Annotated in this window: 51 protein-coding genes, 1 pseudogene and 1 other annotated feature; of the genes and pseudogenes, 25 read left to right on the plus strand and 27 right to left on the minus strand. The window is 37.1% G+C overall.

Annotated features, from left to right (window positions below; genetic code table 11):
- Positions 1-614: pseudogene (locus tag ACMZ42_RS09830) on the plus strand (collagen-like protein); the annotation flags it as partial.
- Between the two features lie 162 nt (positions 615-776).
- On the opposite strand, the gene hemY reads toward ACMZ42_RS09830, so the two are convergent.
- The 3 genes from hemY to hemE all read right to left on the minus strand — a co-directional run bounded on the left by hemY (position 777) and on the right by hemE (position 4,343).
- Positions 777-2,204 (minus strand): protoporphyrinogen oxidase, encoded by a 1,428-nt coding sequence (gene hemY / locus ACMZ42_RS09835; RefSeq protein ID WP_415731365.1) that lies wholly within the window; start codon positions 2,202-2,204, stop codon positions 777-779.
- A gap of 14 nt (positions 2,205-2,218) precedes the next feature.
- The gene (gene hemH / locus ACMZ42_RS09840; RefSeq protein ID WP_370080890.1) at positions 2,219-3,139 is read right to left on the minus strand and encodes a ferrochelatase; all 921 of its coding nucleotides are present in this window, start codon (positions 3,137-3,139) and stop codon (positions 2,219-2,221) included.
- Positions 3,140-3,293: 154 nt separating this feature from the next.
- Complete coding sequence (hemE, locus tag ACMZ42_RS09845; RefSeq protein ID WP_402870961.1) at positions 3,294-4,343, minus strand: uroporphyrinogen decarboxylase; 1,050 nt, start codon at positions 4,341-4,343, stop codon at positions 3,294-3,296.
- Between the two features lie 233 nt (positions 4,344-4,576).
- On the opposite strand from hemE, the gene ACMZ42_RS09850 reads away from it, so the two are divergent.
- On the plus strand, positions 4,577-5,095 hold the full coding sequence (locus ACMZ42_RS09850) for an antibiotic biosynthesis monooxygenase family protein (protein ID WP_370080894.1): 519 nt from the start codon (positions 4,577-4,579) through the stop codon (positions 5,093-5,095).
- A gap of 769 nt (positions 5,096-5,864) precedes the next feature.
- Positions 5,865-7,025 (plus strand): amidohydrolase, encoded by a 1,161-nt coding sequence (locus tag ACMZ42_RS09855; RefSeq protein WP_415731338.1) that lies wholly within the window; start codon positions 5,865-5,867, stop codon positions 7,023-7,025.
- 58 nt (positions 7,026-7,083) lie between these two features.
- Here ACMZ42_RS09855 and ACMZ42_RS09860 read toward each other — a convergent pair whose 3' ends face one another.
- Together ACMZ42_RS09860 and ACMZ42_RS09865 are read right to left on the minus strand one after the other, a co-directional pair.
- Positions 7,084-8,268: an ABC transporter permease gene (locus ACMZ42_RS09860; RefSeq protein WP_370080898.1), complete on the minus strand. Its 1,185-nt coding sequence runs from the start codon at positions 8,266-8,268 to the stop codon at positions 7,084-7,086.
- On the minus strand, positions 8,252-9,001 hold the full coding sequence (locus ACMZ42_RS09865; protein ID WP_370080899.1) for an ABC transporter ATP-binding protein: 750 nt from the start codon (positions 8,999-9,001) through the stop codon (positions 8,252-8,254). Before ACMZ42_RS09865 ends, ACMZ42_RS09860 begins: the two co-directional genes overlap by 17 nt.
- Positions 9,002-9,105: 104 nt before the next feature.
- Between ACMZ42_RS09865 and ACMZ42_RS09870 the strand changes: the two genes are divergently transcribed.
- The 5 genes from ACMZ42_RS09870 to ACMZ42_RS09890 all read left to right on the plus strand — a co-directional run bounded on the left by ACMZ42_RS09870 (position 9,106) and on the right by ACMZ42_RS09890 (position 12,164).
- The gene (locus ACMZ42_RS09870; protein ID WP_415731339.1) at positions 9,106-9,528 is read left to right on the plus strand and encodes an HIT family protein; all 423 of its coding nucleotides are present in this window, start codon (positions 9,106-9,108) and stop codon (positions 9,526-9,528) included.
- A 123-nt stretch (positions 9,529-9,651) separates the two neighbouring features.
- Positions 9,652-10,182, plus strand: a complete 531-nt coding sequence (locus ACMZ42_RS09875; protein WP_370080903.1) for a tryptophan transporter — start codon at positions 9,652-9,654, stop codon at positions 10,180-10,182.
- Between the two features lie 141 nt (positions 10,183-10,323).
- On the plus strand, positions 10,324-10,719 hold the full coding sequence (locus tag ACMZ42_RS09880) for a YtxH domain-containing protein (RefSeq protein ID WP_370080905.1): 396 nt from the start codon (positions 10,324-10,326) through the stop codon (positions 10,717-10,719).
- Positions 10,720-10,875: 156 nt separating this feature from the next.
- On the plus strand, positions 10,876-11,436 hold the full coding sequence (locus ACMZ42_RS09885; RefSeq protein ID WP_370081047.1) for an HTH-type transcriptional regulator Hpr: 561 nt from the start codon (positions 10,876-10,878) through the stop codon (positions 11,434-11,436).
- A 182-nt stretch (positions 11,437-11,618) separates the two neighbouring features.
- The gene (locus ACMZ42_RS09890) at positions 11,619-12,164 is read left to right on the plus strand and encodes a DUF3267 domain-containing protein (RefSeq protein ID WP_415731340.1); all 546 of its coding nucleotides are present in this window, start codon (positions 11,619-11,621) and stop codon (positions 12,162-12,164) included.
- 597 nt (positions 12,165-12,761) lie between these two features.
- On the opposite strand, the gene ACMZ42_RS09895 is transcribed toward ACMZ42_RS09890, so the two are convergent.
- Positions 12,762-12,866 (minus strand): YjcZ family sporulation protein, encoded by a 105-nt coding sequence (locus tag ACMZ42_RS09895; protein WP_082337661.1) that lies wholly within the window; start codon positions 12,864-12,866, stop codon positions 12,762-12,764.
- A 144-nt stretch (positions 12,867-13,010) separates the two neighbouring features.
- On the opposite strand from ACMZ42_RS09895, the gene ACMZ42_RS09900 reads away from it, so the two are divergent.
- Positions 13,011-13,973 (plus strand): peptidylprolyl isomerase, encoded by a 963-nt coding sequence (locus ACMZ42_RS09900; RefSeq protein ID WP_370080909.1) that lies wholly within the window; start codon positions 13,011-13,013, stop codon positions 13,971-13,973.
- 310 nt (positions 13,974-14,283) lie between these two features.
- On the opposite strand, the gene yhaM is transcribed toward ACMZ42_RS09900, so the two are convergent.
- Genes yhaM through ACMZ42_RS09915 form a run of 3 tightly spaced genes read right to left on the minus strand, consistent with a single transcriptional unit; the run spans position 14,284 to position 19,330 of the window.
- A complete protein-coding gene (gene yhaM, locus ACMZ42_RS09905) occupies positions 14,284-15,222 on the minus strand; it encodes a 3'-5' exoribonuclease YhaM (RefSeq protein ID WP_370080911.1) in 939 nt (312 codons plus the stop codon).
- Complete coding sequence (locus tag ACMZ42_RS09910; protein ID WP_415731341.1) at positions 15,219-18,110, minus strand: AAA family ATPase; 2,892 nt, start codon at positions 18,108-18,110, stop codon at positions 15,219-15,221. The genes yhaM and ACMZ42_RS09910 overlap by 4 nt, the downstream gene beginning before the upstream one ends.
- A gap of 5 nt (positions 18,111-18,115) precedes the next feature.
- The gene (locus ACMZ42_RS09915) at positions 18,116-19,330 is read right to left on the minus strand and encodes an exonuclease SbcCD subunit D (RefSeq protein WP_402870945.1); all 1,215 of its coding nucleotides are present in this window, start codon (positions 19,328-19,330) and stop codon (positions 18,116-18,118) included.
- Between the two features lie 349 nt (positions 19,331-19,679).
- Here ACMZ42_RS09915 and ACMZ42_RS09920 point away from each other — a divergent pair, with 349 nt between their 5' ends.
- Complete coding sequence (locus ACMZ42_RS09920) at positions 19,680-19,865, plus strand: YhzD family protein (RefSeq protein ID WP_370080917.1); 186 nt, start codon at positions 19,680-19,682, stop codon at positions 19,863-19,865.
- Positions 19,866-20,019: 154 nt separating this feature from the next.
- On the opposite strand, the gene ACMZ42_RS09925 is transcribed toward ACMZ42_RS09920, so the two are convergent.
- Positions 20,020-20,802, minus strand: coding sequence for an enoyl-CoA hydratase (locus tag ACMZ42_RS09925; protein WP_415731343.1), 783 nt, complete (start codon positions 20,800-20,802; stop codon positions 20,020-20,022).
- A gap of 137 nt (positions 20,803-20,939) precedes the next feature.
- Between ACMZ42_RS09925 and ACMZ42_RS09930 the strand changes: the two genes are divergently transcribed.
- Positions 20,940-21,911 (plus strand): rhodanese-related sulfurtransferase, encoded by a 972-nt coding sequence (locus ACMZ42_RS09930; protein WP_370080921.1) that lies wholly within the window; start codon positions 20,940-20,942, stop codon positions 21,909-21,911.
- 478 nt (positions 21,912-22,389) lie between these two features.
- On the opposite strand, the gene ACMZ42_RS09935 is transcribed toward ACMZ42_RS09930, so the two are convergent.
- Entirely contained in the window at positions 22,390-24,042 is a 1,653-nt protein-coding gene (locus ACMZ42_RS09935; RefSeq protein WP_415731345.1) for an FAD-binding dehydrogenase, read from the minus strand.
- A gap of 408 nt (positions 24,043-24,450) precedes the next feature.
- Positions 24,451-24,689 (plus strand) — a binding site (T-box leader).
- Between the two features lie 162 nt (positions 24,690-24,851).
- Between ACMZ42_RS09935 and serA the strand changes: the two genes are divergently transcribed.
- The 8 genes from serA (at position 24,852) to ACMZ42_RS09975 (ending at position 32,719) form a co-directional block, all read left to right on the plus strand.
- Positions 24,852-26,459 (plus strand): phosphoglycerate dehydrogenase, encoded by a 1,608-nt coding sequence (gene serA / locus ACMZ42_RS09940; protein WP_370080927.1) that lies wholly within the window; start codon positions 24,852-24,854, stop codon positions 26,457-26,459.
- Positions 26,460-26,612: 153 nt separating this feature from the next.
- Complete coding sequence (locus ACMZ42_RS09945; RefSeq protein ID WP_370080929.1) at positions 26,613-27,200, plus strand: RNA polymerase sigma factor; 588 nt, start codon at positions 26,613-26,615, stop codon at positions 27,198-27,200.
- Positions 27,160-27,918: a hypothetical protein gene (locus ACMZ42_RS09950; RefSeq protein WP_415731346.1), complete on the plus strand. Its 759-nt coding sequence runs from the start codon at positions 27,160-27,162 to the stop codon at positions 27,916-27,918. Before ACMZ42_RS09945 ends, ACMZ42_RS09950 begins: the two co-directional genes overlap by 41 nt.
- Positions 27,912-28,793 (plus strand): ABC transporter ATP-binding protein, encoded by an 882-nt coding sequence (locus ACMZ42_RS09955; protein WP_415731347.1) that lies wholly within the window; start codon positions 27,912-27,914, stop codon positions 28,791-28,793. Before ACMZ42_RS09950 ends, ACMZ42_RS09955 begins: the two co-directional genes overlap by 7 nt.
- Entirely contained in the window at positions 28,790-30,025 is a 1,236-nt protein-coding gene (locus ACMZ42_RS09960; RefSeq protein ID WP_415731348.1) for an ABC transporter permease subunit, read from the plus strand. The genes ACMZ42_RS09955 and ACMZ42_RS09960 overlap by 4 nt, the downstream gene beginning before the upstream one ends.
- Position 30,026: 1 nt before the next feature.
- On the plus strand, positions 30,027-31,157 hold the full coding sequence (locus ACMZ42_RS09965; protein WP_415731349.1) for an ABC transporter permease: 1,131 nt from the start codon (positions 30,027-30,029) through the stop codon (positions 31,155-31,157).
- Between the two features lie 145 nt (positions 31,158-31,302).
- Positions 31,303-31,800: an RNA polymerase sigma factor gene (locus tag ACMZ42_RS09970; protein ID WP_415731350.1), complete on the plus strand. Its 498-nt coding sequence runs from the start codon at positions 31,303-31,305 to the stop codon at positions 31,798-31,800.
- Entirely contained in the window at positions 31,787-32,719 is a 933-nt protein-coding gene (locus ACMZ42_RS09975; RefSeq protein ID WP_415731351.1) for a hypothetical protein, read from the plus strand. Before ACMZ42_RS09970 ends, ACMZ42_RS09975 begins: the two co-directional genes overlap by 14 nt.
- Before the next feature lie 287 nt (positions 32,720-33,006).
- Here the strand turns inward: ACMZ42_RS09975 and ACMZ42_RS09980 are convergent, their stop codons facing one another.
- Complete coding sequence (locus tag ACMZ42_RS09980; RefSeq protein WP_370080943.1) at positions 33,007-33,795, minus strand: HAD family hydrolase; 789 nt, start codon at positions 33,793-33,795, stop codon at positions 33,007-33,009.
- A gap of 212 nt (positions 33,796-34,007) precedes the next feature.
- Between ACMZ42_RS09980 and ACMZ42_RS09985 the strand changes: the two genes are divergently transcribed.
- Entirely contained in the window at positions 34,008-34,202 is a 195-nt protein-coding gene (locus tag ACMZ42_RS09985) for a hypothetical protein (RefSeq protein ID WP_415731352.1), read from the plus strand.
- A 37-nt stretch (positions 34,203-34,239) separates the two neighbouring features.
- Here the strand turns inward: ACMZ42_RS09985 and ACMZ42_RS09990 are convergent, their stop codons facing one another.
- The 4 genes from ACMZ42_RS09990 to ACMZ42_RS10005 form a co-directional block, all read right to left on the minus strand.
- Entirely contained in the window at positions 34,240-34,488 is a 249-nt protein-coding gene (locus ACMZ42_RS09990; protein WP_370080945.1) for a DUF3006 domain-containing protein, read from the minus strand.
- A complete protein-coding gene (locus ACMZ42_RS09995) occupies positions 34,475-35,674 on the minus strand; it encodes an MBL fold metallo-hydrolase (RefSeq protein ID WP_415731353.1) in 1,200 nt (399 codons plus the stop codon). Before ACMZ42_RS09995 ends, ACMZ42_RS09990 begins: the two co-directional genes overlap by 14 nt.
- Before the next feature lie 239 nt (positions 35,675-35,913).
- Positions 35,914-37,260: a GntP family permease gene (locus tag ACMZ42_RS10000; RefSeq protein ID WP_415731354.1), complete on the minus strand. Its 1,347-nt coding sequence runs from the start codon at positions 37,258-37,260 to the stop codon at positions 35,914-35,916.
- Positions 37,261-38,400 (minus strand): glycerate kinase, encoded by a 1,140-nt coding sequence (locus tag ACMZ42_RS10005; RefSeq protein ID WP_415731355.1) that lies wholly within the window; start codon positions 38,398-38,400, stop codon positions 37,261-37,263.
- A 143-nt stretch (positions 38,401-38,543) separates the two neighbouring features.
- Here ACMZ42_RS10005 and ACMZ42_RS10010 point away from each other — a divergent pair, with 143 nt between their 5' ends.
- Entirely contained in the window at positions 38,544-39,623 is a 1,080-nt protein-coding gene (locus ACMZ42_RS10010; protein ID WP_415731366.1) for a CdaR family transcriptional regulator, read from the plus strand.
- Positions 39,624-39,766: 143 nt separating this feature from the next.
- Here ACMZ42_RS10010 and ACMZ42_RS10015 read toward each other — a convergent pair whose 3' ends face one another.
- From ACMZ42_RS10015 to ACMZ42_RS10040, 6 genes are all read right to left on the minus strand, one after another.
- On the minus strand, positions 39,767-41,272 hold the full coding sequence (locus ACMZ42_RS10015; protein WP_402870915.1) for a coproporphyrinogen III oxidase: 1,506 nt from the start codon (positions 41,270-41,272) through the stop codon (positions 39,767-39,769).
- A gap of 150 nt (positions 41,273-41,422) precedes the next feature.
- Complete coding sequence (locus ACMZ42_RS10020) at positions 41,423-42,463, minus strand: LCP family protein (RefSeq protein ID WP_370080954.1); 1,041 nt, start codon at positions 42,461-42,463, stop codon at positions 41,423-41,425.
- A 161-nt stretch (positions 42,464-42,624) separates the two neighbouring features.
- On the minus strand, positions 42,625-43,545 hold the full coding sequence (locus ACMZ42_RS10025; protein ID WP_415731356.1) for a stalk domain-containing protein: 921 nt from the start codon (positions 43,543-43,545) through the stop codon (positions 42,625-42,627).
- Between the two features lie 302 nt (positions 43,546-43,847).
- Positions 43,848-44,510, minus strand: coding sequence for a ribonuclease H family protein (locus tag ACMZ42_RS10030; RefSeq protein ID WP_370080958.1), 663 nt, complete (start codon positions 44,508-44,510; stop codon positions 43,848-43,850).
- A 341-nt stretch (positions 44,511-44,851) separates the two neighbouring features.
- Positions 44,852-45,196, minus strand: coding sequence for a YlbF family regulator (locus ACMZ42_RS10035; RefSeq protein ID WP_370080960.1), 345 nt, complete (start codon positions 45,194-45,196; stop codon positions 44,852-44,854).
- A 17-nt stretch (positions 45,197-45,213) separates the two neighbouring features.
- The gene (locus ACMZ42_RS10040) at positions 45,214-46,356 is read right to left on the minus strand and encodes a DUF445 domain-containing protein (protein WP_415731357.1); all 1,143 of its coding nucleotides are present in this window, start codon (positions 46,354-46,356) and stop codon (positions 45,214-45,216) included.
- Positions 46,357-46,671: 315 nt separating this feature from the next.
- Here ACMZ42_RS10040 and ACMZ42_RS10045 point away from each other — a divergent pair, with 315 nt between their 5' ends.
- The 3 genes from ACMZ42_RS10045 (at position 46,672) to ACMZ42_RS10055 (ending at position 49,732) form a co-directional block, all read left to right on the plus strand.
- Entirely contained in the window at positions 46,672-46,875 is a 204-nt protein-coding gene (locus ACMZ42_RS10045) for a YheE family protein (RefSeq protein WP_370080964.1), read from the plus strand.
- 255 nt (positions 46,876-47,130) lie between these two features.
- Positions 47,131-47,547: a hypothetical protein gene (locus ACMZ42_RS10050; RefSeq protein ID WP_415731358.1), complete on the plus strand. Its 417-nt coding sequence runs from the start codon at positions 47,131-47,133 to the stop codon at positions 47,545-47,547.
- Between the two features lie 856 nt (positions 47,548-48,403).
- Positions 48,404-49,732, plus strand: coding sequence for a hemolysin family protein (locus ACMZ42_RS10055; RefSeq protein ID WP_370080968.1), 1,329 nt, complete (start codon positions 48,404-48,406; stop codon positions 49,730-49,732).
- Positions 49,733-50,054: 322 nt separating this feature from the next.
- Here ACMZ42_RS10055 and ACMZ42_RS10060 read toward each other — a convergent pair whose 3' ends face one another.
- The 3 genes from ACMZ42_RS10060 to ACMZ42_RS10070 all read right to left on the minus strand — a co-directional run bounded on the left by ACMZ42_RS10060 (position 50,055) and on the right by ACMZ42_RS10070 (position 52,276).
- Positions 50,055-50,333, minus strand: coding sequence for a hypothetical protein (locus ACMZ42_RS10060; RefSeq protein WP_415731359.1), 279 nt, complete (start codon positions 50,331-50,333; stop codon positions 50,055-50,057).
- A 211-nt stretch (positions 50,334-50,544) separates the two neighbouring features.
- Positions 50,545-51,285, minus strand: a complete 741-nt coding sequence (locus ACMZ42_RS10065; RefSeq protein ID WP_415731360.1) for an effector binding domain-containing protein — start codon at positions 51,283-51,285, stop codon at positions 50,545-50,547.
- A 70-nt stretch (positions 51,286-51,355) separates the two neighbouring features.
- Entirely contained in the window at positions 51,356-52,276 is a 921-nt protein-coding gene (locus tag ACMZ42_RS10070) for a helix-turn-helix transcriptional regulator (RefSeq protein ID WP_415731361.1), read from the minus strand.
- A 611-nt stretch (positions 52,277-52,887) separates the two neighbouring features.
- On the opposite strand from ACMZ42_RS10070, the gene ACMZ42_RS10075 reads away from it, so the two are divergent.
- The gene (locus tag ACMZ42_RS10075; protein WP_415731362.1) at positions 52,888-54,006 is read left to right on the plus strand and encodes a response regulator; all 1,119 of its coding nucleotides are present in this window, start codon (positions 52,888-52,890) and stop codon (positions 54,004-54,006) included.
- A 78-nt stretch (positions 54,007-54,084) separates the two neighbouring features.
- On the opposite strand, the gene ACMZ42_RS10080 is transcribed toward ACMZ42_RS10075, so the two are convergent.
- Positions 54,085-54,732: a response regulator gene (locus ACMZ42_RS10080; protein WP_370080973.1), complete on the minus strand. Its 648-nt coding sequence runs from the start codon at positions 54,730-54,732 to the stop codon at positions 54,085-54,087.
- A gap of 11 nt (positions 54,733-54,743) precedes the next feature.
- A complete protein-coding gene (locus ACMZ42_RS10085) occupies positions 54,744-55,859 on the minus strand; it encodes a GAF domain-containing sensor histidine kinase (RefSeq protein WP_370080974.1) in 1,116 nt (371 codons plus the stop codon).
- Between the last annotated feature and the right edge of the window lie 227 nt (positions 55,860-56,086).

Genomic DNA, 56,086 nt, shown 5'->3' on the forward strand with positions numbered 1-56,086 from the left:
CTACTGGGGCTACTGGGGCTACTGGGGCTACTGGGGCTACTGGGGCTACTGGGGCTACTGGGGCTACTGGGGCTACTGGGGCTACTGGGGCTACTGGTGTTACTGGTTTCACTGGTGTTACCGGCTCTACCGGACCAGCATTTACAGAAGGTTTCTCAGCATTTGCTAATGCTTTAACAGTAAGTGCTTCTACCACAATTACTAACTGGAGTGTTGCAGCTCCATATTTCACAACGCCAGCATTCAATCCAACGACCGGAATTTTCACTGTTCCAACGACTGGAAGATATGCTTTTGAAGCTACAATCAACTACTCAACTACTGCAGCGATTACCATAAGCTTAGGTGCCGGTATCAATCCATCATTTGCTATTCGCCAAAACACTACCACAGATTTAATAAGTGGTTTATTCCCTGTATTAAATATAGCTGTAACCCTGTTAACCTTACGTGCTGTCCTTGGTAATGGGACAGTAACATTAGCTGGGGAAGCCGATTTAAATGCAGGTGATGTTATTGATTTATTCTACAATGCTAACGGTTTAACGTTAGGACTTACTCTTGGAGGAGCTAACTCCGGCGGTATTGTATGGTCATGTCACCGAATTTCATAGCATTAAGATCTTTACTGGGAAAGTAGAAACTTACTTTCCCAGTTTTTAATTTGAGTTATCTAACTTGTGCAATTTGTACTTTGTCCTATCAAATTTCAAAATAAAAAAGTAGTACAAACATTGATCTTCAAGTTTGTACTACTTACTGATAACCATTTATCCTTAAAAATTGCCAAACATTTCCTTTAATGTTTCGTCAGCAATATTTTTACCTTGCTCAACGCACTCAGGTATTGATATTCCTTCGAAGGAACTCCCGGAGAGCTTAACAGTCGGAAAATGCTCACGTAATTCTTGTTTTACTCGCTCTACCTTCGTTTCATGTCCTACCGTATACTGTGGCATAGCATTTTTCCAGCGGGAAACTACAGTCATTAACGGTTCTCCATTTACACCAATTGTTTTCATTAAATCCTGCAATACAGTCTTTTCAATTTCTGTATCAGATAACGCTACAATTGCCTCGTCACCGACTCGGCCAATATAACTGCGTAACAGCACATAATTATCTGGTGTTGTGCCTGGCCATTTGCGGTTAATCCAAGTACAAGAAGTTATTGAAAAATCACTATTTCGGGAGACAAAAAATGATAACGCATCTAGATCACCTAACTGATCTTTTTTAAATGCCATTGTCACAGTAGCAATAGTTGCTGCCTTCATCGTACTCAATTCATTTAATAGCTGGTGTTTACTGAACATTTTTCTTGCTACATTAAATGGTGTAGCAATAATAACAGCATCTGCTTTTAATTGTGTAAAATTGTTTAACACAACTTGGACTGTACCATCCTTACCATGTTCAATTTCCTCAACTTTAACACCCTTCATAACTGTCCCTGGAAGTAGTGATTCTTCAAGTTTTTCGATAAGTGACTCAAGACCATTATTAAATGTTTGAAAAATCCCCTTATCTTTCGTATTGAGCTTGTTACTTAAAAAATTCGCACCAGACTTTTTCATACCAATCAGTAGACTACGATATTTTTGCTCTAATCCATAGAGCTGTGGGAATGTTGAGCGCATGCTTAACTGCTCAATATCACCAGCAAATGTTCCTGCAAGTAATGGCTCTACTAGATTTTCTACAATTTCAGCACCGAATCTTCTTCTAAAAAATTGCCCTAATGGTTGGTCATCGTTCTGTGCAGACCGAGGGATGAAAAAATCCCCCGCCGCACGAACTTTCCCGCTAAGTGAAAACAAACCTGATGTAATAAATGACGAGACATGTGGTGTTGCTCCAGACAAAAGACTGCTCGGGATTGGATACAATTGACTACCAACGGCAACATAAGTCGGTCCTGTATTGCTTGTAATCATTTCCTGTTCAATGCCTAAATCCTTTGCCAAAGCATATACATAGTTCTCACGATCAAAAAAAGATTCTGGACCGCGCTCGATAATAAAGCCATCTTTTCTCAGTGTTTGTATTTTTCCGCCAAGACGTAATGACGACTCGACAAGTACGATATCTAACGGCAATTCTTTTGCGCTTGCTTCTTTTTGCAAATAGAACGCAGCTGTGAGGCCAGTAATGCCACCGCCTACAACAACTACCTTTCGTCTTTTTTGAGTCACCAACATCATCACTTTCTTTTCGCTTAGCTTAATTTTTTATGAATGGCATCAACCATTGCATCAATAAATAACGGGTGTGTATTTGGCATTGCTGGACGATAATATTTCGCGCCAAGTTCATCACAAACAACTTTACATTCATAATCGTTGTCATATAAAACTTCTAAATGTTCTGTTACAAAGCCAACTGGTGTATATACGAATGAACGGAAGCCCTTTTGCTCGTAAAGTTCACGCGTTAAGTCCTGAACATCTGGACCGATCCATGGCTCAGGTGTTTGACCTGCTGACTGCCAGCCAACTTCTACATTGTTTACACCTGTCGCTTCTTTAATTAATCGAGCTGTCTCAATTAATTGATCTTCATATGGATCGCCTAGCTCTTTAATTTTCTCTGGAAGTGAATGTGCAGACACGATTAAACATGCTTTTTCACGTTCTCCTTCAGACATTGCATTAAATGTTTCATTCACTTTCATTTTCCAATACTCAATGAACTTCGGCTCATCATACCAAGATTCTACAGAAGTAATTGTTAATCGATCTCCAGCCGCTTCTGTTGCACGACCATTATATGATTTAATAGAGAACGTTGAGAAGTGAGGAGCTAATACGATAGAAACCGCTTCTTTAATACCTTCCGCTACCATTCCTTCTACAGCATCTTCAATGAATGGGTGGATATGCTTTAATCCGATAAATAATTTATATTCCACGTTATCTTGTACTTCATTTAAACGTGCACATAAAGCTTCAGCCTGCGCTTTAGTAGCAGCAGCAAGTGGCGATAAACCACCGATTGCTTCATAACGACTGCGTAAATCTTCTAAATGCTCTTCTGTTGGTTTGCGACCGTGGCGAATATGCGTATAGTAAGGTTCGATGTCTTCTTCTTTATAGGGTGTTCCGTATGCCATAACTAATAAGCCTTTAACTTCTTTCATTACCTTTTCACCTCTAAATAATAGTTAAATATATCTTTAATTATAGTATGTGACAAAAAGAAGCTGTCCAATTCATTAGGTTGGACAGCACCCTTTCTACGATGAAATCGAGATGTCATTCATAGAAAAGAAAATATTCTTGTTCATATCTATATTAAGAACGTGCTTGGATTTGTTGAGCACTATACTCATGAATAAGAGCTGTTAAACGTTTTAACACTTCTGGGTCAACCTCTGGGAAGACACCATGACCTAAGTTAAAAATATGTCCTGGCATTTCTAAACCTTGATCGATAATATCTTTCGTGCGTTTTTCAATAATTGACCAGTCAGCAAGTAATAGTGATGGATCTAAATTGCCTTGTACTGGTTTAGTTATACCGTTTGCACGCGCTTCTTTAATTGGTAAACGCCAATCTAAGCCAACTACATCAATCGGTAAATCATTCCATTCTTTCGCTAAATGACTTGCACCGACGCCAAACTGAATAAGTGGCACATTTTCTTTTTTCAGCTCAGCAAAAATACGTGTCATAATCGGTTTAATGAAAACACGATAGTCTTCAACATTTAAAGCACCTACCCAAGAGTCAAATATTTGGATAGCTTTTGCTCCCGCTTCGACTTGGGCAGAAACATCAGAAATAATCATGTCAGCTAATTTGTCCATTAATGCAAACCAAGCTTGAGGCTCTGATACCATAAATGACTTTGTTTTATTATAATTTCTTGAAGGACCACCTTCAATCATATAGCTTGCAAGGGTGAATGGCGCACCTGCAAAGCAGATTAAAGGTACATTTAGTTGTTCCTCTGTTAACATTTTTATCGTCTCTAAAACGTATGGTGTATGTTCTTTCGCATTAAATTCGCCTAATTTTTCTATATCAGCGACTGAGCGAATAGGATTTGAAATTACAGGACCTACGCCTGCTTTGATTTTCACATCTACCCCAATACCAGGGAGTGGAGTTACTATATCTTTGTATAAAATTGCCGCATCAACATTGTAATTTTCTACTGGTAATCGCGTTACATATGCACAAAGCTCAGGTTGAAGTGTAATTTCCTCTAAAGAATACTTTTCTTTAATCGCACGATATTCTGGCTGAGAGCGTCCTGCTTGTCGCATATACCATACTGGTGTATGCTCAGTTCTTTCTCCTCGTGCAGCACGTAGAAGAGTATCATTAAAAGTTGTCATGAATAGTTCCTTCCCCTCAATAAAATTCATATCGTAAAATTCTCTTGTTTATTCCGTTATTATTGATATCCGTTTTCAATAGTAAACGCTTCCTCTGTTATTGTATAGTTTTCATAGTGAAATGTCATAAAATTGTTCTTTCTAAGACATTTCTTTTTTGACAAAGCTTTAGACTTCCACTTAAATGGAGATAATCACGCTATATTACGAAAATTCATAAGGAGGTCAATTTTATGTATATTTATTTAACTTCTGGTACAGGTGATTTTTTAGAACAGCTTAAGAATAAATATCCAAACGAGGCAATGATTTTAATACATGGAGAAGGGAACTCCGTGCTTATACACGAAACTGAAAGAAAATCAGTCTTTGCCACACCTCGTAAGTTTGAAGTGCTAGATTCAGTAAATGATTTAGAAGAACGCGGCTTCTTTGTATTCAACAATATTCCCGTTACAGATGAGGGTCGACCAGTTTTTGAACATCGCTTTTTAAATCGAGCAGGCGCTATAGAAGATGAGCCAGGCTTTGTAGCATTTCGACTACTTCGTCCATTAAATAGTGAAACATACATTGTCATGACACAATGGAACGGCCCTCATTCGTTTGAAGCATGGAAAAGCTCAAAGGCCTTTGCATCCGCACACGCTGAACGAAAAGAACCAACAGGTGTGAATCAACAAAATATTTTCTCAGCAGCTTCATATGTCACAACCTATAGCGCTGCTCCAAAGGAAGAAAATGAAGATTAGTTAGGGCGTGCAGGGATTCACTGCTTTCCACGGGTATCTCCCGGGTGCGAGGGTATTCGCTTCCCTTCCGCGAGTATTTCACTCAGATTCGCGAGTATTCTGCTCGAGTGCGCGAGTATCCACCAGGTGCGGGGTACTCGATGTTCTTCCGCGGGTTTTCTACTCGGTTTCGCGGGTATTCACTGCTCTTCCGCGAGTATTTCACTCAGATTCGCGAGTATTCGCTTCCCTTCCGCGAGTATCCACCAGGTGCAGGGTACTCGATGTTCTTCCGCGGGTATTCTCCGGGGGCGCGGGTATTCACTGCTCTTCCGCGAGTATTTCACTCAGATTCGCGAGTATTCGCTTCCCTTCCGCGAGTATTCTCCCCGGATTCGCGAGTATTCGCTTCTCTTCCGCGAGTATCCACCAGGTGCGGGGTACTCGATGTTCTTCCGCGGGTTTTCTACTCGGTTTCGCGGGTATTCACTGCTCTTCCGCGAGTATCCACCAGGTGCGCGGGTATTCACTGCTCTTCCGCGAGTATTCTGCTCGGGGGCGCGGGTTTTCTCCTTGGATTCGCGAGTGTTCGCTGCCCTTCCGCGGGTATTCTCCCCGGATTCGCGGGTATCCACCGACCTTCCGGGGGCATTCTCCAGAACGCGGGGAATGCATTACTCTTGCCAAGAATATTCTTTTATGAGAAGTGCTGAACCGCTGTTTATCCAGTTTGTGAAACTATTATGTTACTAATAAAAATCTAGGATAATCTGTTTAAGGGGGTTTTACTGTGAACCAACGTTTACTTGAAAAGATTGATGCCCATTTTGATGAAATGGTGGCGATTCGTCGTCATCTACATATGCATCCGGAGCTGAGCTTCCAGGAGCAAGAAACCGCTAATTATATTATTCGATTTTATAAAAATCTAGGCGTACCGGTTGAAGCTAATGTCAGTGGCTACGGTTTAATCGCACGGATTAAAGGAAGCAAGACTGGCAAAACGATTGCCTTACGAGCAGACTTTGATGCACTGCCTATACAAGATGAAAAAGACGTACCATACAAATCAACTGTGTCTGGCGTTATGCATGCTTGCGGGCACGATGGTCACACAGCTACTTTGTTAATTGTCGGTAAGCTATTGTGGGAAATGCGCGATGAATTAGCAGGAGAATATGTACTGATTCATCAGCATGCTGAAGAGGCTGATCCAGGAGGAGCGATTGGGATGGTACAGGCTGGAGCTTTGGATGGCGTTGATGCTATTTTTGGTACACATCTATCTTCTAACCATCCAACAGGCATGATTGGCTACCGCGTCGGTCCAACGATGGCTGCTGTTGATAGTTTTGAAATGAAAATTCAAGGTCAAGGCGGTCACGGCGCTCATCCGGATCAAACAAAGGATGCAATCGTTATTGGCTCTCAGCTTGTTATGAATTTACAACAACTTGTCGCACGTCGAGTTGACCCAATCGAATCGGCTGTTTTATCAGTTGGTTCATTCGTAGCATCTAATGCTGACAATATTATTGCCGATACAGCCTATTTAAATGGTACAATTCGAACATTTGATAAGAATGTTCGTGAAACGATGGAGCGTGAGTTTAAACGGGTTATCCAAGGTACAGAAATTGCGCATGATTGTACAATTGAACTGAATTATCGTCGTGGCTACCCCGCAGTTGTAAATCATGAGAAAGAAACACTATTTGTGCGTGACATCGCACAGGATATTTGCGATGTTATGGAAGTTAAAGCAAGTATGGGGGCTGAAGATTTCGCTTACTACTTAGAAGAAAAACCAGGTACTTTCTTCTTTACTGGAGCCAGACCAGCTGAATATGCACCACATCATCATCCAAAATTCGATATAGATGAAAAAGGTATGCTCATTGCTGCAAAGGTATTATTAACAGCAGCACTAGACTACCAATTAGTAGAATAGAAAATAAAGCTCATTTCTCCAATTCTTTTATCGGAGAAATGAGCTTTTGATTTCATTATCAAGATTTTGAGACCTTAGCAGTCAATTCACTTACAATCAGTATGATAATAAAAGTTACATAAAACATTGGCTGTGTGATACCACATAGACCAACTATAATAGCTTGAGTGATCATCGCAAGACGTACAATTTGATTGACTGCTACCTTGCGTGCTTCATCAGGTAAAGGATAAAGCATGTCCATGCGGAACTCACCACTTGATAATAATGCCGACTTTAATTGTATAGTTGTAGCAAAGCTTAATGCACCTGCAACAATCCATGAAACGACTGGTATATCTACAAAGGCTGCAATAACAGCTGAAATCACTGTTAAACGGAACCATAAATAAAAATGATCATCTGTTCGGATGAATGTACGGTACACCAAGTATTTTTGAGTATTATCCTTGTTGTATGGAACAAATTTGTAAAGCCAGTCAAGCCAACCTCGACGACGGATGCTACCACGTAGATGTGGAACGTCTGTGAAATAATTAGCAAAACGATAGAAGCTCATCATGCGGTTTTGTTCAAGCTTTACGAAATGCTCGTATGGGACAGGTTCACCTGTGCATTTTTTTCTAAATATTACAATATACACACACCCAATTGCAGCAGCAACAATCGCTAAAATAAGCTGCATATGAAGCCCCATGTACACAGCAACACTAAAGATAACAGCTCGAATTAGCCTGTCCACCCATATCATTTGACCCCGTTCACTATAACGAAAGCTAAATTCGCCCTGAACGCTCAAATACTTCAATATAATAATAAGTAGGAACACTGACCAAATTTCAAATGTAGTTAATTCAGTAACAGCCTTTAGTAAAGGGATACTAACGATATAAACAATTGCCACAACCCACACCTGTGACCAAAACGTCCACGCTAACGCCTTTTTGAAATACTGCGACATTTTTGATTCTAAAGGTAATAAATACACTTGGTCTGGCTCTCTCAAAAGTGAAGTTGGACGACTAAATGCTAGTAAAATCCCTACAAATACTGCGATTAATACCTCTGCTGGAAAATCAGACTGTACAACTTTCAGCCATTCACTATATTGATAACCCCCTGCTCCGATAAGAAATACTAGTACAATCGCTAAATGCCCTGTAAAAATAAACCGCATATATTTTTGCACTTCACCTATATAGTGCATGAAGCGAGAGGACCATACATCACGCAAGTTCTTCATGGTCGCGCTCCTTTGTCATTGCAATATATAAATCATCCAATGTCGCATGTGGCATCGCAAATGCGTTGCGTAAATCCTCCATTGTTCCTTGTGCTCGCACACGTCCTTCATGCAATAAAATGATGCGGTCACAATGCTTTTCAGCGGTCGATAAAATATGCGTGGACATTAATATAGAAGCGCCCTCTTTTTTCTTTTCATCCATCTGATCAAGCAATGATTGAATCCCAAGTGGATCGAGCCCCACAAAAGGCTCATCAATAATGTAAAGACTTGGATTGACTAAAAAGGCACACATAATCATAACCTTTTGACGCATACCCTTTGAGAAATGCGAAGGGAACCAATTAAGTCGCTTTTCCATTCGAAATTCTTTTAATAATATTTCTGAACGAGCTGCGAGTGTTGCTTCATCTAGACCGTAAGCCATTGCGGTCAATTCTAAATGTTCACGTAATGTTAGCTCATCGTATAATACAGGTGTTTCAGGAATATAGGAAAATGCTGTACGATACTTGTCCGTATTTTCCTTTAACGTCACACCATTCAAACGAATGTCGCCTTCTTTCGGAAGCATTGTTCCGATGATATGCTTAATCGTTGTACTTTTCCCAGCGCCGTTCAAGCCTATTAAGCCAACAAGCTCTCCTTTTTCAATCGCAAATGATAAATCTTTAATAACAGGCTTTCTTGTATAACCACCTGTCACATGTTGTACTTCTAATACCGTCATGCCCTCACTCCTCTTCTAGTTTATATTTTATCAAAAATTAGCAAATGATACAGTTATGAGTATGATAGAATGTACTTACATATAAAATAAGGAGGAATTTTCAAATGAGCGATTGCCTATTTTGCAAAATCATTGATGGATCTATTCCAAGCACAAAAATTTATGAAGACGAGCATGTCTATGCATTTACTGACATTTCGCCCGTTGCAAAAGGTCATACACTATTAATTCCAAAACATCACTGTAAGGATCTATTCGAAATGCCTGAGGATGTAGCTCGTAATTTATATGCAGTAGCACCGAAAATTGCAAATGCTATTAAAGCTGCTTTTAATCCAATCGGACTTAATACAATTAATAATAATGGTGCTGCAGCTGGACAAACTGTTTTCCACTATCACTTACATTTTATTCCGCGTTACGATGAAAAAGAAGGCTTGGGCTTAATTTGGCAAACACAAAAATATACACCAGAGCAATTAACTGAAGTTGCTGAAAGCATTAAAGCTAACATTGAGACACTTTAATTGTCAGAATTGTGTGTTGCAATTTTTAAATTTATAGCGTACAATCACAAATAAGTTTCGCTAACGGTCATGAGGACACGTTAGGAGACAAAAAAGATTAGCATAGTCGAGGAGAGATTAGAAATGAATACAAAGAATTTAGTATTAATGGCCCTTTTAGTTGGTGTTGGTGCTACCCTTTACGTGGTCACACCAGGTATGGTAAATGGCATGAAACCTGATTTCATGCTAACAATGATGTTTATTGGCATTTTATTGTTCCCTACTTTTAAAGAAACGTTCTTACTTTCTTTAGCAACAGGAGTACTTTCAGGATTGTTTACAACATTTCCAGCTGGCCTTGTTCCAAATATTATCGATAAAGCAGTAACAGGCTTTGTCTTTTTAGCTGTCTTAATGGTGCTAAAAAAATTGGCAAGCAATTTCGCAGTATCTGCTGGTTTAGTTGGTTTAGGAACAATTTTATCTGGAACGGTCTTTTTAGCAGTCGCACTTTTTGTTTTCAATGCAAATGTTGGTGCAACATTCGCTGTTCTATTTGTAGGCGTTGTATTACCTGCTGTAGTATTTAATGTTATTGCTTTTGCAATTATTTATCCTATAGTTGCAAAATTAGTGAAGCGTTCTAAATTCCAAACAGCTATTTCAATTTAATAAAAATGCATGTTCATCTACAAAGGAAACTAAACAGTGATTCAAAATCACTCGTTTAGTTTCTTTTTTCTTTTTGTATTTGTACATTTCATGGTTTAATAGTAGGTAACACATGATCATTAAAGAAATGAGGTATTCAAAATGAAAGCAAAACCATTTTTATTTGGACTGGCAGCTGGGATTGTCGGCGGTACAATCGCTGTATTTTTTTCAACTCCTCAATCAGGACAACAATTACGTGCTAATTTGCGAGCAAATGCTGCAAGTACAAAGGACAAGCTTTTAGATGTAAAACAGCAAGCAGGCACAGTTAAACAATCCGTTAATTCACTCACAAATGAAATGAAAAATAATATACCACTAATAATAAATGATTTAAAACAAACTATTACTACATTTACTGAAGAAATCGAGCCGTCAAAAAATAACTTACAACAAGAAATAGAAGCATTACAGAATTCAATAAGCGAAATCGAGAAAAACGTTGCACAATTTACAGAAAAAAAGAAAAAACCGCAAGAAAAAGTTAGCGACTAAAGTCCTTGCACATTGATAAATGAACTGCATTTTTATCAATTTCAATCTATATAATGTTATTTTTCAACCACTTTTCAATTTTTTAATTTTTCTAACTTTAAACTTTTTTCCTTTATTGCTATAATATTTTTAAAATGTTAAAGAAAGCAGTAGGTGATGGCTTTGTCAGAGGAATTATACACTCAAAAAGAAGCGATGCTTTATAGTCAAAGAATTGCGCAATTATCAAAAGCCTTATGGAAAGCAGTGGAAAAAGATTGGCAGCAATGGATTAAACCCTACGATTTAAATATTAACGAACATCATATTTTATGGATTTCGTATCATTTAAAAGGGGCTTCAATTTCCGATGTGGCAAAATTCGGGGTTATGCACGTTTCTACAGCATTTAATTTTTCTAAAAAATTAGAAGAACGTGGATTCCTTAAGTTTTCAAAGCGGGATGACGATAAGCGTAATACGTATGTTGAGTTAACAGAAACAGGTACAGAACTTATTGTTGAAATGAATAGTAATTATCATAATACGTATCATTCTGTGCTAGAAGGCTCATTAGCTTTAAAAGACCTATACGGTCGCTTCCCAGAATTTTTAGACGTTATGGCTGTTATTCGCAATATATACGGTGAGGACTTCATCGACATTTTTGAGCGTTCCTTCCAACACTTCCGTGAGTCCTTTGATAAGGTAGAAGAACGTCCAACTGTAAAAGGATGAAAGTGAAAATAATAGGCTTTTAGGGTCGGTTGTTCGTAATCTGAGCTTAATGGCCTTAAAGCCTATAAAACATGCTAAAAGAGGTACTTCAGAAATTTTTCTGAGATACCTCCTTTTTCTTGCATTCTAGCAAAAATCAATTTACATTAGATAGGACCATTCATACTACGGAGTTGATAATCATGCATTGTTGGAAAATATTAAACCTTGAACATCATTACGGAAAAACGCGTATTATGATCATGGCTATATTTTCTTTTTTAACTGTATTCTCTCTTTCCTATGTAACATTTAATTTATTTAATGATGAGCACTATACAGATCGTTTGTTTTGGCTATTTGTAATTGCTGTATTTGCAATCTATCCAATCCACAAATGCTTACACTTTCTAGCATTGTATGATTTACGTCAACATTTAAAATTGCGTGTGCGTACCCAATTTTATGTTATTCCTGTGCTACACATGCGTATCCGTGAACCTTTATCGAAAAATCGTTATATTTTAGCTTTACTCACACCATTTATTGTTTTAAATACAAGCATTATATTAGGTACACTGCTATTCCCTGCGTATACACATTACGGCACTTTACTTTTAGCTTACCATTGTAGTCTATGTGTAATTGATATTCTATATGTGAAATATTTATTGAATTCACCTAAAGACTCCCAGATTGAGGAGACGCCTAAGGGCTATGAAATTTTAGTGCCACCTACTATTCACTAAATTGCTTGTACTTGTGTTTTATTGACGTTTTTTGTTATGCTATTAATACTGAAAGAGGGGAGGAATAGACTTGCTGTTAATGATTGTAGTTCTATTCTCGGTGTTCTATTTATTTCAAATAAACCGCATGACTTATGCGCTGTGCATGCGACGTGAAATTCCCGAAGAAAAACAACCAAAAGTATTCCGAACTATAAATATACTTATAACAATATTACTTGTCTCATTTTATATTGAAGTTTTATATGCAGTATAGTAGATCAATTATGCCTCGGCATAATTCCGTGACATCCGCCGGAGGCTTTAACTTATTTCAGCGGATGTTTGGACACCTTTTGAAAGTTACTTAAATCCGCATTCATCTCGCCACCAATAGAGGTGGAAGATTTTTGTAGCTGGCGCTTCGCTTTCGCTACAAAAGTCATCTGCTGAAAGAAGTTAATAAGAAAAAGGCATCCACTTCTTTTTGGACACCTAATGTGATCACTTGGTCTGACCATATATTTGTTACGTGACCTCAAAACTGCGGTGTGGATGCCTTACATTGTAAAAAAAGCTAAGGACGTTAAACCCTTAGCTTTTCGTCATTTTTATTAATTAATATAGGAACGCTGCACCAACGATAATTAATAAAATAAACAACACAACTAATAAAGCAAAGCCTGAGCCGTAGCCACCGCCACCATATCCTCCGCTGCTCATAACTTCACCCCCTTTCTTTTCTATATCCTATGCGCTTGAAAGTTTGAAATATAGGCTATACTCAAGGGGGAACCATTTTGTTTTTAAAACGTTTATGTTATAGTAAAAAATGGACGAAACCATTGTAAGGAGAGAATATCCACTATGAAAAAGACAGTTTTATCTTTAACATTAGCTGCTTCGGTATTAGCGCTTGGTGCTTGTAGCGGAGGAGACAACAAAACGATTGCAACTTCAAAAGTAGGAGACATTACAGTTGCTGACTTTAACAAAACATCAAAAAATTTAGCAGGTTCTCAAATACTTTCACAAATGTTGACTGAAAAAGTATTAGCTGATAAATATAAAGTATCAGATAAAGAAGTCAAAGAGGCATATGACGCAACTGCTTCACAATTTGGTGATGACTTTGCCCAAGCACTTTCTGAGAACGGCCTAACTGAAGAAGGCTATAAAGATGCTTTACGTGTTCAACTTCTTTCTGAAAAGGCTTTAAAAGATAAAGCTTTTAAAGAAGCAGATATCAAAAAACATTATGAGCAAATGAAAACTGAGTTAAATGGTCGTCATATTTTAGTAGCAGATGAGAAAACAGCTCAAGAAGTCATTGCCAAAATTAAAGGTGGCGCTAAATTTGCTGATGTAGCAAAAGAATACTCAACTGATACTGGCTCTGCTCCAAAAGGCGGAGAGCTTGGTTGGTTCTCTGTTGGCGCAATGGTAGATGAATTTAATGATGCTGCTTATGCCCTTCCTGAAAACACTTTAAGTGAACCAGTTAAAACAAGCTTTGGTTACCACGTTATTGAAATTACGGACAAGCGTGATGTAAAAGGTGTTGGCTCATTCAAAGATGAAGAAGAAAACATCCGTTCACAGATGCTACAAAAATTAGGGCAGACAGGTGAGGACCAACAAGTTCTTAAAGATATCATTGCAAAAATGGCAAAAGATGCTGATATTAAAACATCTGATAAAGAATTAGAACCTGTTATCAAGTCCCTTACAACAACAAGTGAAGAGCAAGCTAAAGCTCAAGAAGAAGCAGCTAAAAAAGCTCAAGAAAACGCTGAAAAAGAAAGTAATAAAGATACTGACAAAAAATAATCTAAATTTGTTGTTATTTTACTATATGAAAAAGGGTTACGCTTATACAGGCGTAACCCTTTTTATACAAAAAGTATCTTGAAAACACTTATAAAAGACAAATGAAGAGGATTTATTTTGAATAAAGTTTAATCAAAATGAATCCTCTTTCCTTTTAAATGCTATTTCATTTTTTCACAAAGGCGCTATCATATGACTTTGCTTTTAGCCTTCTTCCTTTACTAAGAGGCTCATCTGTGACGCTTTCGCTCGGTCCTGAATCCAATCAACTTATAGACAGAGCATCCCCTCTGAAGCCTCAGATCTACATTTATTTAATAGACGGCTTATAAAACGATCGATTATCAAGCGGAAATAGTCGCTCAGTAAACTCACCTGGCGCTGTTTTACCTAATGCTCGTGCTAGCATGTTCATCTTTGCATCAATATTATCAATATAATGCAAGATTTCCGCTTCTTGAATCATCGGTTTTTTCGGGCTGCCCCATTCTTCTTTACCGTGGTGAGAAAGCACCATATGTTGCAATAGCATGACTTCCTCTCCCTCGATCTCTAGTTCACTAGCAATCTTGGCAATTTCATTGACCATAATCGTAATATGACCAAGTAAATTCCCTTCTACAGTATACATTGTTGCAACTGGCCCTGATAGCTCAACAACCTTACCGATATCATGCAGAATAATCCCTGCATATAACAGATCTCGATTTAATGTAGGATATAAATCAGCAATTGCTTTTCCTAGTCTTAACATTGACACCATATGATCCAAAAGACCAGATGCATAATCATGGTGATTTTTCGTTGCAGCTGGATATACTAAAATAGCATCTTGATGTTTTTTAATAGCTGCACGTGTAATTCGAGAAATATTTGGATTTTTAATATCAAAGAAAAATTGCGTCAATTCTTCATATAATTCTTCTTTTGGAGTTGCTGAGGAAGGAACTAAATCATTAATAGCAATTCCCTCCTCCGGTTTTGCTACACGGATTGATTTTATACGCAATTGGTTTTTGCCACGGTAGTCATGAATTTCTCCACCTACACGGACAATTGCCTCAGCGTGATACATTTTTTCATGATCATCATTTGTATCCCATAGCTTTGCCTCAATATCTCCACTTTTATCTTGTAATAACAGTGACATAAATGGCTTTCCAACTGTGGTAACTCCTTTTGTCGCCTGTTTAATTAATAAAAATTGATCAACTGATTCTCCAACCTGGAGCGTCGTAATACCCTTCATTTTGACGCCACTCCCCTTTCATTTGCTAGTGCTCCTACATTAACTATTTGGTCTTTCTGCCAATGTTCGAGCATCCCGTCATGGCAAGTAAAATATAAAATTTGACGTTCATACCCTACTTCTTTCATTAATTGTACCATTTTGTCTGTACGGTTTCGATCAAAATGGACAAAAGGGTCGTCCATAATAAATGGAAATGGAGCAGAAGTTGTCAGTGTTTTTGCTAGTGCCATGCGCAACGAAATATAAGCTTGCTCCTTCGTTGCCTGTGATAATTCTGCCATTTGATAACGTAATCCAGAAACATCCTGTGTAACAAAATAGCCTTCATCATTAATTAAAAGCTTCTCGTAACGTCCACCTGTTAATAAATTAAATATCGCATTAACCTCTGTCAAAACATATGGTAGTTTTTCTTCTCTTAGGCGGAACAATGTTTCATGAATCGCAGTAGCCAATGCCTTTTTTGTAGCCCATTGCCCTATTAGCTGTTGCAGCACTGATTTCTCCTCTTCAAACTGTTGAAGCAATTGACCATATTTCTCGTCATTTAGAAGATTCTCCTTCTGGATTTGTAGTGTCGCGCGTTGTTCTAAGCAATGATCTATAGCTAGCTGCATTGCGCCACGCTCTTCTTCTAAAGTAAGTAGTTTTTCTTTAAGCTGTTCCTCGTCCATTAATGACTGTTCGTTGCCTACATTCAGCGAGGCTAGCTGACTCTGAATGGCTTGAAGTTCTGTTGTTATTTTTTGTTGTTGCTCAAATTGTTCATGAGTTTCGTAATAAGCCTTCTCTGATTGAACATTCGCAGCATTATATAACTGAGTAATTTCAGACTCATAGCTGTCTATATGTGATTGAACTCCTTGAATTTTGGTCTGAAGGTTAGTTAACTGCTCTTTTGCTTGTTGAGATATCTGTTGCTCCTGCTGTAAAGTAAGGAATGTATTACGTAAATGCATAAAGAGTTCTTGCTCACTATACTCTGCATGTAAGACTCGCTGTACTTGATCTAGAAGCTCAATTTTCTCCGCTTGTACCGTTTGTAGGAGTGTAAATGTACTCTTCTTTTTTGCTGCCAACTCTTGAGCACCACGAATGCGTATAAACAGCTCGGGTAATAATGTTTTCGGTATATTCCCCTCTAAGTGATAGCGCCCTAAAAAATGTTGAAGCGACTGAGTAGCCTCTTCACTCACCTGCTCAGCCCGCTGAATTTTATATTCAAGTTTCACAAATTGATGTTCTTTTTCTTGCTGTTGCTCATTTACATGTAACAAGCGATCTTCAAGTTTTTGTTTTTTCAGCAGGATGGCTTGAGCAACATTTTCCTCCTGCTCTAACTCACGTATTTGCTGACTTTGTTGTTTACTCGGCGCTTCATGTGTTTGTCTAGCAAATTTCAAATATAAAATAATGATCAGCGACATAACCGCTCCTACAACGATGACAGCCATATTTTTTTCCATAACACCATAAATAAACGAAAGTATACTTATGGCTAACACAATAAATATAAAAACATTTGGTTGTTGTTGTTTCGAGCGCTGCGACCTTCCATAGCGCAATTGTTCAAGCTTTCGCTTTCGTTGAGGCCACTGTGCTAAAATATGTTCTTCCTCTGTAGATAATGACTCCTGTTGAAGCTGTTGTTTTAGTTGAGCAATTGTATCTAATTCTGCATGTAGTTGCTCCAACGAACGCAAATGAAATTTCAGTTCTTCTTCTGCTTCTTCTAATAGGCTTAATTGTTGTTGAAACTGTTCTTCTTGCTGTAATGACACTGTTTCCACAAGTAGAATATCCTGCGCTGTTTTTTCCTGAACACCTAACAAACGAAACTGCGCTTCTATTTCTTGCTCGATTAAAAACAGCTCATCCATTAAGTTCTGTTCCTTAACGACTAACTGATTCCATGTTGCTTCCCTATTTAAAAGCCGAGACATTTCAGTAATAGTTTGCTCGTCCACCGTTAATTGTAGCTTTTTTTGTAGTTCCTGATACTGCTCCTTCAGCTGCTGCATTTGTAGTGTTTCATGCATAAGCCGATCCTTTAATTGCTCATAACGTCGGATCCCTTCTGGTGGAAACTGCACATGTTCATAGCTTTTTTGCGTCTGTTCGAAAGCTTTTTGCTGTTTTAACAGCGGCATAGCCTGCTGCAGAATTGTAAGCTGTTGCCAATTTCGTTGCTGTGTTTTTTGCTGATTATATAACCCTTCTAGCCTTTGATCGAGCTGTTGTAATTGTAATAATTTATCCTCAAAGGTCTGAATATTACCTTGCTCTTGTTTAATTGTGCGTTCTAGCTTTTTTACATGCTCCAATTTTTGATTAATGAGTGGCACTTTGCCTGTTTTTTTAAAAAGCTCACCAGATTCTTTGTCCATTTTCTTTTCTAGAGACGATAGCTGTTGAAACCCTGTTGTCCCAGAGGCAAGCAACAAATGTGTAAGCTCTTCCTCTGACATTTTTTCAATGCCCTGTAGTTCATGTAATGAAAAGGAGAAAATGGACTCAAAGGAAGCTTTTGAATAACCATATAATAGTTTTGCTAAAAGTTCCTCATGCCCAATTGTTCCGTCTTCTAGATAAACTGTGACATCTCCAGCGGCCTTTCCTTTAATGCGTTCTATCGTGCATTGCCCATACGTTGGATGCCCAATTGTAAGCTGACCACCGAATTTAGTCGATATTTTCGGCTCATATTTACGTTGTGTCTGCTGTCTCGTGGGAAATCCGAAAAGCATTTGTAAAATAAACTGTTGAATGGTTGTTTTACCCGCTTCATTCATACCATAAAAAATGGTAACACCTTCATGTAAAGTAATGGTGATGTTTTCATGCTTACCAAAACCATAAATTTGGATTTTTTGTATCGTTAGCATGTTATTCACACCCTTTGAATTTCTTCTGCTAATAATTCTTGCGCGTTGTGCATTAAATTTTTAATGTCCTGTTCTGTTAAAGGCTCGATCAGTCTTGCACCACCAGCATGTTGGTATAGTTCCTTTAAAATATCCTTCCATTCAGAAATATCCCATTGCTCCATTAGATTCATAACCGATTCAGTCGCAGCAGTATGCTCATACAATACTGATGATTGATGTAGCACAAGCTTTTGTACCCAGCACATCGGTTCAATCCCATCCTCAGCTTCTCGAATTGTTTCTAGCCATGCATCAACTGTAGCATGTTCAAATAAAGATTGTGATTGTTCATCTATATTTTTCAAATGCAGTTCAACAACAGATGCCCCATACTCTTGACGATTAAGCATCAGTGCTTCCTCACATTTTTTTAGGAGTTCATTTGCATGAAACACATTCGTACAATCCATCTCTACCGTGTTATAAACAACAGCAGATGTCGGTACAAATTCCAAATCAGTAGAGGTTTGTGACAAGGTTACGTCATAGAAGCCCTTTATCCCCTGCTCTTTCCGATGTCGGCTTTGAATATTGCCTGGATAAACAATCGGTGGATTTTGATGTAAAAGTTGTCGTTTATGAATATGCCCTAAAGCCCAGTAATGATAGTTTTTTTCAAGAAGTTGATCTTTTGTGAACGGTGCATAAACAGCATGTGTGGTATCACTAGCTTCACTACCATGAAGCATACCAATATGAATAGCATGCTCGTCCTGTGCAATAGGATAACTATCAATCATTGATTTCGTTATATGACGGTCACTATAGCTGAAGCCATAAATATTAACTTGCTGACCACGTATTTTTAATTGTACAACACTTGTTTCAGCTGGTAATTCATAAACGTTGCTCGGTAAAGCAAAGCGGGTCCAAGCACCATTTAAGTGATCGTGATTACCATAGCTTAAAATGACCGGGATATTATGCTGAAAGAGTTTCTCCATAGCTTCTTGAAATCGTCTTTGTGCCTGCAGGCTACGATTTTCACCATCATATATATCACCGACAATCAGTAAAAAATCAGGTTTCTCCTGAATAGCTTTTTGAATAATTTTATCAAAAGCTTCAAAAGTACTTGTTCGAATCTTTTTGAAATTTTGCTCTGGTAAACCAAATAAGCCCTTAAATGGACTATCTAAATGTAAATCCGCCATATGGAAAAAACGAATTGCTGACATCCAATCACCTCAAGTAATAAATAATCTATACCTTGTCGTCATTCTTTCATCACTCGCAGTGCAGTAATTAATTCAGTACATCGGAATTGCTACTTCAATAATTTACTAACTGCTATTTGTCTCATTTCTATAATGAGACATTCGTGAATCACGCCGAAACCGAATATTTGTTCTATTTTATCATACTTCCCGCTAGTTGAGAAATGTATTCAAAGAATGTTCATTATTAGTATTGCCTCAAATTTTCCACAACTTTCATAATTTATCGAAATTTTCGCTAGTTTTACCGTGAAGTTTATAAATCTTCTATGTATAATAGATATATATTTAAGTAAAGGGTGGGGTTTGTATGGAGAATTATCGTTTTACAGCTTTTGAAAAAACTGGGGAAACGTTGTTTGATGAAACATGGACTTTCGAAAACGATGAGACTGCAAAAATCAGCGGTCTACAGCAGATCGAAGAAAAAGGTGTTGCCAACAAAACTCATCGCCTTGTTAACTCTTCGGGTAAATTAATCTTATTTCATGTCTAAAAATGGCTAGTAAAAGGCACGTAGTACACCTTACTACGTGCCTTTTAGGCCTACATGATGTTGGTCACTCAGTCGTTGCCACAGGACGTGGCGTTCTTAGGCTGAGCTCCTCTATATCAACGGGTGTTTGGACACCCAATGAAAGAGGTTACATTTATTTTCCTACAAAGGCAGGTGCTCTTTTCTCTACAAACGCATGGATTCCCTCTAAATGATCGGCCGTTTTATGCATCGCTGCTTGCCCCGCTGCTTCCATCGATAAAATACTCTCTAATTGCGGTAAATTTTGAGCATGGAGAATTTTTTTAGTCGTAATCATCGAGGCAATTGGAGAAGCAAGCATTTTTCCAACTAGTTGGTCAGTAATCGCAAAAACAGTTCCATCTGGTGCAACGTAGTCAATTAACCCTTCATCATGCGCTTCCGATGCAGTTAATACCTTACCTTCCCAAATCATTTGTTTAGCTTTGACAGTACCCACACGTTCCTTCATAAAGAAATGACCGCCACCATCAGGGATGAGTCCTATACCTATGAAATTCATAGCGAGCTTACTATTTTCACATGCCACAACGATGTCAGCCCCTAACGCTAGACTAAAGCCTAATCCAGCTGACGCTCCATGAACTGCCGCAATGACGATCATTGGTAGCTGATAATATGCCTTGACAATACGTGTTAAATAAACCATTGCATCATTTATTTCAAGTGGCTTATTTGAATCTAGCATCGCTTTAATATCGCCACCTGCAGAAAATACTTTTCCTTCCCCGCGAATAACGAGAACTTGTATTTCTTGCTCTTGATGTAGTGCTTCAAAGCATTCTGCTAGTTCACGCATCATCACAACATCCATGGCGTTCATGGCATGTGGTCGATTTAATGTTAATGTTGCGCGGCGATCTAATTTTTCTAATGTAATTGTTGAAAATTCCATCCCAACACCCCCAAATATGAATAGTCATTCACTATAACTATTCGTGTTTTTTTAGAAAACTCCTTCTCTCCTACGCAAAATAGCACTTGCTATGCTATATTTAAGGACGAATATTGATTTAAAGGTGGTTAATAATTGTGACACAGAAAGACTATCGTGTATTACTTTATTATAAATATATAGCTATTGAAGACCCTGTAGCATTCGCAGAGGAACATTTAGCAGTTTGTAAAGAAATCGGGCTTCTTGGTCGTATTTTAGTTGGATATGAGGGCATTAATGGAACGGTTTCAGGTACAGTCGAGCAAACTGATGCTTACATGAATCATATGAAGGCAGACCCTCGTTTTAGCGATATTATGTGGAAAATTGATGAAGTCGAAGGGCATGCCTTTAAAAAAATGCATGTGCGCCCTCGTAAAGAGGTTGTACACCTTGGTTTGAACGATGATATCAATCCTTTAGAAATAACAGGTGATTATTTATCTCCAAAGGAATTTATGGAACGTATGCAGGAGGATAATACGGTAGTTATTGATGCTCGTAATGATTATGAATATGACCTCGGACATTTCCGTGGTGCGGTGCGTCCAGATATTGAAAACTTCCGTGATCTACCAGCTTGGATGGAGGCTCATAAAGAAGATTTTGCTGATAAGAAAATTTTAACTTACTGTACAGGTGGTATTCGCTGTGAAAAATTCTCTGGCTGGTTAAAACGTGAAGGCTATGGAGAAAGTGTTGGTCAGTTACATGGTGGAATTGCCACGTATGCCAAAGACCCTGAAGTAAAAGGTCAACTATGGGATGGACAAATGTTTGTCTTTGATCGACGTCGTAGTGTACCGATTAATCAGGTGGAACATGTGATTGTCGGCAAGGATTTTTTCACTGGTGAACCGACAGAACGTTATACAAACTGCGCAAACCCTGAATGCCATAAATTAATGCTTTGCGAGGAAAAGCATGAGGCTTTCTATATGCGTAGCTGTTCAGACGAATGCCGCCGCGCAGAACGCAACTTCTTTGTTGAAGAGAATGGTTGGACAAAAGAGCAGATTGAGGAACAAATCGCGAAAATCGCTGAAGTTCAAAATCCTTCTTTATAAGTAAAAGGAGCATCATCCATTTGTGGTGATGCTCTTTCATATCCCAAAATATTTTAATATTTTACACTGGATCATCATCGAAAATTGGAGATAGCATTTTTAAACATAGTTGATTGGAGTGGAGGCTGGGCGACTCCTTGGGGATCAGCGATTTAGAGGAACGAAGGCTAAAACCATCACGTCCTGTGATAACGCCTTCGTGACCAACATCCTGTTGGCCCGAGACCCTGGAGCGAGCAACGCGAGTGAAGCGGCTCATCGGACGCCCCCAGGAAGCTCTGCTCTGCGCGAAAGCGAAGCGTCAGCGGCAAATGTTTTATCTGTGCGAAAGCGAAGCGACAGCAACAAAGCACCCAGCCGGAACGGAAATCAACCCCACGTTCGATGAAAGAAGTACTCTTTTTCGCCTGAGTAATCGTACATTTAAGCGAGCATTTCCCTCTCTCTAGAGCTTGCTAAATCTCACTTAAATTTGTCTTCATTCCTCTCTAGCCAAGTAACGCCCTACCTGTCTGCCACTAAATAAACAACCACCAACAAATGTCCCTTCTAAAGCACGGTAACCGTGTACACCGCCACCGCCAAAACCACTAACTTCCCCAGCTGCAAATAAACCCGGTATAGGCTGACTATCTACCCCTAACACTGCACCATTCAAATTTGTCTGTAAGCCTCCTAATGTTTTACGTGTTAAAATATTTAAACGTACCGCAATAAGTGGCCAATTGTGGGGATCTAATATTTTATGGGGCTTCGCAACGCGCACAAATTTATCACCAACATAGTTTCTTGCGCCATGAATGGCATTAACCTGTAAGTCCTTTGTAAATTTATTGTCCATTTCACGATCCCTTGCTAAAATTTGCTCTTTTATTTTGATAAAATCAAGAAGATCATTGCCAGCCAACCTGTTCATCCCTTCAACTAACTCTTTTAAATCATTAGCAATCACAAAATCCTCACCATGATTTTTAAATGCCTGAATTGGACCCGGTGCTCCTGGCAAAACACGTTTCAGAACATCACTAATACTTTTATTTGTTAAATCAGGGTTTTGTTCAGAGCCTGATAATGCAAATTCTTTTTCAATAATTTTTTCAGTTAAAATAAACCACGAATAATCATAACCTGTTTTTTGAATTGCCTCTAATGTGCTTAACGTATCGAAACCCGGAAAATTTGGTGCTCCAAATCGATTGCCTTCTGCATCAAACCATAATGATGAAGGGCCAGGCAAAATTCGAATGCCATGATTTGGCCAAATAGGGTCCCAATTTTTCAAGCCTTCTGTATAATGCCACATGCGATCTCGATTAACGATACGTCCCCCCGCATGCTCAGTAATTTCTAACATTCTGCCATCTACATAAGCAGGGACACCACTGACCATATTTTTTGGTGGTGTACCAAGTCGAGCAGGCCAATTTTTTCTGATTAAATCAAAATTTGCCCCTATCCCACCGCTCGCCACAATAACCGCTCCCGCTTCATAAGAAAATTCGCCAATCCCTAGCCTAGAGCTTTTTTCACCGCGAATTGCATAGCTTTCAGCCAACACAGTTCCACTAATCCCTGTAATCCTGCCATCTTGTTGAATAAACTCATCTACACGATGTCTTGGTTTAAAATCTATATATCCATCCTTTATGGCCTTTTTCACTTTTTCAGCAAAAGGCTTTACAATGCCTGGTCCAGTTCCCCAAACAATATGAAATCTAGGAACTGAATTTCCGTGGCCGCCTGCTAATGATCCACCACGTTCTGCCCAACCGACGACAGGGAAAAACTTAATACCTATAGACTTTAACCAACTATATTTTTCACCAGCTGCAAAATCTACATAAGCCTTGGCCCATTTATACGCCCACGAATCTTCATCCTCCAAGCGATCAAAGCCAGCCGTTCCTTGCCAATCTTGCCATGCAAGTTCTTTACTATCCTTAATACCAAGCCTTCTTTGCTCTGGTGAATTTACTAAAAATATACCGCCAAAGGACCAGAATGCCTGTCCTCCCATTGAATTTTCAGGTTCTTGATCTACTAAAACAATTTTTTTCTTTGCATCCGCTAACTCACAGGCAGCTACTAATCCTGCCAGTCCTGCACCGACAATTGCTACATCATACATCATTCTATACCCCCTAAAAATCAATCTTTCATTACTTACATTCTTCTCTAAAGGATCGTTTACCTTCTACACATTATAAATTTGACGAAATTGTGACAAGAAAAAAATGTTCGCTTTCTTCCACTAAACCAAGAAAGTTTCCATTCACGTAGTCCATTTAACCCCAATATATTTCCGTATAATTTTCGACCTCAAATATTTGTTAAACGCCCATGTAATCTGACTTAGCATCTATCGGTAGCGCTTTCATTGTCCTTTCCAAAAAGACGAACGATATTCGAATGAAAATAGCATAAAGTTCGTTTTTAGTTACTTTCCAGACTTTTAAAGTCAAGTTTTTTAATCTTTTTCAGAAATATTGTTGACAAAGGTGAACAATAAGGATTATGATGTTAACAAATTTAATCACACGAAAATATAACGACGGAGACATGCTAGTCGCAAGAAAATCCAAAGAGAGCTGATGGTTGGTGTAAATCAGCGATTTCTACGATAATAGTTCCACTCCTGAATAGATAAGCCGAACATCTCCAAAGTAAGCTTATCCGTCACATGCACGTTACGCATATAGCTAAGACTGCTAGAAATCTTTCAAGCAGTGATTAAGGGTGGTACCGCGAACCAAATTTATTCAGCCTTTCGCCCCTTACAACACAATCTTTGTGTTTGTAAGGCGCGGAAGGCTTTTTTATTGTTTTTTATTCTAGAAAGGAGATTGTTTGCATGCTGTAAGATATTTAGTTTTACAAATTTCAGACTGTTTCGTATATAAAGAACACTAAAAAATTTTTATTAAAAGGAGCTAATTACAAATGACTACTGCAACTAAAACAATTAACGTATTTATCGCTGACCCACTAAGTGAAGATGGTATTTTCCCACTACGACAAGAACAAGATTTAGACTTAAATATCATTGTTGATACTGGTCTTGCACCAGAAGAATTAATCGCAAAAATTGCGGATGTAGATGTTTTACTAGTACGTTCTCAAACAACGGTAACACGTGAAGTAATTGAAGCAGCTAAAAACTTAAAACTTATCGGTCGTGCTGGAGTAGGTGTAGACAACATTGATCTAACTGCTGCAACTGAACATGGCATTATCGTCGTGAATGCACCAGACGGTAACACGAACTCTGCTGCTGAGCACACTATTGCCATGATGACTTCACTTGCTCGTCACATCCCACAAGCATTCAATACACTTAAAAACGGTAAATGGGATCGTAAATCTTATGTTGGGGTTGAGCTTAAAAATAAAACGCTAGGTGTTGTAGGCTTCGGTCGTATCGGTGTTGAAGTTGCTTATCGTGCAAAAGGTCAACGCATGAACGTTATGGCATACGATCCATTCCTAACAGATGAACGCGCTAAAGAGTTAGGGGTAACAAAATCAACAGTTGAAGAAATTTGTGCAGCTGCAGATTTCATTACAGTACACACACCACTTCTTCCTGAAACACGCAACCTTATTAACAAAGAAAAATTCGCTATGATGAAAGACGGCGTGCGAATCATCAACTGTGCACGTGGCGGTATTATCAATGAGGATGATTTATACGATGCAATCGTAGAAGGTAAAGTAGCAGGTGCTGCTCTTGACGTATTCGTATCTGAGCCAGCAACAGATCACAAGCTACTTACTTTACCACAAGTAATCGCAACACCTCACTTAGGTGCATCTACAATTGAAGCACAAGAGTCTGTAGCTGTGGACGTTTCAAACGACATCATTAAATTCTATAAAACAGGTACTGTAACTAACCCAGTAAACATGCCATCTATTCCAAAAGAGTTACTTGCACAAGTCGAGCCTTTCTTTGAATTAGCTGAAAAACTAGGTTCATTCTTATCTCAACTTACAACTGAGCCTGTAAAAGAAATCAACTTATCTTATGCTGGTGAAGTAGCAAATTATGATGTACGTCCATTAACGTCAAACGCTTTAAAAGGCTTATTAGCTAAAAACCACGGTAATCATGTGAATGACGTAAATGCTCGCTACTTATCTGAACGTATCGGTATGAAAATTAATGAGCATAAAACTACAACTGCTAAAGGCTTCACTAGCTTAATTACAATTGAAATTAAAACAGTGAACGAAACACACACAGTTGCTGGTACATTATTAAATGGTTTAGGTGCACGTATTGTTAAAGTTGAAGACTATGTTGTTGACGTTATTCCACAAGGTCACCTTCTTTACATTAAAAATACTGACAAACCAGGTGCGATCGGCCGTGTAGCAACAAAGCTAGCAGAAAAAGATGTGAACATCGCAACAATGCAAGTTGGTCGTGCACAAGTTGGCGGTACAGCTGTCATGATGCTAACAATTGACAATACTGTAACAGAAGAAGATCTAACATTCGTTGCAAAGCTTGAAAATATTGATGAAGTAAAAGCGATTAACCTATAATATTGATAATTTAATATATTGTATTAAATGACCTGAGTTCAACAGCTCAGGTCATTTTTTATTCACCTCGCAAAAAAATTTTATAAAAATCAAAACTATTTAAAAGAACTTTACGAATATATAAATGAGGCGATGAAAGTGATGTGATAATGGATGGATTTTGAAAGCCGATGGATAAGGCGTGTGCAGCAATCAGCTCATGAAGAGAGTGCTAATTTACTTGTTAAAAAATATTATAAAGAAATTTTCTCATTTGTTTATAAGCAAGTTTTGGACGAACAATTAGCTTTAGATTTGACACAGGAAATTTTCATACGCATGCTGCAGGCTATTACTAACTTTAATAAGAAGAAAGCCGCTTTTCGCACATGGCTTTATCGTATAGCTTCCAATCATTGCATCGATTATTTTCGCTCGAAATCGTATCAAGCTGGCCAGCTAACAAACTATGTAGAGGATCTTGAACTTATCGATGCAGTAGATATAGTAAATTACCTTATTAAAAAGGAAGATTTAGAGGAAGTAAATCTTTTACTTTATAAGTATGAAGTACAGACCCAGCAAATTCTTCGTTACAAACTGTTTTTAGAGCTGACTTTTCAAGAGATTGCAGGGCTTTTGAATTTGTCAGAATCGACGGTCAAGACAAGATATTATGCAGTGTTAAAAAAACTTAGAGAGGAAATGGAGGCTAACTTAAATGGAAAACAAAAAATGGACAATTCCGTATCCAACAGATGAAGAGATTGAACAGCAAGTTGCTTCTATTATCAAGCAAGGGCTACCAGTAAAACAAACCTTCATACATTTATTGCTTGACTTAAAGCGTCAAATTGGCTGGAAATATGTTTTCCTTAGCTATGGTGAGGCATTGTTTAGCGGACTTATAACGTTAATGATCTTCGGCTATATATGGCTAATAGCTGATGACATAGCAACGGAGTCTTTTATGTTGAATGGTATGTTCTTTATGCTCTCACCACTTTTTTTCCTAAGCTTAACAGCATATGCATATTATCAAAAACGGTCGAATAATACGTTTGAATTAGAAATGACGATGAAGTATACAGTCTTTCAGTTACTCGTATGCCGCATGCTTTTCTTTAGTGGAATAGCTATTTTAGTTAATATGTCATTTATCTTAATCTTATCATTTAAGGTGGAGATTGATATATTCCGACTGTTACTTCTATCTTTAACAGGGTTATTTCTATTCTCAACAGGCTTACTATTATCACTTTACAATGGACAGGTCTTCAATCGAAGCTTGGTATTTATCATAGCTTGGATATTAGGAAATACACTTTTACTTTTAACAGTAGGTCAACAGTATGCACGAATTTTAGACAACTTACCGATTGCAGTGTACAGTGTCTTACTTATTGGAGTACTAGCACTATACCTTTATTCATTTAAACGTTTAATGACAAAAAATCAGGAGGGAGTTTTTGAATGTTAGTCGTACAAGATGTAGGAAAAAAGTACGGGGGTTTTACAGCATTGCATAATATAAATTTACAGTTTGACAATGGTATATACGGTTTACTCGCTCCAAATGGTGCTGGTAAGACAACTCTTATCAAAATGCTTGTAACATTGATTAGTCCAACAACTGGCGACATTTTTTATCAAGGACAACCTATTCAAATGCTTGGTCAATCATATCGTGAGCATGTTGGCTATTTACCTCAGCATTTTGGTTATTACAAACATTCTACACCAAAGCAATATTTAAGTTATTTGGCAGCATTAAAAGGGATGGACAAGCAAACCGTAGCCAGTCGAATTGATGAAGTACTCGATATGGTAGCACTTAGTGATGTGAAGAATAAAAAAATGCGAAAATTTTCAGGTGGGATGATTCAACGGGTTGGCATTGCACAGGCACTTTTAAGTGATCCCAAAATAATAGTGCTTGATGAACCAACAGCAGGGCTTGACCCAAAGGAACGTGCTCGCTTTAGACATTTGTTGTCAGAGCTTGCGCGTAACCGAATTATTATCATTTCGACCCATATTGTATCAGACATCGAATCTATTGCGAATGAAATTATCATGATAAAAAACAACGTCATTTCTTATAAAGATTCTGTTGCTAATATTTGCGCAACACTCTCAGGAAAAGTGTTTGAAACAACAATGACGTATGAGGACTTTACCGAATTCCGTAAAAGTTATGTGACACTGGCAGAAAAACAAGAGCAAGGAAAGATGATTGTACGCTTTGTCGCTGATGAAAAAGCAGAATCATTCTGGAAGTCAGTTGAACCACAGCTCGAGGATGTATTTCTAGTGGAATATGCACATGAAAATACAAGTGGTGGTAACACATGAATATTACTTGGCTTGAAATGAAAAAAGCATTATTTTCACCAACCATTTTAATACTACTCGTGTTGTTTTCTATTTTTAATATTTTCACGATTATTAGTAATTCCTATGTAAGAGACGAATTAAAAATAGCAAATGACATTATTAAAAAGTACGGTGAAACCTTTAATGATGAAATCTTGAGTAAAATGCAGAAAGACTTGAATGCAGATGTTAAAAAACGTAATCCACAGTTTCAAGATGCCAATGTTTTTATCAATTCCATGAATGATGAAAAATATCAAAATTCTACTTTAGCTGAGCAACATGAAATTGATCGAATACATTTGATGCAATTATATATTAATCTTGGAAAGAGTTTAGATGAACGTTACGCTAAGCTTAATATCGAGACACTAAAGGAAGGAACAATTGCTGATTTCGGCTTAACAAACTGGGCGGCTGGCTTTGTATCGAGGGAATTCGATAAATTAAATAATCGCTTCACAGAAATGAAGGAAACTAAAGAATATAATAAGTGGTTTTTTGCAAGTGACTATCGAATGCATAGTGAATTATTTAAAAATCTTATAAAGAAAATCGCTATGGAAGGTGTAATACTAGTCGTACTTCTCACAGCTCTTATTACAAATTTTGAATTTGAACATCGAACACAGCTTGTAACATACACAACGAAAAAAGGACGTCTATTGATGCGGCATAAACTAATAGCAAGCCTTTTAACGACTCTCCTTACCTTATTGCCGCTGTTCGGAATATCATTAATAACCTTTTTCATGGTATATGATTATTCTGGCGTTTGGACAGCACCTATTACCAGTGGCTTGAACTGGGAATATACGTGGCCACATATAACATGGTGGCCAATTGAGCTCTGGAAGTATTTATTATTAACAATTACTATACTTGTTATCACTTTACTTATTATCTCGCTCCTTACATTTTGCATAAGTACATTTTTAAGAAATAGTTATCTCTCTTGGATACTCTGTATATTAATTCTTGTGAGTATGTTTGTTGTACCTATGTTCTTCAGTGGTATGCCTACGTTATTACTACTTATGCATTTTAATTTAACACTACTTTTACTCAATCCCCATATGTATTTTTCAGGTGTGTCCAATTTGATGATGTTTGAATATCACGAGGTTTGGACTTTAGTTTTATGGTGTCTCATTAGTTTACTTTGTGTAACATACGTACTCAGACGATTTAATAGAAAGGATATTGTGTAATATGCAGCTATTTTGGATGGAAATGAGGAAAATATTTTCGTGGAAGATTGTAGCGTTAATTGTATTTGTGAATGTACTTCTCTATTGGCTAGTGTTTGAGTTTAATATAACCTACTTTCCCAATGGTCGTCCTGCGGGAGATACATTTGCGATTGAGCAGCAACTGATTCCAAAGTATGGGGCAGAAATAGACGAAAAAGAATATAAAGAAATAGTAGCCATGTACGAGCAGGAGAAAAAGAAGGCAGATACATTTTTAGAACATGATCCGAAAGCTGTGGCGTTAGGTATTACAACATATGAAGCATTTAGTGATCCGGAGAATGAACAGCAGTCAGAGTATTTTTATGCTATTACTTTTCACAGCGAAGAGGATTTTCCATGGGTACTGCAAGCATGGGAACATTTAATTGAAAGTTACCAACACCATGAAATATCACTTCAAGCAGAAATGGAACGCACATCCGGGGCACATCAGCAGCGCTTTAAGCAGTTATTGAATGACAGAAAGCATACGATATACTCTAACATTGTATTAGACAATTTCCAGAGAATTGCACAAAGTTTATCTATTATTATCTTATTCAGCATCTCTATTCTGCTATCTCCTATTTATCTTAGGGACAAGGTAACATCTATTATTCCATTGCAATATACATCGAAAAAAGGACGAAGATTATTTTGGATAAAATGGCTTGCAGGGTTCGTCAGTGCAGTGTTTATAACAATTGTATTAATGATTATTTATTTAACTATGTATGCAACAAATAATACTTCTTCCCATTTCGATTTACCATTGTCTTCAATTTGCTGGGACTATTACTGGTACGATATGACGTTTTTCCAATATATAATTTTATCAATCGTGGCAATCTTTATAACAGCTGTATTCTTAGGTATATTATCAATGGCAATTTCAACATTTGCTCGAAATACAATTGCATTGATTGGCATTCAGATTATTGTTATGTTCGGCATGATTGCTGGTGTCACGAATTATATGATTTCAGACATCATTTCGATTTGGCATCCAAAGTGGTTAACACCGATAGGATACATTTTCCTCATCGGTCTTACAATAATACTTACATTTTATGCTTGGCGACGTGAATCACGTAAAGATATTGTATAAACCTTGCTACTTTGCTACTGCTGAATTTTAATGCAAAATAAAAATAGCGTACTTTGCCATTTACGGCAAGTACGTTTTTTTATTTTTTGGTAAAATGATACTTTTCAGAAAGTCACTCGTCTTTAAGATAAAGGAGGTGCACATTTTGACGATTGAAGAGCTGTTTTACTTACATAATCAAACTATTTTTAAATACCTGTATTACTTACTCAATGATGAGAAATTAGCGGAAGATTTCACACAAGAGACATTTGCCCGCTATTTAAAATATCAGCAGACAATCAAAGAAGATGCAGAGCTCGCTTGGCTTAGGAGTACTGCACGTAATCTAGCTTACGATCATTACCGCCGGAAAAGACTTATTCAATTTGTACCGTTTTTAAACGTCCATGAAGAACTTGAGCCAACCTCACCACACCAATGGCTCATCCAGCAAGAAGATGCAAAGTCACTTTATCTTGCAATTAGTAGACTTAAGCTCACCTATCGAGATGTCATTATTTTACGTAAAATCGAGGGTTTATCCATTCAGGAAACTTGTGATGTTCTAGGCTGGAATGAAGGAAAAGTAAAAAACACATTAAAACGTGCACTTGTCGCATTGAAAAAGCAGCTTGGAGGTGAATTTGATGAAGAACAATGAGGAATCCTGGCAACATTTACGCGATCTCAAATTAACTAAGCAGCAGCAGGAAAAAATACTGCACAATATTACTACACCTACTACAATAGAAAAACGACCAATTAAAAAGTCTTGGAAAATGCCTGCAGTGTCCTTGCTATTTATCACAGTTCTTTCTATTTTAATGTTGTCCTTTATCCAAGGACCGGCTAACTCTCCACTGACAACAGATACAAACAAAACAATTGCAAAAGTCTATGTACACAGTAATGAAAACAAAGGAACTTTTATTGCAAAAGCTTCATGCCTTTATGTACCTCAGGAATGCTATACAAATAAGCAACTTTTAAGTCAACTACAAGGACAAATGGAACATGCACCTTCAGTTGCAGTAACAGCTCAACAGTGGGAAGCTAATGGTTACTTTACACCTCAAGATGTGTTGATTGTCTATTCTGATGGAACTCAAGAGAAATGGAAGGTGCTTAATAATGATACTTTCTTTAATGTCGTAACAAAACAAGCAATTCAATTCGACAATGTATTTGATTCATTTGAATACTACTATGATGATCAACGTTCAATCAAGATTATTTTTGGAAATATCTTTGTCTTGCTTATGCATTTCACGCTATGGCTTGCCAAAAAAAGAATGCCTCATATTAAACGGCGTTTTGTTGCGGCTACAGTCGAACATGCCATCGCCAATGCTATTATGCTAGTTTTGTTTGCAGGTATTTTATTTGCCATCTATTTACTAATGCATTCCATACACACTACGATTATATATGGCTTATTTACGCTCTACTCTATTATGCAAATTTATTATCGTAAAAAAGCAGGTGAACCCCGAGGATACCTAGTAGCAAGTGCCGTTGTTCAACTATGTATTGCATTAGCTTTTTCATTGCTATATCTTGCATATTATATACACTACTAGCTGTTCAATAAGTTATTGGACAGCTTTTTTCACAAAAAAAGTATCCCAGAACATTTCTGAGATACCACCTCCGAATCAGGCCAACGCTAGCCCTCACTTCAACGCTATACAAATATTTTTCGCTTCCGTGAAGAATTCTAAGCTATGGTGACCGCCCTCACGCCCTATGCCAGAGAGTGGCGACTTCTGCGGGATGAGCTTGCGCTAAAAGCCCCATTGGACCGTAGTAACTTTTGTCCGACAAGTAAAAAATGTACTGATCCTTTGATGAATCAGTACATTTTTGCTTATAGCTTATTTACAAGTTCTAATAATGCAGTTAAAGAATCAACCTCATATGTTGGAGTGACAACGCCATTCGGTACATTATTTTCACGATTTATCCAAACGTTGCGCATACCAACACGGGATGAGCCTAAAATATCAGTATTTAAGTTATCTCCAACCATGATTGCATCATCTGCAGTAATACCTGCTTTCTCCATTACATGTTCGAAAATAGAGGCATCTGGTTTCCCTTTACCAAAGTCTCCAGAGATGATAATATGGTCAAAATATGGCGCGATTTCTGGTGTTATTTCTAGCTTTAAATTTTGTAAACTTGGTGCTCCATTTGTCAGTAATACGAGTTGATACTTTCCTTTCAGCTTATCTAGCACATCAAAAGTATCTTCATATAAGAATGGTGATACTTTTCGCTCTGCGACAAAGCGCTCCCCTAGCTCCGCCCCTAGTTGTGCATCATCAATGCCAAGAGCTGCTAAACCTTTTGTCCATGCTTCTGTACGATAGCCTGGTACGATATTTTTCATTTTTTGGAAAGAATCTGTTGGATCATCAAATGTTCCCCAAAGTCCTTCGAATGGGTTAATGCCGATTAACACCGTATAATCATATGTTTCATAGCCTTCGTAAAGTACACGTGCTTCTTTACGCACAGATTCCTCTAGCTCAGCTGGATTTACATTATGTATAGTTGCTGCATATTCACACGTTTTCTCAAATGCTGTTTTGACGGATTTTTTATCCCATAATAGCGTATCGTCTAAATCAAAAATAATTGTGTTAATTGACATTGTGTCAGCTCCTAGCTTCCTATTAGTATAATTATTTTAGCATATATTCAAAATATTTAGCATAGCGTTTTAGGCTTTTCTCATCCCATAACGTACGGTTGATTTCCATTGCGGCTGGGCACTTTGTTGCTGTCGCTTCGCTTTCGCACAGATAAAACATTTGCCGCTGACGCTTCGCTTTCGCGCAGAGCAGAGCTTCTTGGGGGCGTCCGATGAGCCGCTTGGGCCAACACGATGTTGGTCACGAAGGCGTTATCACAGGACGTGATGCATTTAGCCTTCGTTCCCCTATGTGCTCGCTCCAGGGTCTCATCTGTGACGCTGATCCCCAAGGAGTCGCCCAGCCTCCACTCCAATCAACATATTACATGGTATCCATTTTAACAAATGCCATCCGCCACTTTTAGTGATTAGCCTAATCCTAGCCTATTCTTCATTCTATAACTATTGATTTTTCTTACGTAATCTATCCATTAAGCTTTGTATTTCTGCCCTTTTCTGCTCAGTTTCTTCTTTTAAAATTTCAATTTGATAGATGCCATCAATTTCTTCAATTAGCACGCGATCACCAACCTGTACTGGTTTATTCATGGCAGACTGTAAAATGATTAACTGTTCCTCTTCCTCTGGGTACTTCAAAAAAACTGCATATCCATCTTCAATACGGTCTAAGGTGTATTTAGTCGAGTTCACTAACGATATCCCCTTTCGCATTACGTAATTGCGCAGCATCCCCATCATTCAGCCAAATCTGTTTCTTTGTCCATTTTAAATAGTTTTGACCTTCTCGTGCATTTGAGCCACTTGTGACATACATCGTTTTCCCTGGCTGTAATGTCACATTTGGGAAGTTAAAAACTTGATACCCTTCAATCGATATAAGCTGCCAATCTTTTAAGGACACTGCTTCTTTACCATTATTTTTAATGCCTACAACTTCTTCTATTAAGTCCTTACTAACAATCTCAACACTTGTACTAGTTGTTGCTGGTGCTGAGGCACTTGTTTGTGGTGTTGAGACACTTGGTGGAGACCATTCCTTCGAATTCACGTCATAGTCTACCCCATCTGTTGATACGATAACAGTTCCCGCTTCTGCAGTAGAGTAAATTTCACTGCCAATTGCTTGTAATCGCTCAACTACTTCAGCATGAGGATGACCGTACTTATTGCCCTCTCCATAGCTTAAAATTGTCACTTCAGGATGTACTTTCTGAATGAACTCCGCAGAGCTACTCGTGTTAGAGCCATGATGACCTGCCTTTAAGATCGTTGCTTTCACATCGTCCTGCATCATCTCTTTTTCTAACGCTACTCCCGCGTCGGCTGTTAATAAAAATGATACATTACCATAAGCAAGTTTTAAGACAATGGAAGCATCATTATTATCTGTTGCATTTTCATTGGCGTTTAACACCTTCACATTAATATCATCATCAAACGCTATACTATCACCTGTTTTTGGAACATTATAAGGAATATTCTTCGTATCAATAAGTGTCAGCATTTCTTCAAAGGTTTGAGATGTATGTACCTTCCCTGAATCATAAAATTGTCCGATATCTATCGAATTTAACACAGGAATTAAACCACCAATATGGTCTGCATCAGGATGGGTAGCGACCACTATATCGAGCTTGTTCACGCCAAGCTCCTTCAAATAAGAAACAACCTTTTGACCAGCACCTTTAACGCCCCCATCAACAAGCATTGTCTTGCCGTTTGGTGATTCAATAAAAATCGAATCTCCTTGTCCTACATCAATAAAATGTACACGCATTTCATGTCCTGCAGTGACGGATACTTTCTCCGTATTTAATGTCTCCGTACAGCCTGCTAATAAAAAAATACAAAGGAGCACTACTATTAATTTTTTCATTTACTAACTTCCTTTCTATTTTTCTATTATACAAAAAAGAGAGCTACCCATGGGCTGCTCTCTATGTCTAATCAATTATGCCTCGGCACAATTGCGTTCAGATTCGGTTTTGTACTTGCACATTGAGATACCCGCTGAAAATTAATTTAAAATCTGATTCATCTCACCACCTAAAGAGATGGGAGATTTCTATATCTGTCGCTTTTGCTTTCGTTCCATAAAATAATTGCTGAAAGAAGTTAAACTAAAATCCACCATAAGATCATTGTTACGACAATAGTGACTAGCCCTTGTAGTAAGGTTGCAACTGTTTGCGCTTTGTATGCTTGTGTCACTTCCATTCCGCTATACTGTGTAATCACCCAGAAGAAACTATCATTGACATGGCTAACTGTCATTGCCCCAGCACCTATCGCCATGACTACTAATGCTAACGGTATCGCGCCTCCAATTCCAAGTGTGGCTAGCATTGGTGCTACAAGTGTAGATGTAATAACAAGTGCTGTCGTTGAAGACCCCTGAGCTGTTTTCAATGCTGCTGCTACGATAAATGGCACAATGAGGAATAGGCTTCCTGAAGCAAACATGCCTAAATCCATTTCTTGCAGCATTTCCCCAACACCAGCATTTTTTATTACTGTACCAAATGAACCACCTGCTCCAGTAATTAATAAAATAGGAGCTGCTTCTTTTAAACTTTCACCAATCCAACCAGTTAACGTATTTTCACTAATTTCTGGTAATAACAAAAATGCTGCTAAGACACCTAAAAATAAAGCAACTGTTGGAGATCCTAGAAATCTGAAAATCACATTTAATGTCGATTCTGGATCACCAACTAATGCAGCAATCGAACCAATACCAATTAATACGATAGGTAGTACAATAGGTAAAAATGCTTTAAACGTTGATGGCATTTTACCAAAAGATTTTATGACTTCCTCATAATCTAATGCTTCTACTTCATCTTCTGGTACGCGAATTTTTGTCGCTACTTTCACCGACCATAAATACCCTACAAATGTTGCTGGAATCGCTACTATCAACCCGATAACAATAACTGTTCCTAAATAATCTGATGCACCGATATTTCCAGCTGCAGCAATTGGCCCTGGTGTTGGCGGTACTAATACATGTGTAGCGAAAAGCCCTGTCGCTAAAGCTACAGCCATCGAAGCAATTGTTACATTAGCACGCTTAGCTAAAGATTTCTGTAAGCTCGATAAAATAATAAAGCCTGAATCACAAAAGACTGGGATAGAGACGATATAACCGATTAATGACATTGCTAATTGAGGACGCTTTGGACCAACAACTCGTAATACCACTTCTGCCATTCGATAAGCGGCCCCTGATTTTTCTAATATTAAACCAATTATTGTACCTGCTATAATAACTAAACCGATGCTTGTCATTAACCCACCAAAGCCGGTGTTAATGCTTTCAACCACTGTTAATAAAGGCATACCCGAAACAATTCCAACAAAGAATGCGCTTATTAATAATGCCAAAAATGGATGAAGCTTTAACTTTGCTGTTCCAAATACAACAAACAATACCCCTATTAAAATAATGATGAACAACATTTACTCATCCCCCATTTGTACGTAATACTCAAATATCCTTTTTGTTTTTAGACGAATAAATTCATAAGGCTTTTGCATTGCCTGCTGAACACTAATCTTCTCATCTACTAATGACTCAACAACATTAAAGTAGTTTAGTAGCGCAGGTTTATCAATTTCATCAATAGCCCCTGACAACAAAATAGCCTGTGCATTTGCTAATTTTGCTACCTTCGCTACCCCTAAAGGCGCCTTTCCATGCAATGTTTGACAATCCGATTTGCCTTCACCTGTAATAACAAAACCAGCACCTTCTAAATGTTCTTTTAGCTGCACTGCATCAATTACAATATCAATACCCGCATGAAAACTACCGTTTAAAAAGGCTACTAATGCACCTCCCATTCCCCCTGCCGCACCCGCCCCTTTGAAGTCATGTAGTCGAATGCTAAACTGTTTTTCAATAATATCTGCAAACCGCTTTAGGCAGCTATCAAAATAAGCTATGTGATGCTCCTTCACACCTTTTTGAGGTCCAAAAATAGCTGTTGCCCCACGATCTCCAATTAGTGGATTGTCTACATCACATGCAATAATAAATTGCGTTTCATTCAATCGAGCATCTAGCTGACTAGCATCAATTAAAGCTAAATCTAATAGTGATGACACTCCCTCGGAAATTAAAGTGCCGTCTTCTTTTTTAAATTGGAGTCCAAGTGCCTTTAACATACCTACACCAGCATCATTTGTAGCACTGCCGCCAATTCCGATAATAAACTTCCTAAATCCTGCATCAAGAGCAGCCTTTATAAGCTGTCCCGTTCCATATGTTGATGCAAGTTCAGGATTTTTTTCGTTGTCCTGTAACAGCATAATACCGGATGCTTGAGCCATTTCAATTACACATGTTTCATTATCACCAAGTACACCATATCTTGCTTCAATCTCTCTCCCCAATGGGTCAAGTACATATTGTGAAATATATCGACCATCCGTTGAGGCGATAAGTGATACTAGTGTACCTTCTCCACCGTCTGCAACGGGGAGAATAATTGTTTCAATCGATTGATCAACGTCCATGATTCCTGCCTGCATTGCATTAGCCACCTCGATGGCCGATAAAGTGCCCTTATAGGAATCTGGACTAATAACGACTTTCATTTTATACCTCCATAGTTCTTTCTGTAACACAATTAAGTTAAGCGCTTACATTTATTATAATGACAATAAATTCAGAAAACATTATAATGAATGTATAAATTAACTGTAATATAACAGATGTTTTTTATGCGAGGTGTATAAACATATTAACGAAAAAATTAGCAGAAGATATCGTACATCAAACAATGTTACGATTACGTCGCAACATTAATGTCATTAGTCCAACCGGTGTCATTTTAGCTTCTGGCGATAAAATGAGAGTTGAGAATATTCATGAAGGCGCACTCTATGTTGCCAAAAACAAGGAGGCGCTTATTATTAATGAGGACAATATAGACCAGTATCCAAACACTAGGCCTGGCATTAATATGCCTATCATGTATCAGGATGATGTCATTGGTGTTATTGGGATTACAGGGGATTCTGAGGACATACTAGAAATCGCCAACCTTGTCCAATTAACGACCGAAATCATGGCACATCAAGCCATTATCGAATCAAAAAGTGAATGGCATAGAAAAAATAATGACTACATATTTGAAGCACTAGTTCATGGTAGCAAGCTAGATGCGGCATTACAGGAACGGATCCATAAGCTGCCATTTCCACTAGTAGCACCTTTTCAAATCCTACTAGTAAGCTTAGATGAACCCTTATATACAGAGAATAGCATCCCTTTCTTTCTAGAAGATCTATTTTATAAGCAGCCTATACTTTCAGGTTATAGTCAACTACATGAATACTATATTCTGTTAACAAGTTGTGAGGACAATACACAGCAGCAAATAATGAAGGCATTGCGGAAAAAGCAACAAAAACTTCATTCCTTACAAATTGGAGTTGGTCCAACCGTCCAACATTTATCTCAGTTACCTCATAGCTATCATGGTGCTAAAACGGCACTAAAGTTTGCCTTGATTAATAAAGAAATCACTTATTTTGAAGATATAGAGTTATTCTCTCTTTTTAAAAATCAAGATTCGGAGGCGATTCGAGCATTCCATCATCGTGTTCTCAAAAGCATGAATGCAAAGCAACTTGAAACATTACAAGCTTTTTTTAATTGTAATTTACAGCTTAAGCTCTGCTCCCAACAGTTAAATATTCATCGCCATACGCTCACCTATAGACTAAATAAAATTAGAGAGCTAACAGGCTACGATCCTCAATATTTTGAAGATGCTGTTATATTAAAAATGGCGTGTGATTTAAGAAAATTATAACTAGATTTTATCGGAATGTTTTTTAATTTTATCAGAACATTTTGTGGTTTTATCGGAATCTTTTACTGGTTTATCGGAACATTATCGCGATTTATCGGAATAAAAGAGGCAATCTGAACACCACGTCAGATTGCCATCATTTTTTATGCCTTATATAATTCGTCTAAAAACTCTATTTTTTTACCAATTGCCTCTTCAAATGTCATGATGTAGGCAGCAGGATCTTTTGGATTGTGGAACTGCGTAATCTTCCCTGTTTCAGGATGTACAAATTTAGAGGATGCTCCACAGCCAATCCCTAATATTGTCTGTACTTCTTCCATTATGACAATATTATAGATACTTTCTTCACCAGCTTTACTGTAGCCGACATTTTCTAAATTACCTAAAATGTTTTTTTGACGATATAAATAGTATGGTACATAATCATTTTCCTTCGTCCATACTTGTGCCATATGCATCATTTGTGCAACAGTATCACGGTCTGCTACCTTGTACTTATCCTTATTACGTGTCATTTCCGATGCACGTTTAAATGATAATGTGTGAACTGTTAGCGATTCTGGCTGCATTTTTGCAGATTCATCTAATGAATGCTGGAACTCTTCAATTCCTTCATTCGGTAAACCAATAATTAAATCCATATTAATGTTATTCATGCCTGATTCACGTGCTAACCAAAACTTATCAATTGTTTCCTGTACCGTATGATGACGACCAATTGCTTTAAGTGTTTCATCTGTATACGATTGTGGATTAACACTTATACGGTCAATGCCCCATTTTTTTAACACGTCTAGTTTTTCAGGTGTAATCGTATCAGGTCTGCCCGCTTCGACAGTTACTTCACGGATTGTTTCAGAATGCGGGAAGGACTCATGCATCGTTTGATACAATGCATCCATTTCATGGGCCTCAATAGATGTCGGTGTACCACCACCCCAATAAATGGACGTGATTTTCATATTATTTTCCTTCAGCCATTTCCCCATTTCACGTAATTCAATATGCAGCCCATCTAAAAATGTAGCAACACGCCCTTGTTTTCGATTGCTGCCAATCGCATAGGCTGGGAACGTGCAATAGGCACATTTAGTCGGGCAGAAAGGAATGCCTATATAAATGCTTATTTCTTTACCGATTTCATCTATATCAGGAATCGTCACTAACTGACGAGCCACTATTTCTTTTAGTAGCGCTACCTTTTCTTCTGACAGACGGAAATCACGAATAAGAATATCTGCAATTTCTTCCTCACTCTTCCCAGCTTTTCGGAATTTATGGTAAAGCTTAGTTGGACGCACACCCGTTAAAATTCCCCATTGCTGATGCATTCCAGTATGTTGCTCTAATACATCTAAAAATACGTGAGACAAAGCACGCTTCATACGAATATTTAGCTCACGTCCTTCAGCCTCAGTTTCATATTGAATACGGTAATCATTCGTATAACGCTTACTTTCTACTTCTAGAACGGCTTTTGTAGATATTGAGAAATCAACCCCAACGTTATATTCGAATGACACTGTCATATCTGTTCCTTCAGACTCTACTCTTAACTTAGAATCCTCAAAAAATAAATTCGCAATATGATTTAATACGCGAATCCAATCTTCAGGATATTTTTGATCTATGTGAATAATTTTCATTTTCTTCGCTCTTTTCTCTCAAAATTACAGTACCAATAGTTTAACAAATTTTTATAACGTTAAGCAAAGCCAGAAATAATAACAGAACATTCTGTCTAACGATACAAAAAATCCATTTTGAAAAAATTAATCAAAATGGATTCTTATCTTTTAATTATCTATAGCCGCATTTGTTTTGAATTTTTCTTCTTTTAGTTTAAGAATTTTTCTTAATTCCATACTTACTTTCTCCAAGCCTTCCATATCGGGTATAAAATAAGAAACTTTACCGATATACTGATCTTCTCCTTTTATTTCTAACGTTTTCGTAGTTATGTTTTTGGAATTCAAATATTGCTTTTGGAGTGCGTAAATTTCATTAGTGTTTAAATCTGTTTCTACGTTTTTTCCTAAAATATCTGCTATTTGACCAATTTTGAATATTGTATTCGTCGATTTTGCTTGATTAATCGTTTCAGTCAAAAATTGTCTTTGTCTCTCTTCGCGTGAGTATGAAGCATTAACAGGTCTATATCTCATTCTTACAAATGCAAGTGCCTCTTCCCCATTTAAATGTGCCTCTCCTTTATGAAATTCTATCCTTTGTTTTCTATCGTAAATATTATCTTCCCAGAAATCCTCTTTTACATCTATTGTAACTCCACCTAAAGCATCGACAATATCTCTAAAGCCATCAAAGTTTACTGCAATAAAGTTATCTATCGGTATATTAAGGAATTTTTCAACTGTCTCTAATTGCAGTTTAATTGCCCCATAGCCTGTAATTGATCCGTAATTATAAGCGGCATTGATTTTATGTATACCTGTATATTCCCCAGCATTCTCTATTTTAACTCTTGCATCCCGAGGTACTGTAATTAAGTTTATTTCAGATTTATCCGGATCCAAAGTAATGACCATTTGAGTATCCGCTCGACCATCCTTCTCCTTACTAGAATAATTTTCAACACCTAATAATAGAATTGAGATTGGATCTTTCGTAAAGGAAACATCCTCTTCCCTAAGTTCTGATTTATTTCCTGCTCTATTTAAATCAACCTTTGAACTATCATAGGCATTTTTAAATTTAACAAACGCATAAGCTCCGTAACTAGTGACGGTTAATAGTGAAATTACAATTACTAGGAAGGTTATTTTTATAACTTTATTTTTAGGTTTCGCTTTTTTAGAGCTTCTTGTTTTTCTTTCCAAATTAAATCCTCTCTTCTATTTGAATTCCTGAAGTAAAGTCATTCTCTCCGTTAATTAAGACGCTGTTTGTCCTTTCAAGTTTCCTATAATGAATATTTTTGGAAATCAAATTCTAAAAATCCCCATAAAGGTAAATCTACCTTTATGGGGATTTTTTAAAATTATTTTAAGTATTCCTCTACAAATTCAACTGGTACATATGTTTTATTACCGCCTAACAAAGCAGGGGCTGCATTAAGTGAGCGTAATGCTTTGTTATAACCAAACATTTTTTCTCCACGAGTAATTGTGTAAGATAAATTGCCTTTAGATACAATTGCACCTTTACCTGTTGACTCCACTGTATAACCAAGCTTTTCGGCAATCAAACGCAACGGAACCATCTTTGTTCCATCAACTTCATAATAATCTGTCGCGATTATTTCTGCTATTTCTGCATCTATAGTATTTTCTGTTGTATTTCCTGATTCGTCATCAAGAACAATTACTTTAGAAGGGGTTGTTTGAGCGGGGATACTTTTTGTTGAAGCTGTATAAAAAACTACTAAGTTCTTCTCTACTAAATCTTTAGCTGCAACTTTCTCTCCCTTCGTATTTAAAAGCTCCGTGTTTTCACCAATGCTTAATTTTAACATGTCATAAGTATTTGTTAGGTTTTCAAAGAAGTAATCAACTTCAACAAATCCAGCTTCTTTAGTTTCAACAATGACAACTTCGGGATTGAATTGTGGTGGATAAATTAATTTTTGTGGCTTGTTCGCAAATGTATAAGCTACTATTTTATCCCCTTCTTTAAGATCCACTTTTTTACCTGTATTATCGAAAACAAGTGTATCTTTTGTTATCTCTAAAATATTTGTGTGATTGCCATCTTTTACTGTGAAATATGTAATTTTTTCACTAGAATTGACTTTTTCAACTGTTCCATAAGTAGTATTAAAAATGTGAACAGGATCAATTTGAATTTGTGGTAGTTGTTGTTCCGTCTTTGTCGGATTATCTTTTGCCGAAGCGACTGGCATTACTACACTTCCAAATAATAATGCTGTCATTGCTACAGGTGCGAATTTTTTCATGTTCATAAAATCTCTCCTTATTATTAGGTTCATAGTAGTAGTAGTTTTAGAATGGTAAAAGTTTCATTAAAATCAGGAAAATTTGTGACAAAAACCATTTACCGGTAAATATCTATTATAATTAGCAATAACGAATGCAACGTAGGGGCAGCAACAGTTGTTTTTTGTGCGAAGCGGTAAGATCCTTGATCATGAATTTTCACATAAGAAAAGTGCGAGAAATCAATGTTTCGAAAATTGATTTCTCGCACTTTTTAAAGTTTTGACTAGTTTTGTCCTAGCCACTTTTCTTTTGGAGTATCTAATACCTACTCCTTTACCATTTCCCTTAATCCTGTAATATCGATACCGTTTAATGCTTGAGTTGCAAGACGATCGGCTTCAGAATTTTCTTTACGTGATATAAGCTTGTACTCTGGCTGGATACTGAGCTTCTCTAGCTTTGCATCAATTTTATCTGCCCAGCTAGATAAATTCTTTTCAAGTGCTGGCCATTCTCCGCTTAATTGATTGATAACAACTTGGGAATCACCTGTGAAGCAAACGGGCAAATGGTGAACATTCAATAGCTCAAGCTCGACTAATCCCAAATATAGCGCTGCGTATTCTGCCTCATTGTTGGATTTAAGCTCTGACGAAAAAGAATTTTGTCGCAATCGATATGGCTTGCCATTTTGCTCATAATAAACCACACAGCCTAGTCCTGATTGATTTGTTGCACGATCAAAGCCCCCATCAAAATAGACTGTAATATTGTGTGGCTCAGTGTCAATTTCCTTTAAATATGCCTTGAGTTCCTTTAAAGACCAGTTTGTATCCTGTCGATCGACACAATGCAGTGATTTTACTCTCCCTGTTCGCTCCATGTCCTCCGCAAGTAGTAATGCTTGGGCTGCTGGCATTTCTTCTGAACGTAAAACAGTTTCCGCACCTTTTTTCGCTTTATAGGTCCATTCAATGATTACATGCATAATAAAACCTCCAATAGATATTGAGCCATAAATTGAAAACGTGCTCCGGCTTGCGGAAACACGTTTTTCTTCTTACTTGTTATATGTGCAACTATTAGTATTTTTATGCCTAAGAAAGCTTTTTGATCAGATCGACGATAGCATCTGTTTTTTCAGAACTCTCGTTTGCGACGTTAGAACTTGTTGTTTTGCTGCTTGGACGTTGAACATCGCCGCTAAATCATGCTTTTTCGCCGCTTGGATGCTGATCTTCGCCGCTAAATGATGCTTTTCCGCCGCTTTGATGCTGATCTTCGCCGCTAAATCATGCTTTTCCTCCGCTTTGATGCTGATCTTCGCTGTTAAAATTCTTCATACAATGCTTGAATAGGTTTTATTAAAATGCGGTTTACCTCTTCAATGATCTTACTTAGCTTCATTTCTGCCTCAAGCATTGCAGAAATTTTTGCATTTTGCTGTGCAAGCTGTGCTGCTTTTTGCGCGTATACAAGTTCATCTTCCAAAATATCTTCGCCAGTTAACTGCTTTTTCTGTAGGTCAATTTGAACCTTACGGAAATTTTTGAATAAATTTACTGCCTCTTCATCTTCCTTAACAGCTGTCACTGCTTCTTTTAACACTTCAAATTCAGGTGTTTTACGTAAAGCTGCCTCTAACGCATTAATTTCATTGTAAATATTAATCATAAACATAATTCTCCTTTTTAAATAAAGTAAACAATTAACCCTTGCACAATCCCAATCAATCCACCAAGAACTGCACCAAGTACTGTAATCATTTTAAACTCACGCTTTGAAATACCTAGTACAAGTTCCTCTAATTTCTCTACAGGGAAAGAATCCACCTGCTCACGTACTACTTCTTGTAAATTTAAGCGTTTCAACACATCTTCTAATTTCTCTTCAGCTTTTACAAAAGCTTTTTCAATGGCTTGTGGAATCACAGTTTCCTTCATCCATGAATTACCTTCTGGCCAGTAATGCGAAATCGGATAATTCAAGCGCTCTTCAACTGCTAATTGTTCTTTTACGTAAGTTTGCAACTTCGATAATATTTGTTCAAAATGAATATCCTGTAAGAAATCCATTGCTGGGCGATCTTTTAATTTCTCTAATTCCTGAGTAAAAATTTTCGTTAATAATGCTGATGTTCCTGGTTTCTGTAAAAATTTTATAAGCTCACGCTGAACCTTTGACATGAGCGACGAAGAATCACCTAAAAACATATTAATCATTCCACCAAGTGATCCTTTTGACGATAAGAAGTCATCAATCATCGCCTTAATTGTCAGTTCGCCTTCAGGTGATAAAAAATAATCCTCACCTTTTTCTAAAATATGATCAACCGCTACTGGAATCTTTGCATCAATTGTATTTTGAATATCTGCTGATAATAGTGTACGAATTGATTTCGTTGATAGTGTATTCTTAACTGATTCAAATTGTCCCTCAACAATTGCTTCTACCTTCTGTTCAATTGTTGCTGGCATATTGGAAAATCCAGCTAATGATAGCCAATCCTGAATTGTTTTATCATTTGTAAAAATCGTTTCTTCTACCTTTGCTTGTACAAACTGTTCTACCTTGTCCTGAATATCCTTTGAGAAAAACTTCTTTCTAAAAGTTTCAGGTGTTAATAAATAATTCACAACCGTTAGCCCAAGTTGCTTTGCTAATTCGTCACGTCGTTTCGGAATAAGACCTGGTGTAAAAGGCACTCGCCAATTTTTAATATATATGGCATTATGTGGTCGGAAAAGCATTTTAATAGCTAGGTGATTCGTTATACCACCGATTGCAGCACCGATAACTGCCATAAATATTAATGTCACTATAAAATTATCCATTAGTATCCTCTCATTTCAATTGTATTCACTATTGGCGTAATTTGTCGCCTAATGCACTAATTATAGCAGAGCAATGATTTTCTACGAAAGAAATACCCTCTATTAGATTAACTATTTTTATCCATCTTTATTAATTTTGAAATACTAATTTCCGCTACGAGCTACTCGCTTTAATGCGCGATTCGAGTAGTATAAGCAAAATATCAACAAAAAATCCTTTTTCAGCTCATTACGATAGGAATGAGATTTGGAGTTGCAAAATTACCACTATCCTTGAATAATATTAACTACATATATAAGAAATGGGGTTTGGTTATGATTCAGCATTTTAGCTTTAAGCCTTTATTTGAAAATTCTCAGCTTCCAGGGTGGTCTATTTCGTTCTTTTATCAACGTGAACGTTATACAGCGGAGTACTTAAAAGATGGCGTTATACAATGGAATGGAACTATCCCTCCAAACGAAGAGGATGTAAAAAAAATGATTCATGAGCTTATGTTGTACCATGTTTACGACTGATCAATTTCGATTTGGCGTAATTGTGCTGTCGCTTTGCTTTCGCACAGAAAACATTTGTTGCTGTCGCACAGAAAGCTGCTGAATGAAGATACGAGTAGTATTTTCCTGTTCTCAATTGCATAAAAACACCTATTTTTTACTAATTTCAACATTGCTATTAGCTTAAAAATGGTTAAGTATATTGAAATTCCCTTATTTTTCTTATACATTTATGTTATTAAGAATTAAAGGTTTTTTATGCAGGAGGCTATTTCAATGAGTAAAGTCACTCTTTCTGATGACTTAAACAGTTATAATTCAAAAGCATTAATTCGTGCAAAAGTAAAAGAAGTTTTTTCCGAATTTTCCGCTAAAATTTTCGAGTTAGCGAATGAGGCTGAAGCTATTGATAGTAAAAAATTTGAGGCTCTTTCTGGCTTTAAAAGTGATTTCTACAATGAATACTGCAGTCAATTAAAAGGATTTTTCAATTCATCTACTAATCCTTTCGGAAAAAGGCCTGTAAAAAATATATATTTAACGTATAAGGGCAAAAATTATATTTTTACACAGCAAGGTATAACAGAAAAAGCACCTGTTTCAATTGCACTTTACTCAGGTGAAATACCGTTTAAAGAAACGCTTCACGATGTGGAAAAAGCGTGCTTAAAATTACGTTTTCAACAACAATAAATAATTAAAGCAGAAGGAGCCGTCTCAATAAATGAAACTGGCTCCTTTTTTATGAAAAACTATTTTGAAATTAAAGAGTCATAATATCGCTCTTCAGAGGGGGTTGATTTCCGCTCCGACTGGGGCGTTCAGTCTCCACTCGAATCAACCTCTTTATATCACTCTAATTTATAATGATAAAACTTAACTTCAGCTACAAATATTTTACGAAAGCGAAGCGACTTTCCACAACATCCACATAGATTTCTTTGACCATATTAATTTTCAACATAACAAAAGAGCCACCCCATATGAATGTGATAGCTCCTTTTTGTTGCTATTAAAAATAATTCATTTAAAAAAATCCGCAAGTATAGTTCTCTTGAGATTTTTGACGTGTCGTTTTATATGAGATTAAATGCTTCTTTCTCTAAACAAACTATCTTCTTTGCTATATTTAAAGTTAGCATAACAAATTTCTATTTTCAATCTTTTGGTGTTTGAATTTATTTAATTTTTTCAATTTACGGTGTGAAAAACAAATCAATTTTGCTTCAGCATAATTGATTTGTTTTTTGTGCGAAAGCGCAGTGCAACGTGGCGGCAGCAACAGATGTTTTTTGTGCGAAAGCGTAGTGCAACGTAGCGACAGCAACAGATGTTTTTTGTGCGAAAGCGTAGTGCAACGTAGCGACAGCAACATGATGTTGGTCACCCGCTGAAAGAAGTTAAAAAAATTGTTGTCAATATTTGTGTTTTGCCTATAAATATTTTATGATTAAGTCATTCAACAATTTTTTAATATCATAGGAGGTGTACACTTTGTTTACCTCCCTCATTCGGGCGGGGACAAAGGAATTATTTGGACGGAGACATAATGGAAATAACCATAAGGTTGGCGGCATTTGCCCTACTAATCATAATGACAGGATTTTTCGTTGCAACCGAATTTGCAATCGTTAAAGTAAGATCCACACGAATTGATCAATTGCTTGCCGAAGGGAATAAAAAAGCAAAAAATGCAAAACGTGTAATTTCAGATTTAGATGAATACTTATCTGCATGTCAATTAGGTATTACGATCACTGCTTTAGGTCTAGGTTGGCTTGGTGAACCTACATTTAAGATTATCTTGAATCCAGTGTTTGAATTTCTAAATTTGAGTGAAAATTTTACTACTGTCCTTTCATTTATACTTGCATTCTCAATTGTAACGTTTATGCATGTTGTAATAGGGGAATTGGCGCCGAAAACACTTGCCATCCAAAAAGCAGAATTTGTAACATTAAATCTTTCTGGCCCATTAATTTTATTCCACAATGTTACTTATCCAATCATTAAGCTGTTAAACGGATCTGCGCGTGGCTTAACTGGCCTTTTCGGCTTGAAAATGATGTCAGAATCAGAAGTAGCCCATACTGAAGAAGAGTTACGTATGATTTTGTCGGATAGTTTAAAGGGTGGAGAAATTAATACTTCAGAATATGAATATGTAAACAGTATTTTTGAGTTCTCTGATCGTCTTGCGAAAGAAATCATGGTCCCACGTACTGAAATCGTTGGTATAGAAAAAGAACTAACGATTAAAGAGGTTTTCGATTTAATGGGCGTTGAGCAATATACCCGTTACCCAATTATCGATGGTGACAAAGACCATATTATCGGCTTAGTCAATATGAAACACTTATTAACTGCTTACATTAAAGACCCAGCAAATGGCGATAAGCAAGTGATTGACTATATGCAGCCAATTATTCGCGTAATGGAAACAACGCAAATTAACGACTTGTTACTAAAAATACAGCGTGAACGTATTCATATGGCCATTTTAATGGATGAATATGGCGGAACATCTGGTCTAGTTACGATTGAGGATATTATTGAGGAAATTGTCGGCGAAATTCAAGATGAATTCGATGAAGATGAAATTCCAGAGGTTCAGGAAATTGCAAAAGATCACTTTATTTTAGATGCGAAGATGCTAGTAGAAAACGTAAATGATATGCTAGGTACTGACATAGAAGATGATGATATTGATACAATCGGTGGTTGGTTCATGACAATGCGCTTTGATGCAGTCGAAGGAGACAGTATTGAAGAACAAGGTTATGAATTTATCGCAAAAGAATTAGATGGTCACCATATTTTATACTTAGAAGTTCTGAAATTACCTGAACGTGATTTATCAAATGAAAACGATGAGTAACAGACAAAAAATCTATTATGCCTTGGCATAATTGCGTTTGGACAAGCGCTGAAAGAAAATAAATTGCCTTATCGTATTTGCCTTGGTAATATAAAAATTGCGCTTGTTTGATTCGGGCGATAAAAATAGTATTTTGCTCACAACCTATAATGGCAAGAGCTTCTACTGAAATAAACTAAATCTAAACGCAAAAAACGACTCCCTTACATGAGAAGGGGGTCGTTTTATTATGCCCGATGGGAGGCAACTGACACAGTGCAATCGCTATTAAAAGCATTTGTGGCGATCGGCAGTGCAGTTTGAACTTCAACACCATTAAGGTTTATGGTTCACCGATTCCCATTGCTAATTGCAATAGAAAAGCATAAACCAAAAGTAATATGTTTGCGAAAAGACCAATCCAACCGAAAATACGTTTTTTAGACCATACCAAAGAGACTACTGCAAATATAATACCGATGATTGCTAAAATGCTAAACAAGGTGATACCAAAATAAATATCAAAATCGGGTCCTCTTTTTAAATAGAAAAAAATAACACTTATTATGACGGGTAATAACGATAAAACACTTAAAATGTCCCCTACTTTTTTCTTAGCCAAACAACTACTCCTTCCTTACAGTAATAAACGATTTGTCACCATCATGAGAATTAATTACCGTTGTATTATTCACCTAACAAACATCAGAATATTCTTTTTTATTATACAGTACATAATCATAGGAATGTATGCTTTCACAATATTTCAAATGTAAAAATCCCCAACAAATAAGCCTCCTATCAATCATAGACAGGAAGCTTAATTTGTTTAATTATTTGATTGCAATATAAATATCGACCTGTGCTTCTTGTGGGTTTGCACATCGTTCATCGTACATTTCAAAGTCACCTGTGTATGTTCGCTCTACACCTGAGTTTGCGAACCAAGCCCAAACATCCTGCCATGCTTTTACGACAACTTCTTCAAATGGACCTTTGTCAGAAGTAAAAACTAAATATTTAGCAGCTGGCACTGTTTTTACGACCATACCTTCAGGAATTTCGTCGGTAGCTACTACTTCCATTCCAAGTGTAATTGAATACTCTCCATTAACATCTGTTTCGTAGTCGGAATACAGACCATATGTTACTTGATTTACTGCATTAGCTATTTGTCCCGTTACATCTTGTTGATAAAAGTTCGTCCATAATTGTGGGATTTTTGCTTGTGAGGTAATTTCATTCGCATTGCTTGTTCGTGCTGAAATTCCTACAATTTGAAATGATTCTTTATTGTTCACAACCGGTTCTTTTATGTCATGCTTTCTCCATCTCTTTAAGCTTGGTAAAAAAGAAGTCAACATTTGGCGTGCTTCTTCTTCCCCCATGCCATCTCCCTTTAAATGCGGCACACAAATTTCAATCATTTCTTCAACTGTTAGATTTGGCTGCTTAAACTCTCCTAATACATAACAATATGTGCAGTAATCCTGACTTTTGTGTCCTTCTTTTTCTGTACCAAGTAAAGCTTCATCCACTAATGGCATTCCACAGCTTTGACAATAACTTTGCATCATTAAATCCACCCTTCGTTCTATTTGTTATGACTATAACAAAGGAAACCTGACATCTGTATGTCATCAATTAGTGTTTTTTATACAACTCAACAATTTCCTGCGCCCGTTTTCGCACAATCTCACTTATATGTGGTGGTGCTAAAACTTTTAAGCGATGGCCAAAGCTTAGAAGAAAGCCATATAACCATTCATCCTCAGGCAATGCAATGTTAATAGTTGAGCTCTCATTATCTACATGTTCAGCGCCAAATGATTCTTCTACTAATGTTGTTATTGCAGAATCGAAAGATAACGTAAGGTTTACTATATTTTGAGGATGATGCCACTCTTTATCCCACGGGAGTTCAGACAAGTTGACTTTTTTGCGCTGAAATGTCGTCATCTCTTCTTTTATATCCTTCATTCTTGAAATTTTAAATAAGCGAAAATCTTCTCTCAATGTGCAATAGCCATAAACATACCAAACTTTTCCCTTTTGTACTAAAGTGTGTGGCTCTAATAATCTTCTTGTTATACAGCCATGCGTAGTAGAGTACGTAAAGCTTATACAATATTCACGTTCAATTGCCTTTTTTAATAAAGTTATCTGTTCCTTGAAAATAACGTTTGGCCCCCAAGGACTAAGGTCAATAAACAGTTGATCAATCGATTGTTTTACTTCCTCATCCGCAACACCTGTTAATTTTTCAAGTACTGCTTCAGCATGTGAATCCTCGTATGTTGTTAATGCACTTTTAATGGCAATAGAAAGTGAGGTAAGCTCTTCCTTCGTTAACACTTGCTTATCCACACGATAGCCCTCAATTAAACTAATCCCTCCATTAACTCCCTGCTGGCTAATAACAGGAACCCCAGCACAGCTCAATGTTTCAATATCTCGATAAATAGTACGAACTGACACATTAAATAAATCGGCAAGCTCCTGGGCTGTCACTTTTTTACGATTTATTAAAATCATTATCATCGTTAAAAGACGCTCTAATTTCATATTTATACTCCTTTACGATAAATTCTATTTGTATGCTAATTGCGTTTTACCTACTAATTCCCTATCTACTTTAAGTATTTTTTAAGTACTTTTTGAGTTTTATTTAAGTCAAATGTACTATAATAGCGCCTAACAAATTATTACATTCATTATACTATTTTTACAATATAAGAAAAAACAACTTAGGTACTTATAATCTCTACTATAACTACGTTGTTTTTAACAATAAACGCTTAATTATTTCAATTCTCTTATCACAACATATAAAACTTCTATCCTCTATATAAGGACACTAAAAACTATTAAGTAGAAAAACTTTATAGTAACTATTTGTGGAAGTCCTAATTTCTATGTAAAAAGGTTTAGCACGGAGCACGAGCCAGCTTCGGGAAAAAGCTAAACAGATAAATCCTGTACAAATAGATAGCGTATGAGGAGATCCGACACTAACTTATGGAAAACGGAATACAAAGAGCTAAATTTTGGTGTCAAATTTTTAATTTTATGTGGAATTTACTTTTAGTGCCCACCCTATATTCGAAAAGCATTTTCAAAGACAACAAACTAGAGTTTAATGGTTTTCAATTTAATTGTAAAAAGGAGATTTTGACGTGATTCGAGCCGTTTTAATAGACAATGAACCTTTAGCTTTACACTATTTTCAAAGTAAACTACAAGCATTTCAGCAAATACAGGTAATTCAAACTTTTACAAGTGTAGAAGTATTTTTAAATGAGCTTCCAATAATAGAATTTGACGTAATTTTTTTAGAGGCAAAGCTGAATGAACTGACTGGGCTTGAATTAGCTGATATTATCAAAACTGATCGTCCACATGTTAGTGTTATTTTTATAACTTCATATAAAGAATTTGCTTTACAATCATATGAAATCGGAGGTCTTGACTACGTACTTAAACCAATTAGTCATGCTCGCTTAGAAAAAACTATTTCTCGTATCGAGCATGAATATTCCATTCAGCAAATGATTAAAAAAGCTTCGAAAACCATGTTAAACGTACAATGCTTTAATCAATTTGCCGCATATAGCAACAACAGCTTAGTTGCCTTCAAAACCGAGAAAACAAAGGAGTTATTTGTATATTTCATATTACATCCAAACATTCCTATTCATCGTGATTATTTAATTGAAATTCTATGGCCTGATTTAGACTATGTACGAGCAAAATCGAATCTTCATACCGCACTTTCTTATTTAAGAAAAACCTTAAATAATATAGGTTATGCAAACTGTATTATTTTTTCAAACAAATACTATATCTTCGAAAAACCGAACATCCTTTGTGATTTATATGACTTTCATAGATATTATGAGGATTTCATGAAGTTAGAATTCCCACCAATTTCTTTGATCAATCAAAGTCTCTCAATTTATAAAAATGGACTACTCATTTATGATGATTATGAGTGGGCCACTGCCTATAAAGATAAGCTGACGAAATCATACATAGATTTATTAGAAAAAGGTTTTCAAGCAACATTACTAACGGATATTGATAAGGCATTAAATTTTTTAAATAGACTATTAGAGTTTGATCCATATAATGAACAAAAACTTGAGCACTATTTACACATTTTAATAAATGCGGGGTTTCATGAACAAGCATACAAAGTATTCCTCGCTTATGAACAGAAGCTAAAAGATGACCTATCGATTTCGCCAAGCTCTACATTAATTGATATCTCTAACAATTTCTTTGTTCTAAAATAAATAAAGGATTTATTCATTAAAAAACGACGGGCTACTACAATTTGTAGGAACTCGCCGTTTTACTTATTTTTTTATATTTTATACACCGCTACCCTCTGTTAACCCGTGCTTCACAGCATAAAGGGCTGCCTGCGTACGATCCTGCACTTGTAGCTTCGTGAAAATATTAGAAATATGAGTTTTCACCGTTTTTTCTGTAACGAATAAAGAGGATGCAATTTCTCGATTACTTTTCCCTTTTGTAAGCTCTGCAAGCACATCCTGTTCACGAGGTGTTAGTGGGTTTAAAACATGAGGTGCATTTTTTGATTCTTGACGGTCCATTTCAAGAGTTGTTGTTGCTTCTGGATGTAATGTATTTTCGCCTCGCATAATACGACGAATGGACAATACCAACTCATCAGGTTCAATATCTTTCAACTGATAGCCTGCAGCTCCTGCCTCCATTGCTGGCACTACATGATCACGGTCTGAAAAGCTTGTCAGCATTAGAATTTCTATTTGTGGAAACTTAGCTTTAATGCGCTTCGTTGCCTGAATCCCATCCATCTCAGGCATTACCAAGTCCATGAGTATAATATCTGGCTGTATACTTTCCGCTAAAGTTACTGCCTCTAGGCCATTTTTCGCTTCTCCTACAACTTCTATATCTTTCTGTGTTTTTAAGAAAAATAATAATCCACGACGCACTACATGATGGTCATCTGCGATTAAAACACGTATCATACTCTTCCCCCCTAATATGGCAAGCGGATTAATAGCTCTGTTCCTTTGCCAATTTCACTAACCCAGTCAGCTTTTCCACCAACTGATTTTGCACGATCCTTTATGGATTGCAAGCCTATCGAAAGTAGCTTTGTGTTATGATCGACGACGAAGCCTCGTCCCTCATCACGAATAACAAGTAAAATATCTGTAGAAGTAACCGTAATATAAAGCGCAGCCTCCAGAACACCAGCATGACGGCGAACATTATTAAGTGCTTCTTGGGCTACCCGAAATAATGTTTCTTCGATACGTGATGGGAATTGCAGTACACCTGAGACCGTTACATGAAGCTTCAAGCCAAGCATTTCAGCATACACTTTTATCGCTTCAAGTAAACCATTTTCTAATCCTTTTGGACGGAGTTGCCAAATAAGAGCACGCATTTCTGTTAAGGCATCCTGTGTTAAGTGCTGAATCTCCTTAAACGTTTCCTTCACATCACTATCGTTTGTCATTTCAATACCAGCTCTCGCCGTTAATGTAACTGAAAAAAGTAGCTGATTCACGGAATCATGTAAATCTCGAGCTAGACGATTGCGCTCCTTCACAAGTGCCATTTCTTGCTCCTGCTTTGTCAGTAAAATACGCTTAATGGCCGACCCCATCTGAAATGCAACCGATTCAAGTAATGCTAGCTCTTCCTCTGAAAAACGCACGGTATCCTTCGATGCAACATTTAAGACACCAAAACGCTCTTGTCCAGATTGAAGCGGCACTGTTGCATGATGTGTAATGCCTTCGTGATCACCAACATTTGCTGCAATGGCGCTTTCAATACGTTGACATTCAATAATATTAGAGGCTTTCTTTAATTCCTCATTACGATAGCGGGAAACACACCAACAGCCTCCCCTTTCTAAATAATGGCAATTTTTATGCTCCAGTGCCTCTGGTAAATTGACATGGACAACAAGCTCTGAGCGCCCTTTTTCATCGATAAAAAAAATCCAGCCCGTTTCAAAATTTGTGCCATTTAAAAATTTCACAAGTGCTCCCTTTAGCATCGACACAATTTCAGTTTCTTCGTTTAATAACTCTGCAATTTCTTTTAAAATACCAATATTGGAATGATCATTGTCCCTCACAAAAACACCTCTTCTTTGGCATTACTAATTTTAATGATAACATTTCAAAGTCTGGAACGTCTGCCTCAGCCGTTCATACTTTAGACTGAAATTTTTCATAAGAATATACCTTATTTTGGTTCATCACCGAAAGTTGTGGATGACTTTTGTTAAAACGTATACTATGTAAATAAGTTGATTGTAGTGGAGGCTGGGCGACTCCTTGGGGATCAGCAATAGAGGAACGA

The organism is Lysinibacillus sp. NPDC056185, from assembly GCF_047737915.1.
Lineage (GTDB): Bacteria > Bacillota > Bacilli > Bacillales_A > Planococcaceae > Lysinibacillus.

Coding starts and splice junctions, on each gene's coding strand:
- ACMZ42_RS10005 (WP_415731355.1), bottom strand. CDS start 38,400: ATGAAAGTCGTTATTAGTCCAGATTCCTATAAGGGCACTTTATCGGCC.
- ACMZ42_RS09895 (WP_082337661.1), bottom strand. CDS start 12,866: ATGAGCAGCGGAGGATATGGTGGCGGTGGCTACGGCTCAGGCTTTGCT.
- hemE (WP_402870961.1), bottom strand. CDS start 4,343: ATGACAACTTTTAATGATACTCTTCTACGTGCTGCACGAGGAGAAAGA.
- ACMZ42_RS09935 (WP_415731345.1), bottom strand. CDS start 24,042: ATGATGTATGATGTAGCAATTGTCGGTGCAGGACTGGCAGGATTAGTA.
- ACMZ42_RS09955 (WP_415731347.1), top strand. CDS start 27,912: ATGTTAGTCGTACAAGATGTAGGAAAAAAGTACGGGGGTTTTACAGCA.
- ACMZ42_RS10055 (WP_370080968.1), top strand. CDS start 48,404: ATGGAAATAACCATAAGGTTGGCGGCATTTGCCCTACTAATCATAATG.
- ACMZ42_RS09885 (WP_370081047.1), top strand. CDS start 10,876: ATGGCTTTGTCAGAGGAATTATACACTCAAAAAGAAGCGATGCTTTAT.
- ACMZ42_RS10050 (WP_415731358.1), top strand. CDS start 47,131: ATGAGTAAAGTCACTCTTTCTGATGACTTAAACAGTTATAATTCAAAA.
- ACMZ42_RS09865 (WP_370080899.1), bottom strand. CDS start 9,001: ATGACGGTATTAGAAGTACAACATGTGACAGGTGGTTATACAAGAAAG.
- ACMZ42_RS10030 (WP_370080958.1), bottom strand. CDS start 44,510: ATGCATGTAATCATTGAATGGACCTATAAAGCGAAAAAAGGTGCGGAA.
- ACMZ42_RS09890 (WP_415731340.1), top strand. CDS start 11,619: ATGCATTGTTGGAAAATATTAAACCTTGAACATCATTACGGAAAAACG.
- ACMZ42_RS09995 (WP_415731353.1), bottom strand. CDS start 35,674: ATGAAAAAATTAATAGTAGTGCTCCTTTGTATTTTTTTATTAGCAGGC.
- ACMZ42_RS09985 (WP_415731352.1), top strand. CDS start 34,008: ATGAGCCGCTTGGGCCAACACGATGTTGGTCACGAAGGCGTTATCACA.
- ACMZ42_RS10040 (WP_415731357.1), bottom strand. CDS start 46,356: ATGGATAATTTTATAGTGACATTAATATTTATGGCAGTTATCGGTGCT.
- ACMZ42_RS10025 (WP_415731356.1), bottom strand. CDS start 43,545: ATGAACATGAAAAAATTCGCACCTGTAGCAATGACAGCATTATTATTT.
- ACMZ42_RS10035 (WP_370080960.1), bottom strand. CDS start 45,196: ATGATTAATATTTACAATGAAATTAATGCGTTAGAGGCAGCTTTACGT.
- ACMZ42_RS09980 (WP_370080943.1), bottom strand. CDS start 33,795: ATGTCAATTAACACAATTATTTTTGATTTAGACGATACGCTATTATGG.
- ACMZ42_RS09920 (WP_370080917.1), top strand. CDS start 19,680: ATGGAGAATTATCGTTTTACAGCTTTTGAAAAAACTGGGGAAACGTTG.
- ACMZ42_RS09965 (WP_415731349.1), top strand. CDS start 30,027: ATGCAGCTATTTTGGATGGAAATGAGGAAAATATTTTCGTGGAAGATT.
- ACMZ42_RS09945 (WP_370080929.1), top strand. CDS start 26,613: ATGGATTTTGAAAGCCGATGGATAAGGCGTGTGCAGCAATCAGCTCAT.
- ACMZ42_RS09860 (WP_370080898.1), bottom strand. CDS start 8,268: ATGAAGAACTTGCGTGATGTATGGTCCTCTCGCTTCATGCACTATATA.
- ACMZ42_RS09950 (WP_415731346.1), top strand. CDS start 27,160: ATGGAAAACAAAAAATGGACAATTCCGTATCCAACAGATGAAGAGATT.
- ACMZ42_RS09870 (WP_415731339.1), top strand. CDS start 9,106: ATGAGCGATTGCCTATTTTGCAAAATCATTGATGGATCTATTCCAAGC.
- ACMZ42_RS10045 (WP_370080964.1), top strand. CDS start 46,672: ATGATTCAGCATTTTAGCTTTAAGCCTTTATTTGAAAATTCTCAGCTT.
- ACMZ42_RS10080 (WP_370080973.1), bottom strand. CDS start 54,732: ATGATACGTGTTTTAATCGCAGATGACCATCATGTAGTGCGTCGTGGA.
- ACMZ42_RS09900 (WP_370080909.1), top strand. CDS start 13,011: ATGAAAAAGACAGTTTTATCTTTAACATTAGCTGCTTCGGTATTAGCG.
- ACMZ42_RS09850 (WP_370080894.1), top strand. CDS start 4,577: ATGTATATTTATTTAACTTCTGGTACAGGTGATTTTTTAGAACAGCTT.
- ACMZ42_RS10070 (WP_415731361.1), bottom strand. CDS start 52,276: ATGAAATTAGAGCGTCTTTTAACGATGATAATGATTTTAATAAATCGT.
- ACMZ42_RS09975 (WP_415731351.1), top strand. CDS start 31,787: ATGAAGAACAATGAGGAATCCTGGCAACATTTACGCGATCTCAAATTA.
- ACMZ42_RS09960 (WP_415731348.1), top strand. CDS start 28,790: ATGAATATTACTTGGCTTGAAATGAAAAAAGCATTATTTTCACCAACC.
- ACMZ42_RS09915 (WP_402870945.1), bottom strand. CDS start 19,330: ATGTCAGCAATTCGTTTTTTCCATATGGCGGATTTACATTTAGATAGT.
- ACMZ42_RS09880 (WP_370080905.1), top strand. CDS start 10,324: ATGAAAGCAAAACCATTTTTATTTGGACTGGCAGCTGGGATTGTCGGC.
- ACMZ42_RS09875 (WP_370080903.1), top strand. CDS start 9,652: ATGAATACAAAGAATTTAGTATTAATGGCCCTTTTAGTTGGTGTTGGT.
- yhaM (WP_370080911.1), bottom strand. CDS start 15,222: ATGAAGGGTATTACGACGCTCCAGGTTGGAGAATCAGTTGATCAATTT.
- ACMZ42_RS10065 (WP_415731360.1), bottom strand. CDS start 51,285: ATGCAAAGTTATTGTCAAAGCTGTGGAATGCCATTAGTGGATGAAGCT.
- ACMZ42_RS10015 (WP_402870915.1), bottom strand. CDS start 41,272: ATGAAAATTATTCACATAGATCAAAAATATCCTGAAGATTGGATTCGC.
- ACMZ42_RS09925 (WP_415731343.1), bottom strand. CDS start 20,802: ATGGAATTTTCAACAATTACATTAGAAAAATTAGATCGCCGCGCAACA.
- serA (WP_370080927.1), top strand. CDS start 24,852: ATGACTACTGCAACTAAAACAATTAACGTATTTATCGCTGACCCACTA.
- hemH (WP_370080890.1), bottom strand. CDS start 3,139: ATGAAAGAAGTTAAAGGCTTATTAGTTATGGCATACGGAACACCCTAT.
- ACMZ42_RS10000 (WP_415731354.1), bottom strand. CDS start 37,260: ATGTTGTTCATCATTATTTTAATAGGGGTATTGTTTGTTGTATTTGGA.
- ACMZ42_RS09910 (WP_415731341.1), bottom strand. CDS start 18,110: ATGCTAACGATACAAAAAATCCAAATTTATGGTTTTGGTAAGCATGAA.
- hemY (WP_415731365.1), bottom strand. CDS start 2,204: ATGATGTTGGTGACTCAAAAAAGACGAAAGGTAGTTGTTGTAGGCGGT.